Raw genomic sequence first — 56530 nt, 5'->3', positions numbered from 1 at the left:
AGGTGGAAAAATACTCCTCAGTCGTCGGCAGGCGGCCGAGGTTGACGGCCACGGCGGCGAGTTCCGCGGAGCCAAGATAGACCTTTGCGCCATCGCCCATGCGGTTGTCGAAGTTGCGGGTCGAGGTGGAGAGCACTCGGGCCCCGTCAGGCACCCGGGCCTGGTTGCCCATGCACAGGGAACAGCCGGGAATCTCGATGCGAGCACCAATGGCGCTGAAGGTCGCAAACAGGGCTTCGTTGCGCAACTGCTGTTGATCCATGCGGGTCGGCGGGCAGATCCAGGTGCGCACCGCCGGATTGAAATGCCGGCCCTGCCAGACGGCGGCCGCGGCGCGAAACTGGGCGATGTTGGACATGCAGGAACCGATGAAGACATCGTCCAGGGGTGCTCCGGCCACCGCCGACAGGGGCTGTACGTCGTCGGGATCGTTGGGACAGCACAACAGCGGCTCGGTCAGTTGAGCCAGGTCGATTTCGAGCACCGCGGCATACTCGGCATGGCCGTCGGCCCGCAGCAGCCGGGGATTTTCCAGCCATTCCTCCACGGCCTCGATACGGCGCCGCAGGGTGTCGGCATCCTGGTAGCCATCGCGGATGAGGCTTTTCATCAGAGCGATGTTGGAGCGAAGAAATTCCGCCACCCGGTCCTCCGATAGCTGGATACAGCCGGCGGCGGCGCTGCGTTCGGCGGCGGCGCAGGTCAGCTCGAAAGCCTGCTCGACGGTCAGGTCATCCAGCCCTTCCATTTCCAGAATGCGGCCGTTGAAGATATTCTGCTTGTTTTTCTTTGGCACCGTCAGCAAACCGTCCCGGATGGCCTGGTAGGGAATGGCATTGACCACATCGCGCAGGGTAATGCCCGGTTGCAGCGCTCCCCGGAAACGGACCAGCACCGATTCGGGCATATCCAGGGGCATGAAGCCCAGGGCGCCGGCGAAAGCCACCAGGCCGGAGCCGGCGGGAAAAGAGATGCCGATGGGAAAACGGGTATGGGAATCGCCGCCGGTCCCCACCGTGTCGGGCAGCAGCAGGCGATTGAGCCAACTGTGAATGACGCCGTCGCCGGGACGCAGGGCGACGCCGCCGCGCTCGGCCATGAAACCGGGCAGGCGACGGTGCATGGCCACATCCGCCGGTTTGGGATAGGCTGCCGTATGGCAGAAGGACTGCATGACCAGCGGCGCCTGAAATTTGAGGCAGGCCAGTTCCGTCAACTCGTCGGCGGTCATGGGGCCGGTGGTATCCTGGGATGCGACGGTGGTCATGCGCGGCTCGCAGGCCGTGCCCGGCAGAACGCCGGGCAGTCCGCAGGCCCGGCCGACCATCTTCTGGGCCAGGGTGTAGCCCTGTCCGGCCACAGGCTGAGGATTGCCGGGCTTGGCAAAAATGGTCGCCGCCGGCAGTTTCAGTGCCTGCCTGGCCCGTTCCGTGAGGTTGCGGCCGATAATCAGGGGGATGCGGCCGCCGGCCCGGTACTCGTCGGCCAGGGTTTCGGGAGCCAGGGTAAAGGTGCTGCGCTCACCGCCGGCACCGTCCAGGATACGGCCGGTGCGGGTTTCGATAACCACCTCGTCGCCATGTTCCAGCCGGTCGACGGCGGCCCGGATGGGCAGGGCACCGGAATCCTGGGCGGTGTTGAAAAAAATCGGAGCGATGACTCCGCCGATGACGACGCCGCCACGCCGCTTGTTGGGCACCCCGGGAATATCCTCGCCGATATGCCAGAGCAGGCTGTTGCAGGCCGACTTGCGGGACGATCCGGTTCCGACCACGTCGCCGACAAAGGCCACCTGATGCCCCTCGCGGCGCCAGGCGGCGATGGTCTCGATGCCGCCCGGAAACCGCGATTTGCCCATGCACAGGGCGTGCAGGGGAATGTCGGGGCGGCTCCAGGCATCCCCGGCGGGAGAAAAGTCATCCGTATTGATCTCGCCTTCCACCTTGAACACCTTGACCCGGATGCGTTCCGGCAACTCGGGTCGCCCGGTGAACCAGGTCGCTCCAGCCCAGTTCTCCAGCACCTGCCGGGCAGCGGCATGGGTATCGGCCAAGGCCAGCACCTGGTCGAAGGCATCGTAGACCAGGGTCAGACCGCTTAACGCCTGGGCCGCAAGATCCGCCTGCTGCGCGTCGGCCAGGGCAGCCAGCAAGGGCGGCAGATTGTAACCACCCAACATCCGGCCAAGCATCTCCACCGCGGCCGTCCCATCGATGAGGGGACAGCAGACCTCGCCTGCCAGAATGCGCCCAAGGAATTCCGCCTTGACCCGCGCCGCAGGATCCACGCCCGGCGCCACTCGCTGCCGAATCAATTCCAGCAGCAGGGTTTCCTCGCCCGCTGGTGGCGCAAGCAACAATCGGCACAAGGCTTCGGTCTGTTCCGCCGTCAAGGGCAAAGGCGGGATTCCCAAACGGGCCCGTTCAGCGACATGCTTCCGGTAGGCATCGAGCATACGGCTTTTCTCCTGTAAATCAGCCCCAAAGGGCTGGCATGGTTTGGGTCAATCCCTGCAAAAGTCGTTGGTTCGTCCCTACTGTAAAGCCATCCATGGCCCGGGTCAAGACGATGGCAGACCGTAAAAAAGGCCGGCCGGAGCACTTCGCTCCGACCGGCCCGGTTTGTTGAATGCTGGATAAGGTTGTCGATTACCGCTGCGGCACGATGGTGATGGTGACGCGGCGATTCAACTGCCGCCCTTCCGGGGTGGCATTGGTGGCGATGGGACGGCTGATCCCGTAGCCGACGGTGGTCATTCGGGTCGGAGCGACGCCGTAGCTGGTCAGCATGGTCTTCACCGCCTCGGCCCGACGCTGGGATAGCTGCAGGTTGTACTGTTCACTGCCGGTGCTGTCCGTATGGCCGGCAATCTGCATGGTGGTCTGGGGGTAGTCGTTCAGAACCCTGGCCACTCGCTGCAATTCGTCATAGGCCCCCGGCTTGATGGTCGCGGAGTTGACATCGAACAGCACATCCGATTTGAAGGTCACCGCCAGAACCTCGGCATCACGCTGAACGCTGGCCCCCTCAACCCCCGCCAACCCCTGGCGCATGGACATTTCCTGCTTCTCCATATAGTTGGCGAAGAAACCGCCGGCCACACCGCCCAGCGCCGCACCGACGCCGGCGCCGATCAGGGTCGATTCCGTATCGCGACCGATGAGCTGACCCAAGCCCGCCCCCACCGCTGCGCCGGTGCCGGCGCCAATGGCGGTGCCCTTCTGGGTCTGGGTCATGGGTTGCGCGCAACCGGCTGCAAACAGGGCGGCAACCGCCGCCAGAACAACAAGTTTTTTCATGACTTACTCCTTTTGCAACAATTGAAGTGATAAAAAGATGCCCTGAGTTGGCAGCAAAATTTCGCTGCTATTTTTAACACATCTCCGAGAGATAAACAAATAGGTGCATGTGAACTTCATTCTGCACGAGTGACGCTTGACTTGCTCAAGATGTTTACCAGGGAAAAAATTATTTTAATTTAATTATAGATTAGCACATAAATTAATATATTGACATTTGGTTAAAGCAAACCTAAAGTAGTCTCGCTAATTGTTTTTCATAAGAGAAATTGTTGTAATTTTTTTCAATAGGGCTGCCTGCAGAGAGGGATGGGATTGGCTTTTTGGATTACCTCGGCCACCACAACAGCCGACCAAGCCGCCCCTTGGCTTAATGACTGTTTTTCTTAATTGCATGAACGGAGGCTTTATGAAACTCAAAAACAAACTGACATTTGTCGCCACCACCATGATGGCGGCGCTGCTTCTTTGCTCTCCGGCAACGGCTGCCGACCAGCAGAGCGACTGGAAAGTCGGCGTCGGTTATCAGGGAATGTGGGCCGGTGAGTTCCTCAACGGTATTTCCGGCCGCGCCTGGTATCAGGATCGCTTCGGCATCGAGGGGAACTTCTTCTATGGCGGAGTGGATTTCCGGGTCAGCGATGGTGCAAGCTTCAAGCAGGAAGCAGACCTTTATGTCGGCGAAATCAAACTCATGTATGCTCCCATCGTCCGGGAATACAGCAAATTCTACGGCGGCATCCAGGGCAGCATCGGCAGTTTCGACCTGGATGGCGACCTGATCAACTATAAAGATGAAGTTTATGGTTTCGGGGTTTTCATCGGCAGCGAATTCCACTTCCAGGAATTCCCTGAACTCGGCTTCAATTTCGATGTCGGCTACAAACACTACTTCTATGAAGACCGCCCCTTCGGCAGCGGTGGTCCCAAAATCGATCTCGAACTCAAAGGCATCGGCGCCACCTTCGGGATTCATTACTACTTCTAAGATCTGAACAGCGGCGCTTTCAAATCGTCTCTCCCGTCCCCTTTTCGCCGGGACATTCCGCTCCATGGAATGTCCCGGCTTTTTTATGCCTCATATTCTTTACGGCGGTCTTGAAAAAGCGCCCTGCCCCATGGTAGCTTGCCCTGTTACGGATGCACTGCAAAACTCTCACGGAGGTCAGACTATGAAAATCACTCGAGCCCAGGTGGAGCATGTCGCCCGATTGGCACGCCTGGCCCTTGCCGATGCGGAACTGGATGCCCTGACGGATGAAATGGATGCCATTCTGGGTTATGTCGAAACGCTGAACAGCCTGGACACGGATCATATCGTCCCGACCTCGCACGCGGTACCCATGGAAAACGCTTTCCGGGACGATACGGTGCGCCCCTCCCTGGGAACGATGAAAGCCGTGCAAAACGCCCCGGCAGCCGCCGGCGGCTGTTTCGTGGTGCCCAAGGTGATTGAATAAGCTTCACAGCCAACCTGGAGTTTTCCCATGTCATTGACCGACCTGACCCTGCACGCCATGCAACAACGGCTGCGGAATAAAGAAGTGACCTCCGTCGAGCTTACCCGGGCGTTTCTCGAGCGCATCGGCAGCGTCGACCCGAGCATCAACGCCTACCTGACCGTCACCGCCGAGCAGGCCCTGGAGGACGCCGCCCGGGCCGACCGCCGGCTGGCCGAGGGCCAAGGAGCGGAACTGACGGGCATCCCCCTGGCACTCAAGGATATTTTCATTACCGAGGGCGTCCGCACCACCTGCGCCTCACGCATATTGGAAAACTTCGTGCCGCCCTATGACGGCACGGCCGTGGCCAAGCTCAAGGAACAGGGTGCGGTACTCCTCGGCAAACTCAACATGGATGAGTTCGCCATGGGCAGCTCCAACGAAAACAGCGCCTTCGGCGCGGTGAAAAACCCCTGGAACCTCGACTACGTGCCCGGCGGCTCCTCGGGCGGCTCGGCGGCCTGCATCGCGGCACGCCTGGCGGCGGCCACCCTCGGCACCGATACCGGCGGTTCCATCCGCCAGCCGGCCGCCAATTGCGGCGTGGTCGGCCTGAAACCGACCTACGGGCGGGTGTCCCGCTACGGCGTCATCGCCTTCGCCTCCTCCCTGGACCAGGTCGGTCCCATCGCCCGGGATGTGGAGGACTGCGCCATCCTGCTGCAAGCGGTGGCCGGCTACGATGCGGCGGACTCGACCTCCGTCGATATGCCGGTGCCCGACTACCGGGCCACCTTGCGGGACGGCGTCAAGGGGCTGAAAATCGGTCTGCCCCGGGAATATTTCATTGAAGGCCTGGATCCGGACGTGCAGCAGGCGACGGATGACGCCATCGCCGTCCTGCGCGAACTGGGCGCGGAACTGGTCGAGGTGGCCCTGCCCCACACCGAATATGCCGTGGCCTGCTACTACCTCATCGCCACCGCCGAAGCGTCCAGCAACCTGGCCCGCTACGACGGCGTGCGCTACGGTCGCCGCGTCGACCGCGGCCAAGGCCTCATCGACATGTTCATGCAGAGCCGCGCCGCCGGTTTCGGGCCGGAGGTGAAACGGCGCATCATGCTCGGCACCTACGCCCTGTCCTCCGGTTACTACGATGCCTACTACCTGAAAGCCCAGAAGGTCCGCACCCTGATCCGCCAGGACTTTCTCGATGCCTTCGCCAAGGTGGATGTCATGCTCACCCCGGTGGCGCCGACCCCGGCCTTCCGCCTGGGGGAGAAACTTGCCGATCCCCTGCAGATGTACCTGTCGGACATTTTCACCATTCCGGTCAATCTGGCCGGGACCTGCGGCATGAGCCTGCCCTGCGGTCTGTCGCGCGACGGCCTGCCCATCGGCCTGCAGCTCATCGGCCGGCCCTTCGGCGAAGCGGCCCTGCTCAAAGCGGCTTACGCCTATGAACAGGCAACCACCTGGCATCGGCACCTGGCACCCCTGTAACCGCCGCTGAATAAGGATGTGACCATGACCTCGAAATATGAAGTTGTCATCGGGCTGGAGGTGCATGTCCAGCTCACCACCGCCACCAAGATCTTCTGCAACTGCTCGACGGCCTTCGGCAGCGAACCCAACTCCCAGACCTGCCCGGTCTGCCTGGGCCTGCCGGGCGCCCTGCCGGTTCTGAACCGCAAGGTGGTGGAATACGCCATCCGCAGCGGCCTGGCCACCCACTGCAGCATCGCGCCGCGGTCCATCTTCGCCCGCAAGAACTATTTCTATCCGGATCTGCCCAAGGGCTATCAGATTTCCCAATACGAGCTGCCCATCTGCGAACATGGCCGCCTGGATATCGAGACGACGGACGGCGGACGGAAATCCATCGGCATCACCCGCATTCACATGGAAGAGGATGCCGGCAAGCTGCTGCATGAAGGCGACGGTTCCCGTGTCGACCTCAACCGCGCCTGCACCCCGCTGCTGGAAATCGTTTCGGAACCGGACCTGCGCTCCTCCGACGAGGCTATCGCCTACCTGAAGAAGTTGCACCAGATCGTCGTCTATCTCGGCGTCTGCGACGGCAACCTGGAGGAGGGCTCCTTCCGCTGCGACGCCAACGTCTCCATCCGTCCCTGGGGGCAGAAGGAGTTCGGCACCCGCGCGGAACTGAAAAACATCAACTCCTTCCGCTTCATCAAGCAGGCCATCGACTACGAAGTCGAACGGCAGGCGGAAATTCTCGAGGACGGCGGCCGCATCATCCAGGAAACCCGTCTGTTCGATACCGCCACCGGCACCACCCGTTCCATGCGCGGCAAGGAAGAGGCCCACGATTACCGCTATTTTCCCGATCCCGACCTGGTGCCCCTGGTGGTCTCGCCGGAATGGGTGGAGCAGGTTCGGCGCGGTCTGCCGGAGTTGCCTGAGGCGAAGGTCGAGCGTTTGGTCCGGGAATACGGCATTCCCGTCTACGATGCCGAAGTGCTGAGCGCGGAGCGGGCCACGGCCGATTACTACGACGCCCTGGTGGCCCTGCACGGCAACGGCAAGACCTGCGCCAACTGGGTCATGGGCGAACTGCAGCGGGCCCTCAACGACAGCGGCACGGCCATTGCCGACTGCCCCATCCCGCCGGCCGCCCTGGCGGCCCTGCTGAAGCGCATTGACGACGGCACCCTCAGCGGCAAGTTGGCCAAGCAGGTTTTCGATGCCATGTGGCAGACCGGCGAAGAAGCCGATATCATTATTGAACAGCGCGGCCTGAAGCAGGTCAGCGACCTGGGCGCCATCGAGCCCCTCATCGACCAGGTGCTGGCGGCCAATCCCGACCAGGTCGCGGAATTCCGCTCCGGCAAGGACAAACTGCTCGGCTTTTTCGTCGGCCAAGTGATGAAGGCCAGCAAGGGCAAAGCCAATCCGGCGGCCTTGAACGAACTGCTGGTGAAGAAGTTGAAAGCAGACTGAAGGCTGAAGGCTAAAGAAAGTTGTTGGCCTTTGACTGCGAATTTGGAGAATTCCATGTCCATCAATCCCATTGAATACCGAAATGGTGCCTGTCGCATGATCGACCAGCGGCGACTTCCCAGCGAAGAAGTGTGGCTGGAATACCGCGATTACCAGGGAGTAGCCGAGGCCATCCGCAGCATGGTGGTGCGCGGCGCGCCGGCCATCGGCGTGGCAGCGGCTTATGGTGCGGCCCTGGGGGCGCGGGATATCGAAGCTGCCGACTTCGCCGGCTTCATGCAGGAACTGGAACGGGTCTGCGCGGTTCTGGCCGCCACCCGACCGACGGCCGTCAATCTGTTCTGGGCCCTGGAGCGCATCAAGACCCGGGCGGTACAGTTAACGGGCAAAGCTTTGGGTGAAATCAAGGCCGCCCTGCTCCATGAGGCGCAGGTCATGGCCATCGAGGATGAGGCCATCAACCGGGCCATGGGCCGCCACGGCGCTGCACTCCTGTCCGATGGAGCGCGGGTGCTGACCCACTGTAACGCCGGTGCCCTGGCCACGGCCGGTTACGGCACCGCCCTGGGCGTGATTCGCGCCGCGGTGGAAAGCGGCAAGCAGGTCAGTGTACTGGCCGACGAAACCCGGCCGTTTTTGCAGGGTTCGCGCCTGACGGCCTGGGAGTTGCACCGGGACAACATCCCCGTCACCCTGATCTGCGACAACATGGCCGGCACCCTGATGCGGCAGGGAGCCGTCGATTGTGTCATCGTCGGTGCCGACCGCATCGCCGCCAACGGCGATGTCGCCAACAAGATCGGTACCTACAGCGTCGCGGTGCTGGCCCGCGAACACGGCCTGCCTTTCTACGTAGCCGCGCCTCTATCGACCATCGATCTGAGTTTGAACCACGGCGATCAGATTCCCATCGAGGAGCGCAGTCCCCAAGAGATTACCCATTGCGGCAATGTGCGACTGGCCCCTGAAGGAATCCAGGTGCGCAACCCGGCGTTTGACGTTACTCCTGCCCGCCTGGTGACGGCCATCATCACCGAACGCGGCGTGGTGCAGGGCGATTACCTCAATGGTCTGGCGGCGCTGTTCAACAGGACGGACTGAATGACCCTGACGGCGGCTTTTCTGCAGCAATGGGCGGAGGCCTTCGCCCACAACGATGAAGACTCCCTGGCAAGCCTCGTCACCCAACTGGGCTTTGCCGAAAATCGCAAAACCGCCACCAACCTGCTGCAACTCCACCAGTATGGTTCGAACCCTGCCGTTCTGGCCGACTTGGCTTGCCAGGCACGGGCCAGCGCCGATGGGGACCGCGCCCTGAACAACCTGGAACGCCTGGCGGGGCACTTGCCGGAGGTCGAACGAGCCACTCTGTGGGCCGCAACCGAAAGCCGGCCGGCCTTGCTGGCCATCCTTGGCGCCTCGCCCTTTCTCACCAACATCCTCTGCCGGCGCCCGGCCCTGTATCGACCCCTGTTTCTGGAAAAGGCGCTGCTGCAGCCCATATCGGAGTCGGAACTGCTGGCCGGATTACGCCTGGCCGTGACCGATACGGTGACCTTCACGGAACTGCAGAAGGGACTGCGGCTGTTCAAGCAGGAAACCATCCTGCGTATTGCCGCCCGCGATCTGGCCGGTCTGGCGAACCTCAGCGAAACCGCCGCCGCTCTGGCCGACCTGGCTTCCGCCGCCTTGCAGCGGGCCTGGGAAGTCTGCGACATACTGCTGCGGGCCGAACACGGCCGGCCGCTGCTGGATGAGCCGGATGAGGAGTCGGGAGACGTCGAAGGCCAGTTCGTGGTCCTGGGCATGGGCAAGCTCGGCGGCCGGGAGTTGAATTTTTCCTCGGATATCGATCTCATTTACTTCTATTCCAGCGAGCGCGGGCAGACCACCGGCATTCCCGACGGCAACGGCGCCATGGCGAACCGCCTGCCCTTGCACCAGTACTTCGTCAAGCTGGGTGAACTCATCACCCGGGCCATGAGCACGCCAACGGAGGATGGTTTTGTCTTTCGGGTCGATCTCAACCTGCGTCCCGAAGGACGCAGCGGTGAAATGGCCAACTCCCTGAACAGCGCGGAACTCTATTACGAGAGCTGGGGCCAGAGCTGGGAACGCACGGCGCTCCTCAAAGGCCGGCCGGTGGCCGGTTCCATGGCCTTCGGCGAACGGCTGCTGCAGCGACTGGAACCCTTCATCTACCGCAAATTCCTCGACTACACCATGATCGAGGATTTGAAAGTGATGAAGCAGAAGATCGACCGCAGTCTGGTGCGGGAGCGGGAGGGGGAACGCAACCTCAAGCTCGGACGGGGCGGAATCCGCGAAATCGAATTTTTCATCCAGGCCATGCAGATGATCCATGCCGGCCGGCACCCGGCCCTGCGGGAGCGCAATTCCCTGCGGGCCCTGGCCCTGCTGCGGCGCGAAGGCCTCATCGACGAGGCCACTTTCCGCACCCTGACCGAAGCCTACATCTTTCTGCGCACCACCGAACATCGTCTGCAGTTGGAGCAGGAGCGGCAGACCCACAACCTGCCCCTGGATGCGGGAGACTTGCAACGGCTTGGCCGCTGCTGCGGCTTTGCCGACCATGAAGGCTTCCGCCGCGCCCTGGATGAGCATCGCCTCGGCGTCACCGCCATCTACCATGACCTGTTCTATACCGCAGAAGAAGAAGAGGCGGAGGTCCGCCGGGAAGTGCGCTGGCTGCTGGATCCCAAAACCGACGCCGATCTGGCCAAGGATATTCTGGAAGAACAGGGCTTCCGCAACCCGGACGCCGCTTACGAAAACCTCATGGTGTTGCGGGACGGTCCGCCGCGGGGGCATCTGGCGCCCCGCGCCCGCCGGATGCTGGAGAGGATTGCACCCCAGCTGCTGCAGGAAGTCCTGGATTGCCCGGAACCGGACATGGCCTTGGGTAACCTGGAACGTTTTTTATCCGGCCTGCGGGCACGCGCCACCTTCTACGCCCTGCTGGCGGAAAATCCCGCCATCAGTCGCCTGCTGGTGACCCTCTTCGGCACCAGCCAGTTTCTGTCGCGCAACCTGATTCAGCATCCGGAAATCCTCGATGCCCTGGTATCCCGTGCTTCGGCAGCCTCCCGCCAGGAACGCGGTGCCATGGAGAAACACCTGGATCAGATGCTGAGCCGGGCCGAAGACTATGAAGATCAGCTGGATGCCCTGCGCCGCTTTCGCAATGAGGAATTCCTGCGCCTGGCTCTTAACGATCTGCACGGCAACGTGCCTCCGGGCGAAAGCCCCCGGCAATTGACCATGGTGGCGGAAACCAGCCTAAACCGGGCCATGGAGTTGGCCCGCCAGGAACTGCTGCCGCGTTACGGCCTGCCCTATTGCGAAGATGAGGCGGGCAGGCCCCATGAAGCGGCTTTTGCCATTATCGGCATGGGCAAGCTCGGCGGTCGGGAACTGACCTACCATTCGGACCTGGACATCATTTTCATTTATGAGGGTGAAGGCCAGACCCGCCCCGTAGCCGGCACGGATCCGGAACGTTTCCGGCAACGCACCAATCAGGAATATTTCGCCCGCCTGGCGCAGCGCATCATCTCCATCCTGACCCTGATCACCCGCGAGGGTTATGTCTACCAAATCGATACTCGCCTGCGTCCCTCGGGCAATCAGGGCCCCCTGGTGACCAGCCTGCCGGCTTATGGCCGCTACCACGAGGCCTCTGCCCAACTCTGGGAGCGGCAGGCCCTGGTCAAGGCGAGGGTGGTGGCCGGCCCGGAACCCCTGGCCGGCCGCATCGCGGCATTAAACCGGCGGATTACCTATGAACGGCCCCTGCCGGCGGATCATCGCGCGGAAATCTTTCGCCTGCGGCAACGCATGGAGCAGGAAATCGCCCGGGAAAGTGCCGGCCTGCTCAACATCAAGACCGGACGCGGCGGCCTGGTGGACGTCGAATTCCTGGTTCAGTACCTGCAACTGCTGCACGGCGCCGACCACCCCGAACTGCAGACCCCCAATACCCTGGAGGCCCTCAAGGCGCTGCTCCACGCCGGTCTGCTGTCCAAAACCGACTACCGCCTGCTGGCCAGCGGCTACCAGTTCCTGCGGCGACTGGAAAACCGGCTGCGCCTGGTGCACGACCAGTCCATCAGCGAACTGCGGGACGATCGCGCCAGCCTTCTGAAGTTGGCCCGCCGCCTCGGCTACCGGGAAACCCGGGCCGACGAACGCCTGCGCCGCGACTACCATACGGTCACGGAAAACATCCGCGCTATTTTTAATCGAATATTAGGCTGAAGGCTAAAGTCCGAAGACTGAAGCAAGAGAGTTAAAACCAAGGGACTCGCCTTTCACCTGATTTTGACGTTGCCTTGGTTTTTCTTCAGCCTTCAGCCTTCAGTCTTCAGCCTGTCTTTCTCAGTCTTCAGCCTGCCCTAAATCAACTCCCTGACCCTGTCTACCTGGAAATAGACCAAAAATTTCCGCCCCTGAGCGTGCGCCCCTTCATGACTGGGGCAGCGGCGCTGCAGGGATTTGATCAGTTCCTGGTCGTCGCTCTCCCCGGTTTTGGTCAGGTACAGCCTGACTCCCTGGTAACCGCCGCCCTGCTGGATGAACAGGTAGGCCGCATGGGGGTTGCCGGCCAGGTTCTGGTGGCTGAGCCGATCCAGCATGATGAAGGCGACGCTGCCGTCATCCATGACATGGGGACGGGCATACACCGCCGCATCCACCCGGCCTTCAACATCGGCGGTGGCCAGGACACCGGTGCCGGTATGAGCTTCGAAATACTCTTTCAAGTCCATAGTTCCCTCCGGAAAATGGTTGGCTGAGAAAAACAAGGCCCGCAGCAATGCATGCCGGGGCCTTGTCACAGTGCGGCAGAAAAGGTTTCCCTACCTCAGAGCAGTTTCTGCACGGCTGCCAGGGCGGCTTGGTAATCCGGTTCGTTGGCTGCCTCCTTGACCAGTTGTACATAACGCACCGTATCGTCACGATCGATCACCAGCACGGTGCGGGCGAGGAGTTTGAGTTCCTTGATCAGCAGGCCGTAGGCCAAGCCGAAGGAGCGCTCCTGATAATCGGACAGGGTTTTGATCCGTTCGATGCCGGCGTTGCCGCACCAACGGGCCTGGGCAAAGGGCAAATCGACACTGATGGTATAGATCACCACTTCGGCCGGCAATTGCGCCGCATGCTCGTTGAACTTCCGAGCCATGGTGTCACAAGGCCCCGTGTCGAGGGACGGCACAACAGTTACCAACCTTACCTTGCCGGCAGTATCTGCCAGGGTTACGGGTTTTAGGTCCGTGTCAACCACCTGAAATGGTGGCGCCTTGTCGCCAACCTTGATTTCCGGCCCCAGCAAAGTCACAGGGTTACCTACAAATGTCACCAGTCCGGTCCGTTCTTGAGTCATATGGAAATCCTTTCGTTAGCGGGATGATGACAACAAGCTTACCGCAAACGGCTTGCCCGTCAACCGCCGCACAAGCCGCAGCGCCGGCAACCCGGCCCGCAGGGAGGGGTCAGTTCGCCGGCCAGGGCCCGGCGGTATTCCTGCCACAAGAATCGGCGCGGCACCCCCTGGTCGATGATTTCCCAGGGGAACACCTCATCCTGGGCACGCTCGCGGGTCAGGAAAAAAGCCGGATCGAGGCCTTCCCGGCGGCAGGCGGCGGCCGGGTTGTCGCCCGCCGCCAAGTGCGGCAGTAGCCGGGCCGTCCGCCGATCGCCGCGGGCCAGCAGGCCCTGTAATTCAGCCAGGCGCAGGGACTCGCAGATGAGGCTGGTGTTGGGCAGACGCCCGATCCCCCGGCGCAATTGCTGCAGCTTCTTCTTCAGGGCGGCGACGCCGTCCATGGGCGCCCACTGCAGGGGTGTGAAAGGCTTGGGGATAAAAGGATTGACGGACAGGGTCAAATGACCCAGACGGCCGCGCCGGCGGCCTTCAGCCAGCCACACCGCGCGGATCCGTTCCACCAGGTTTAACATTTCTTCCAGATCGGCGGGGCCTTCCGTCGGCAGACCGATGAGGAAATAGAGCTTGAGGTTAAGAATGCCGCCGGCGGCGATAAGTTCCACGGCACCCAGAATATCGGTTTCATCCAGCCCCTTGTTGATGAGATCGCGGAGACGCTGGCTGCCGGCCTCCGGTGCGATGGCCACGGTCTTGTGGCCGGAATCGGCCAGGGCCGCCACCGCCTCGGGGGTCAGGGAATCGATGCGCAGGCTGGCCACGGAGATCTGCCCCCCCTGCTCCAGGATGTGCCGGCTGATGGCATCGATTTCGCTGTGATCGGAGACCGCTGCGCTGACCAGTCCCAGACGGCGGCGATGGACCAGCCCCTCGGTCAGTTGAGGGGCCAGGTCTGCGGCGGAGCGCTCCCGCGGCGGCAGATAGATGAAGCCGGCGGCGCAAAACCGGCATTTGCGGGCGCACCCCCTGGAAATCTCCACCAGGGCCAGGTCGCCGAATTCCGTATCGGGAGTCAGGATGACGGAGCTGCAGATGCTGCCGCCGAGGTTCGCCAGCCAACAGCGCCGAATCCGCTGCGGAGCATCCTGCAGCGGCTGATAATCCTCGATGGTGCCGTCGGCATGATAGCTCACCCGGTAGCGTGAAGGTACGTAGACACCCGGCTGGCGGGACAGTTGCGTCAGCAGTTGGGCACGATCAGCGTGCTCCTGCCCAAGGGTCGCGAGCAGTCCCGGCAGAATGACCTCGGCTTCGCCGACAGCGAACACATCCATGATATCCGCCATGGGTTCCGGATTCAGGAAGGCACAGACCCCGCCGCACAGCACCAGGGGCCAGCCGGCGCCGCGTTCCGCCGCCCACAGGGGCACCCGCCCCAGCTCGAACAGACGCGGCAGGTTGAGATAGTCGTTTTCGAAGGAGACGGAGAAGGCAATCAGGTCGAATTCGTCCAGAAAATGGCCCGATTCGAGGGAGAACAGGGGATAGCCGGTTTTCAGATGCTCGGCCAGATCTTCCTCGTCAGGCAGAAAGAACCGTTCGCACAGCACGTCTTCCCGGCTGTTCAGCAACCTAAAAACGGTCTGGAAGCCGAGGTTGCTCATGGCCTGGTGGTAGGTATTGGGAAATACCAGCGCAACGCTCAGGCGCCCGCCCCAGGGCTTGCTAAAAGTGCCCGTTTCCGCCGCCAGGCGCCGCTGCGCCCGTTCGAGAAGCTTTCGTGACATAGGGTGGATTCTCCTGCCGCAAGCTGCATCCTGGCCTTGAACCTACCGCACTCCCAAAAATAAACCCCGGCATAGGGAGACACCGCGCGCCAAAACAAAAAAAGCCGGAGCAGAACCCCGGCCGCTCCGGCAAAATGACAGATGGCCCATCATATCACCGTCCATGATGGGAGGCAACATGAATGCGGGTCAGAGCCCGCTGCAGGGCGTGGCTCACCAGCAGATATTCCTTGTCTTCCGGCGTCAGCTTGCGCAATTCTTCCTCGGCGCGTCCCAGGGCCGCTTCGGCCCTCGCCAGATCGATCTGATCGGCAGCTTCGGCGGTTTCCACCAGTACCACCACCCGATCTTCGGCGATTTCCAGATAGCCCCAGTTCACCGCCATGAAACGGGTTTCCTTGCCCTGCCGATAGGACAGTTCCCCGGCTTCAAGGGTGGTGAACAGGGGGGTATGCCCCGGCAACAGGCCGAGTTGCCCGACGGTGCCCGGCACGTTGACTTCATCGACGGATTCGCTCAGCACGATCCGGGTCGGGGTCACCACTTCCAGGTGCAGTTGAATGGCCATGATGTCGCCTCCCCGTCAGCAGTCTTACGCCCCAAGTCGGCGGGCATTTTCCAGCACTTCCTCGATGGTGCCGACCATGTAGAAGGCCTGCTCCGGCACGCTGTCGTGCTTGCCCTCGACGATCTCCCGGAACCCCTGAATGGTTTCCTGCAAGGTCACGTATTTTCCCGGAGTGCCGGTGAAAACCTCGGCCACGTGGAAGGGCTGGGACAGAAACCGCTGCAGTTTGCGGGCCCGGCTGACCAATTGTTTGTCTTCTTCGGAAAGCTCCTCGAGGCCGAGGATGGCGATGATGTCCTGCAGATCCTTGTAGCGCTGCAGCACATACTGGACCTGGCGCGCCACCTGGTAGTGCTCTTCGCCCAGCACCTGGGGATCCAGGATGCGGCTGGTAGAATCGAGGGGGTCCACTGCCGGATAGATGCCGAGCTCGGCGATCTGCCGGGACAGGACCGTGGTTGCATCGAGATGGGCGAAGGTGGTCGCCGGCGCCGGGTCGGTAAGGTCGTCGGCCGGCACGTAGATGGCCTGCACCGAGGTGATGCTGCCATGACGGGTGGTGGTGATACGCTCCTGCAATTCGCCCATCTCCGTGGCCAGGGTCGGCTGATAGCCGACGGCGGACGGAATGCGGCCCAACAGAGCCGAGACTTCGGAGCCGGCCTGGGTAAAGCGGAAAATGTTGTCGATGAACAGCAGCACGTCCTGATGTTCCTCGTCCCGGAAATACTCCGCCACCGTCAGGGCCGAGAGAGCCACCCGGGCGCGGGCGCCCGGCGGCTCGTTCATCTGCCCGTAGACCAGGGCGGTTTTGTCCAGCACTCCCGACTCCTGCATTTCCCGCCAGAGATCGTTGCCTTCCCGGGTCCGTTCGCCGACACCGGCGAACACCGAATAGCCGCCATGCTTCTTGGCAATATTGTGAATCAATTCCATGATCAGCACCGTCTTACCGACCCCGGCGCCGCCGAACAGGCCGATCTTGCCGCCGCGCGCATAGGGTGCCAGCAAATCCACCACCTTGATGCCCGTTTCGAAGGCTTCGATGCGGGTCGACTGATCGACGAATTCCGGTGTCGGACGGTGGATTTCCCAGGTGGTTTCGGCCTCGACCGGGCCGCCTTCATCCACCGGCTGGCCGATGACGTTGAGAATCCGTCCCAAGGTGGCGCGGCCGACGGGCACCGCGATCTGTCGCCCCGTGGCCCGTACCGCCTGGCCGCGCACCAGCCCTTCCGTAGCATCCATGGCAATGGCCCGCACCGTATGTTCGCCGAGATGCTGGGCGACTTCCGCCACCAGGTTCCATTCCCCTTCGCCCAGGGACGGATTGGTGATCAGCAGGGCATGATAGATATCGGGCAGCGGCCCTTCCGCAAAGGTCACGTCGATGACCGGACCGATGACCTGGGTGATGATGCCTGTATTCATGGCGAATTCGTCCTTTGCTTTCAGCGGAGCAATCTGATTGCACCGGCTTGACGAGCCGGCCCCGGAGTTGTTGCCGCCCTTATTGAATGGAAGCGGCTCCGGAAATGATTTCCATCAACTCGGTGGTGATCACCGTCTGCCGGGCCCGGTTGTATTGCAGGGTGAGGCGGTGGATCATGTCGGCGGCGCTGCGGCTGGCGCAATCCATGGCGCTCATGCGGGCCGCATGCTCCGAGGCCTGGGATTCCAGGATGGCACGGTAAAGCTGCACCTCCACATGTTTCGGCAGCAGCGAAGCCAGCAGGGCGCCGCGATCGGGTTCGTAAAGCGGCGGGATCGGCGGTTCTTCCATTTCCGGCTGCGGCGGCGCCACGGGCAGCAGGGTCTTGACCGTCACTTCCTGGCAGATGGCGCTGCGGTAGGCATTGTAGATCAGGTAGACCACATCGCAGCGCTCGGCCTGGTAGCGCTCCACCACCTCGCGGCCCAGCATGGCGGCCAGGGTATAGGTTTCCTCGTTGCCGGGGTTTTGAAAATCCTGAACGATGGGGGGAACCGCCCTTCCCTTCAGTTGTTCGCGACCCTTGCGACCCACCACCATCAATGCGTAAGCCTCGCAGGCGTCGGCATTTTCCTTGATAAACTGCTCCGTGGTCCGCGCCAGGTTGACGTTGAAGCCGCCGCAGAGACCGCGGTCGGAACCGAGCATGACGACCAGCGCCTGACGGGGTTTGCGGCATTGCAGCAACGGGTGATCCGCCGCCGCTTCGCGGCCGGCCAAATCGGCCAGCACCTGGTCCATCTTTTCCGCATAGGGCCGGGCCGCCAGCATCACCTGTTGGGCCTTGCGAAAGCGGGCCGCCGCGATCATCTTCATGGCCTTGGTGATCTGCTGGGTATTCTTGACCGAGGCGATGCGCTTCTTGATGTCTTTCAGATTCGGCATGCAACCGCTCTCCCGGGTCGGTCCGGCCGGTTCCGGCTGATTGACGGCATATCAGTCCTTCTTCACCGTGAACTGTTCGGCGAACTGTTCCAGGGCCGTGCGCAGGCGGTCGTCCAGCTCATGGTCGATGGCTTTGCGCTCCCGCAGCAGGGCCAGCAGTTCTTCATGCCGGCCGGCAAGGAAGGCGTACAACTCCTCTTCATAGCGGCGCAGGACGGTCAGCGGATATTTGTCCAGATAACCCTTGGTGGCGGCAAAAATGATGACGATCTGCTGCTCCACGGCCAGGGGACGGTATTGGGGCTGCTTGAGCACCTCCACCAGTCGGGCGCCGCGCTGCAGTTGCTTCTGGGTGGCCGCATCCAGATCCGAGCCGAACTGGGCGAAGGCGGCCATCTCCCGGTACTGGGCGAGGGACAGGCGCAGAGTTCCGGCCACCTGCTTCATGGCCTTGACCTGGGCGCTGCCGCCGACCCGGGACACACTCAAGCCGACATTGATGGCCGGCCGTACACCGTTGTAGAACAGATCCGCCTCGAGAAATATCTGCCCGTCGGTAATGGAGATGACGTTGGTCGGAATGTAGGCGGACAGATCGCCGGCCTGGGTTTCGACGATGGGCAGAGCGGTCAGGCTGCCGCCGCCCAGTTCATCCTTGAGTTTGGCGGCCCGCTCCAGCAGGCGGCTGTGCAGGTAGAAGACATCCCCCGGGTAGGCTTCGCGGCCCGGCGGCCGCCGCAACAGCAGGGACAGCTGTCGATAGGCCACGGCGTGCTTGGAGAGGTCGTCATAAACGATGAGGGCATGGCGGCCATTGTCGCGGAAATATTCGCCCATGGTGACACCGGCATAGGGCGCGATGAACTGCAACGGCGCCGGTTCGCTGGCCCCGGCGGCCACCACGATGGTGTAGTCCATGGCGCCGTGCTGCCGCAGGCGATCGACCACCTGGGCCACCGTCGACTGCTTCTGGCCGATGGCCACGTAGAGGCAGACGACATCCTTGCCCTGCTGGTTGAGAATGGTGTCGATGGCCAGGGCGGTTTTGCCGGTCTGCCGATCGCCGATGATCAGTTCGCGCTGACCGCGGCCGATGGGGACCAGGGCATCGATGGCCTTCAGCCCGGTCTGCAGAGGTTCGTGCACGGATTTACGGGTGACGATTCCCGGTGCCTTGAGTTCGACCTGGCGACTCTCTTCGATGTGCAGAGGACCGGCGCCGTCGATGGGCAGGCCGATGCCGTTGACCACGCGCCCGATGAGCGCCTCACCCACCGGCACCTCGACGATGCGACCGGTTCGCCGCACCGTATCCCCCTCGCGGAGGTGGGTCGTCTCACCGAGGATGGCGGCACCGACGTTCTGCTCCTCAAGATTGAGCACCATGCCGATGGTCCCATCGGCGAATTCCAGCAATTCGCCGGCCATGGCCCGGTCCAATCCATAGATGCGGGCAATGCCGTCGCCGACGGCAATGATGGTACCCGTTTCGCTGACATCGATGACCTGATCGAACTGTTCAATCTGCTGCTTGATGATGGCGCTGATTTCTTCCGCCCGGATTTCCATTCCCCTCACCCTCTGCCGACCTGCGCCGCCAGACGCTCCAGGCGTCCGACAACGCTGCAATCCATAATCCGGGAGCCGACGCGCACCCGCAGACCGCCGACCAGTTCCGGAACCGTTTCAAACTCCAGCACCACCCGGCGGCCGGTCTGCTGTTCCACCAGGGCCTGGAGTTTCGCTTGCTGCTGCGGGTCCAGGGGTACCGCCGACTCGACCTGAACCCGAACCAGTTGCAACAGGCCGTCGGCCTGCTCCCGGTAATGCCTGAGAATGCCGGGGAACTGCCCAAACCGGCCCCGCTCCTGCAACAGTCCGAGAAATTTGCACAGCAGCTTGTCCAAACGCAGATGGTCCGCCAGGCCCGCCAGCAGGGCCGTCTTTTTATCCTTGGCCAAGGTCGGGCTTTCCAGCAACGGCCCGAGGCGGGGCTCGACGGCCAAAGCCGCAGCCACGTTGCGCAACTGCCGCCAAACCTCCTCCAACTGTCCCTGTTCGGCCGCGAGAGTGGCCAGGGCCCGGGCATAGCGTTGTTCAACCGCAGCGAGTTTCATGACTCCTCCGCCACCTGTTGCAAGGCAGTTTCCAGCAACCGGCGATGATCTTCCGGAGTCATGGCCTCACGCACCAACTGTTCGGCCAACGCCACTGCCTGCCGGGCCGCTTCGCGCTGCAGGACCTGCCGGGCCTGGCTCACCTCACGTTGCGCGGCCGCCGTGACCTGCGCCTGCAACTGGGCAACGGCCTGACGACCGCTGGCCAAAATCTGCTCCCGCTGAATTTCGCACTCCCGACGGATGCCGGACCGAAGTTCCTCCACAACCGACCCCGCCGCGGCCAGTTCGCGCAACCCGGCTGCATGACGTGCCTCCATGTCAGCCACGGCTCTGCGACCCTCCTCCAGTTCCGCGGCGATGCGGTTCCGGCGGGCGGCCAGAGCCCGTTTCAAGGGACCGAACAGGAAATAGCCGAGCAGCCCCAGGGTCACACCCGTATCCAGACAGCGATACAGAAAATCCCGCAGGTGTCCCACCGCGTGTTCCCCCTCATTTCCCCAGGCCGGAGGGATCATCACCAGAGAGCCAACCGTCACCATACCGGCCACCAGGAACCGGCCGCCGCGTCGCGAGGCCCTCACAGCGGCCTCCCCAGAATCCGTCCCGCCAGCTGCCGGGCAATGCGTCGGGTTTCGGCCGCCAACTGCCCGGCGACTGTCAACCGCTGCCGTTCCACCTCGGTCCTGATTTCGGCACTGTGCGTCACCGCCTCCTGCTGGGCGGCGGCCAGCAAGGCATCCCGCTCGGCGGCGGCCGCCGCCACCACCTGCGCCCGTTCGACCTGGGCCTGCAGTTTGGCCTCCGCCAGTTGCCGGCGATATTCCCGGGCCTGTTGCTCCAACGCCGATTCCAGGCCGGCGACCCGCTCCGCGGTCTGCCGCAGGCCCTCGCGCCGACGATGCATGACGTTTCGCAAGGGCCGATAGAGCAGCCAGTCCATAACCAGAACCAGGATGGCAAAATTCAGCACTTGCATCCAGAATGTCCAGTTAAGCTTGAGCACTCGTAAACCTCTCTGTTCTTCCTGCCCCTGGTCCCATGGCATGGCACCCGGCCAGACTGGCGCATGAATGCCTGCTTCAGAAACCGGGCCGAGGCCATTATCGACCGGGTTTTCTCGTTCTATTTCGCCAGCAGGGTCAGCACATGCTCTGTAAAGGGGTTGGCGAACAGAATGATCATGGCTACGACGAACACGTAAATCGCAACCGATTCGACCATGGCCAAGCCGATCATCATGGTCGTCAGGATTTTGCCGCTGGCGCCGGGATTGCGGGCCACCGCCTCCAAAGCGGATTTGACCGCCAACCCCTGCCCCAGACTCGGTCCGACCGCGCCAACCGCCATGCCGAAACCGGCAACGATGATACACCAGCTAAAATAATCCATGCTCAATGTCTCCTTCCATGCAGCAACAGGTTGAACAACCAAGAAGCATCTTTAATTCTGACTAATGTGTTTCCTCCAGGGCACCGGCTATGTAGATCATGCTCAACAGGGTAAAAACGAAGCTTTGAATCAACGCCACCAGAATTCCCAGAACAATCATAGGGATGGGCACCAGCATTGGCATCAGGGCAAAGAAAATCATAAGCACCACTTCATGTCCATACATGTTGCCGAACAGACGTAACGACAAGGACAGAGGTCGGGAAAGATGGCCTATCAGTTCGATGGGCAGCATGATGGGCGCCAGCCACCAGATGGGACCCGTGAAATGCTTGAGATAACTCAGACCATGCTCCCGAACGCCGATGATGTGGGTCATGGCGAACACCGTCAGGGCCAAGGCGGCGTTGGTGTTGATATTGGCGGTCGGCGGAGCGAAACCGGGTATCAGGGAGATGAGATTGGAAACCAGGATGAAGAGCGCCAGAGTGGCAATGAGAGGGAAATATTTGCGGCCTTTCGGACCCATGGTGGCATCCATCAACCGTTCCAGTTCCTCCACGATCAATTCCACCGCATTTTGCAAAGCCCCGGGAGTTTCTCCCAGACGCCGCCGCGTCAGCAACCCCACACCAATGAGCAACAGCATGACCATCCAGACTCCGGTGACATGCCCGAAATAGCCGTAGCGGTCTAACTGCTCCGGACTCATGCCAAGGGGCAATTGCTTTGCAAGCCATTCCAGAATCAAAAAAGGATGATTCATGTTACGCCATTCCTGCCGCTGGGCTTGAAAGGTCCGCGACGACGACCCGACACCTCCTGCAATACCGGACCCACCACGCCAAAGCCGCCTCTTTCGAGGCGGCTCCGGTTGAACCCTTTATTGTTGCGCCCGGTCCGCCCCGACTCGGCAAGGCGCAGCGGACGCGATGGCATGTCGTAGGCGGAATGGGAATCTGTCTGCCGGCACGAACCTGCCAATCGGACGGCCACGGTCGAAATGCATGGAGTTCGTTTGTCAAAAACCCGCTAGAAACTACCTGCGGATAACATTCAACTCCTTGACCTTCGCATAATGAACCGGGGAACGCAAAGGTTTTTTTTGTGCATTTCCGGGAGCAGCTGAACAATTATTATGCAATTTCACGGCTGAAATTCAAAACGGTCTGGATGGGTTTTGTCACCGCCGGATCAGGTACACAACCAAGCTCGGCAAATTTTACCAAAAAAAGGGGGACACAGCATGTGTCCCCCTGGAAATTTCTTGAATGCAGTCAGACGGACTTTAGGTCGCGCCGCCGGTTTTTTGTCCTGCAATCAGTGTTTATACCCGATTACCTGCTGCCGCCCCATGCGACCCACAACGCCGGAACGCTGGACCCGGTGCAAATGGAACTTTTTAGACTGGACGATCCGTGCCGCCAATTCACAGAGGAACCGCAGATCATGCCTCACGGCCGGTTTCCTGCTACAGGTTCCCATCGCTCCCACCGCCCCTGCGCGAGCCTTGCGGGCCAAAATCGCCTGCTTGAAGCGCACCAGTCGCTCCGGCAATTCATAGATCGTCCCGTTTACGCCCCTGACTACCAGTTTTGCATCTCTTTTTCCCACCATGATAACCCCCGTTTCCCTGTTGGCACGAACTATCATCCATCGAAGCCGGACCAGCAGCGAAAGCAAATCACGCCGGAGAGCTTCGAAACCCTACGAAACCTTTTTCGTCTCGTTACAACCACATCGACACTTCCGGCCGGAAAAGTGTCGGCAATCCAAAGGACATGCCCACCGCCCTGCATGCTTCCAACTCTATCAATGTTATTTTTGGTTGTCAAAGGTAATTTTTACTCCCACAAGGTCATTTTAGGTTATTTTTGATATAACCTGTTTACCGTTTATAACCTAAGGGAACGGCGAATCACATTGTTTAGTTTCTTCAAACAAAAATGGTAGAAAATCTCAGGGTCTTTTGCCAAATCGGGGGTTTTGGAGAGCAATAAAGTGGTCATCCGGGCGCCGGGCTCCCTCGATGGGCGCTCTTTGACAGCCATTTTTTGAAGTAACGCCAATCGGCGGATTCTTCTGACAGGGGCAAAGGGTAAACCCACTTGTCGGATGGAGGCGGTGAGATGGGAAAAAATGAAAAAAGGGGGCTGCAGCACGGCAGCCCCCGAAAAGGGAGTCATCGAACGAAAAGCGGAGTCCTGAAAACTCAGGGACGCTTTTGGGGCATGGCGACCAAGGCTCGTTGCGGCGGAGGTGAGAGGGAAAGGCGGAGATCCTTTCCCATCACGGCGTTCCGACCCGGAACCTCTGTCGGGCTATGACGTTCAGTCCACCCGCTTGCGCAGGAAGGTGGGGATGTCGAACTCATGTTCTTCGCCCAGGGGAGTACGATACAGCTTGGGGCCATCCTTCTGGCGCTCCCGGATGAACGTCGGCAGATCGCGGTCGACCTTCTCCAGCCCGGCAACGGTGCGACTGCGCAAATCCTCGACGTTGCGGCGCCCCTTCTCGAAGGAATCGCCGAAACCGGTGGCAATGGCGGTAATTTTAATGCGCTCACCGAGTTCTTCATTGATGACCAGGCCGATGATGATGTTGGCATCCTCGTGCACCTTCTCGTGGATGATGCTGGATGCCTCGTCGAACTCCTCCATGGTCATGCTGGAAGAAGCGGTGATGTTGACCAGCACGCCCTTGGCGCCGGAGATGTCGATCTCCTCCAGCAGCGGGCTGCTGATGGCCCGATGGGCGGCTTCGGCCGCCCGCCGCTCGCCTTCGGCCACACCGATACCCATCATGGCCATGCCGCGCTCACTCATGACCGCCTTGACGTCGGCAAAGTCGACGTTGATCAGACCACTGGTGGTTATCAGCTCGGAGATCCCCTGAACCGCCTGCCGCAGGACATCATCCGAGGGTTTGAAGGCGTCGAGAATGCTGGTATTTTTGCCTGACAGACCGAGCAGACGATCATTGGGTATGACAATCAGGGAGTCCACCACATCCTTGAGCAGGTCGATGCCCTGACCGGCCTTCTTCATGCGTTGCTTGCCTTCACGGGTGAAAGGCTTGGTGACCACGGCGACGGTGAGGGCGCCCTGCTCTTTGGCCACCTCGGCAATAATCGGCGCGGCTCCGGTGCCGGTACCGCCGCCGAGCCCGGCAGCGATGAACACCATGTCCGCCCCTTCCAAAATCTCGGCCAGGCGCACCCGGTCCTCGTTGGCGGCCTCGCGACCGACTTCAGGATTGGCGCCCGCACCCAGCCCCTTGGTCAGCTTGTTGCCGAGTTGCACCTTGACCGGCGCCTGGCTCTTGCGCAGGGCTTGGGCGTCGGTATTGGCGACAACAAAATCGACCCCCTCCAGTTCGGCCATGATCATGGTATTGACGGCGTTGCCGCCGCCACCGCCGACACCGATGACCTTGATCTTCGCCGTTTGATCCAGGTCTTCGTCGAATTCAAATATAACGCGTTCTGTCATGACTCCCTCCCCATGCTTGAAAGACCGGATTTCTCCGTAACCCGGCCACGCTGATGTCGCCCTGCCGCCCCTTTAAAATTGCCGAACCGCCCGGAGTGAACCGTTTGCTCAATCCCCGGAGATAAACTCCGGCTGACGGCCGCGAAGCCTTTCGCCTTGCTCAGAAAAATTCGGTGAACCATTCTTTCATGCGCCGCAGCACCTTGTCGAACAGGTTTTCCTGGCCGATCTTGAATTTGGCGGCCACGCCCTCGTGCTGGCTGCCGAATTTGACCAGACCAACGCCGGTGGAATAGATGGGAGAATTCACCACATCCACCAGACCGCCGATGCCCTGGGGGGTACCGCGCCGCACCGGCAGGTTGAAGATCTGTTCGGCCATCTCCGGCATGCCCGGCAGGATGCAGCTGCCGCCGGTGAGCACGATGCCCGAAGCGATGAGATCCTCGAACCCGCTCTTGATGATCTCGCGCTGCACCAGGGTCAGAATCTCCTCGACCCGCGGTTCGAGAATCTCCGCCAGCAGTTGGCGCGACAGGACCCGCGAATCCCGGCCGCCCACGGAAGGGACGGTAATGGTTTCATCCTTGCCGACCAGGGAGGTCAGGCAGCAGCCGAATTTTTTCTTGATGGCTTCCGCTTCGGCCATGGGAGTGCGGAGGCCGACGGCAATATCGTTGGTCAGATGGTTGCCGCCCAGAGCCAGCACGGCCGTATGTTTGATGGCGCCGTCGATGAACAGGGCCAGATCGGTGGTGCCGCCGCCGATATCGATCATGGCGACACCCAGTTCCTTTTCATCCGGCGACAGCACTGCTTCGGCCGAAGCCAGCTGTTCCAGAACAATGTCGGAAACATCGACCTGGGCGCGGTTGCAGCTGCGGACGATATTCTGGGCGCTGGCGGTGGCGGCGGTGACGATATGCACCTTGGCTTCGAGGCGGATGCCGCACATGCCGAGGGGCTCGAGAATACCGTCCTGATCATCGACGATGTATTCCTGGGCGATGGTATGGATCACCTCCCGGTCCATGGGAATGGCGACGGCCCGCGCCGCATCCAGCACCCGGCGCACGTCTTCGTCCGTCACTTCGCGGTTTTTTACCGCAATGACGCCCTGGGAGTTGAACCCGCGGATATGACCGCCGGCGATGCCGGCATAGACGTTCTTGATCTGGCAACCGGCCATCAATTCGGCCTCGCTGAGGGCCTTGCGGATGGCCTCGACGGTGCTGTCGATATTGATCACCATGCCTTTGCGCATGCCCTTGGAGGGGCTGCTGCCGATGCCGACGATATCCAGCCCGTCTTCAGTCTGATGACCGACGATGGCGCAGATCTTGGTGGTGCCGATATCCAGGCCTACAATCAGATTATCTCTGCCATTACTCATGTCTATGCCTTTCCCCCCATGGGTAATTACCCCTTGCCAGGGGTACCACCATTATCCAGTTTGACAATGACGCGCTGCGCCACATTCAGATCGATGGACTGGATGCCGCTCAACCGCTGTTGCAACTCCGGGTAAATCCGCTCCAGACGATCCAGCTTCGGAGCAAAATCGGCCTGGCCGATATGCACCGGCACTCCGCCCGCGTGGGTGAACAGGGTCATGCCTGCCTTCTCGTCAACCGCCAGTTCGGAGATAGCCGTCAGGCCGAAAACCTTACGCTGCTCCAGTTTATCCAATAATGCAAGGGCTTCCAAGAGCCGTTTACGCACAGCCTCGGGTTTTTTCAGCAGTTCGCTGCGCTCGATGCCGGAAATAACCGGATAGTCAAGACTTTCTCCCCGCGACAGGGATTTGAAAACCTCGCCTTCGGCGTCCACGTAATAAAGATGGTCGAGGCGCACGATGGCCTTGGGCTGCCGCTCCTGAATGCGAATGAGCAGTTCGTTGGGAAACACCCGTTTGACCTCGGCGCGAGCGATCCATGGACTCTGCTCGATGCGGCGGCCGATGAGTTCCAGATCCAGAGCAAAAATGTTGGTTCCCGGACAAACCTCGGAAAGGGCGACGACCTGTTCCTCGCTGACCCGTTGCTGAGCTTCCACCCGGACCTGGCGGACCTGGAAATACTCGGCGGCCAACAGGCTCCGAACCCCGAACACCGCCGCGCCGCCGATGACGGCAAGGCCCCCGAGGACCACCGAACTTCGGAAGACAAACCGCAGCATCCGGCCCCAGGGCAGGGCGCCCCAGGGCAGGCGTCGCCGTTGACGGGGCTGCCGTAGCGGCCGGTTTTGGCGAACCGGGGCGGACTGGCGCTGGTTTGCTTTGCGGCGACTGTTCCAGCGATTGTTGTTTCTCGATTTCTGCACACAGCCTCCCTTTCGAGAATCGGATCTCGACCCGGCGGTACGCTCCCGGTCACTTGCCCAGAGCGGCTCCTTCCAGAATGCGCTGCACCAGTTCGACAAAGGGCAACCCTGCTGCCGCCGCTGCTTTGGGCAACAGGCTGGTCGCCGTCATGCCGGGAATGGTATTGACCTCCAGGCAGGTGAAATCGTTGTCGCCGACCATGAAATCGACCCGGGCCGCGCCGCTGCAGCCGAGGGCCTGGCAGGCCTGGCAGGCCGCCTGCTGAAGTCCCGCATAGATCCCCTCGGGCAGGGGCGCCGGCAGCAGATATTCGGTCTGCCCGGCCGTGTACTTGGCCTGGTAATCATAAAAGCCGCCCTTGGGCACCACCTGGATGACCGGCAGAGCTTCCCCGTCCAGCACCCCGACGGTGACTTCGGCACCGGCCACGAACTGCTCCACCAGCACCAGACTGTCAAACCGGAAGGCTTCGGTCAGCCCTGCCGCCAATTCCGCCTGCTCCCTGGCGATACTGATGCCGATGGTCGACCCTTCGCGCGCCGGTTTCACGACCACCGGAAAGGGTGGCAAACTGCCTTGTACTTGGGAGCCTGGGCGAAACACGGCAAAGGCGGGCGTATTCACACCATGATACTGCAACATCTTTTTGGTCGCTACCTTGTCCATGGCCAGGCTCGAGGCCAGCACGCCGCTGCCGGTGTAGGGGATGCCCATCATTTCGAGCAATCCCTGCACCGTGCCGTCTTCGCCGAAGCGGCCGTGCAGAGCGATGAAGGCCACCTCGGTCCGGGACTCCTCCAGCCTTGCCGGCAGGGACCGATCGGCATCGATGTCCGTTACCCGGTAGCCCGCTTCGCGCAGCGCCTGGCTGATGGCGTGACCGGTACGCAGAGAAACCTCCCGCTCGGCGGACAATCCGCCCATCAGCACAGCGATATTCTTGGTTTTCAGTTCCTGGCGTGTCATAAAAATTCCTGCTTGCTCCGTTGACCTTCAATCCGTACCGATGACCCGAACCTCGGGTTCCAAAAGGATGTCCGCCCGGCTTTGCACCGCCCGCTGGATCCTGCCAATCAGGTCCAGCACCTCGCCGGCCGTGGCGCCCCCCTGGTTGATAATGAAATTGGCATGTTTGTCGGCAACCTGCGCCTGCCCCACCCGGGCGCCGCGCATGCCGGCCGCCTCGATGAGCCGCCATGCGGGAAGCTCCGGGGCCGGGTTCTTGAACACCGAACCGGCATTGGGCCGGCCGACGCCCTGGGCCTGCCGCCGTTGCTCGAGCCGCCGGCGAACCGCCGTCTCCAGGGCCGAAGGTTCCCCCGGCGCAAACTGCAACTGCGCCAGAGCGACCACTCTGCCGGCCGGCAGGGAGGCATGCCGGTATCCCAAATCCAGGCGCTCTACCGGCCATTCTTCCAGACCCTCCGGACCGGCCAGCACCACCTGCCGCAGCACACCCGCCATATCCTGCCCTCCGGCACCGGCGTTCATGGCGACGGCCCCGCCCAGGGTCGCGGGGATTCCGGCGAGTTGCTCCAATCCCGCCCAGCCACGCACGGCGGCATTGCGAATCACGTTCATCAGCGGCAAACCGGCCTCGGCCCGCAAGCTGCCGTCGGTCAGCCATTGCGCCCGGCGCAGGCGCTTCAGGCACAGAATCGCGCCACGCCAACCGCCATCGCGCACCAGCAGGTTGCTGCCTGCTCCCAGCGCCAGCCAAGGCTGTCCGGCATCCTCCAGCATCCGCAAGGCCGTCACCAACTCGTCGGCATCAAGCGGCTCCAGGTACAGATCGGCGGGCCCGCCGATGCGCCAGGTGGTATGACGACTCATGGGCTCCGCGACGCGGACCGCTCCGCGCAGGACGGAACGCAATGCTGCCGCCAGACTTTCCACCTCAGTGCCTTTCCGTCAGACGGCGGACCAGGGCCTCCCCGACCTGCCAGACGTTGCCGGCGCCCAAGGTAATCACCAGATCGCCCTCGCGCACCGTCTCCAGGAGATGCTGGACCACGGCGTCGGCTTCGGCCAGATAATGCACGTCACGGTGACCATGCCCGGCGATGCCTTCCGCCAGGGCGCTGGAGGAAACGCCGGGAATCGGCTCTTCGCCGGCGGCATAAACATCCATGACCACCAGGTGATCGGCCTGATAGAAGGCGGTGACGAATTCATCGAACAGCGCCTGGGTGCGACTGTAGCGATGCGGCTGGAAAACCGCCACCACCCGACGATCCCAACCGCTGCGGGCCGCCGCCAGGGTCACGCGAATTTCCGCCGGATGATGCCCGTAGTCGTCGACCACCATGATGCCGCCGCCCTGGTATTTGGGCTGAAAGCGGCGTTGCACGCCGCAGAAGTCCTGAAAGGCCTCGGCAATCTCGGCAAAGGGAATCTGCAGTTCGCGGGCCACGGCGACGCAGGCCAGGGCATTGAGCACATTGTGCTGACCGGGCATGCGGATGGAGACCTGACCGAGCCGTTCGCCGTTATGGCATACGGTGAAGGTAGTGCGCTCCTCCCGGTAACTGATATCGATGGCGTTGAAGTCGGCCTGGGTACTCAGCCCGTAGGTGACGAACCGCTTCTTCACCTGGGGGATCAGGGACTGGACATTGGCATCATCGAGGCACAGCACCGCCAGGCCGAAAAAGGGCACCTTGTTGATGAAATCGACGAAGGTCTGCTTGATCTGCTCGAGGTCCTCATAGAAGTCGAGGTGATCGGCATCGACATTGGTGACCACGGCGATGGTCGGCGACAGTTTCAGGAAGGAACCGTCGGACTCGTCCGCCTCGGCCACCAGGAATTTGCCCTGGCCCAACTTGGCGTTGGAGCCGATGGAGTCGAGCCGACCGCCGATGACCACCGTCGGATCGATGCCGGCATGGGACAGCACCGTGGATACCATGCTGGTAGTGGTGGTTTTGCCATGGGTTCCGGCGACGGCGATGCCGTACTTCATGCGCATCAATTCCGCCAGCATCTCGGCACGGGGAATCACGGGGATCAGGCGCCGATGGGCTTCGATGACCTCGGGATTGCTGGCGCGCACCGCCGTGGAGGTGACCACCACATCGACGTCCACCAGGTTTTCCGGAGCGTGCCCGTAATAGATGACGCCGCCCAACTCACCCAAACGGCGGGTGATATCGGTCTCCCGCAGATCCGAGCCGCTGACCCGGTAACCCAGGTTGAGCAGGACCTCGGCGATGCCGCTCATGCCGATACCGCCGATCCCTACGAAATGAATGGTTCTGATTTTCCCGTACATAGCTTGATTTCGCCTGCTTTCCCCAACAATGTGAATTTTCCGTAGTTACGAACGCCGGGCCGCAATGTCCCGGCAAATTTCCAAAATGGTGTCGACCGCGCCTCGGCGTGCCAGGCTGCCGGCGGCGCCGGCCATGCTCAGCAGACGCCGGCGGTCCTGCAACAGATCCCCTATCAGCCGGGCCAGATGCTCGCCCGACAATTGCCCCTGCGGCAGCAGCAGGGCCGCGCCCTTGCGCGCCAGGGCCCGGGCGTTGGCGCTCTGATGGTCGCCGGCCGCGTGAGGATAGGGGATCAGGATCGCGGGTCGCCCGCAGGCGGTCAGTTCAGCAATGGTGGTGGCGCCGGCCCGACAGACCACCAGATGCGCCCGTCCATAGACGGCGGCCATGTCATGAATGAAGGGAACCACGCCGTCCGCCGGCCAACCCGCCGCCACATAGCCCTGCCGAACCCGTTCCACATCGCCGGCGCCGGTCTGATGAATAATGGTCAGGTGGTCGCGCAGACCGGCCAGGTGCGGCAGCGCCGCCAGCAGGCCGTCGTTGATGGCCCGCGCTCCAAGACTGCCGCCGAACACCAGCAATGTCGGCGGGCCGTCGCTGATGGGAGGACACTCCTCCATACCGGGCCGCAGAGGATTTCCCGTGACCAGGGTCGGAGCACTGACAAAGGCCCGCTCCGCCTCCGCCAGGGACAGGCAGACCCGCTTCGCCCAGCGGCCCAGCAGACGATTGGTCAAGCCCGGCCACGCATTCTGCTCATGAATCACATAGGGTATTTTGCGCCACAGGGCCGCCACCAGCACCGGCGCCGACGCGTAGCCGCCGACGCCGACCACCACATCCGGCCGGAACCGGTCCAGGATTCGTCGCGCCTGCAGCACGCTGCGCCACAACTGGGGCAGCATGGCCAGTTTGCCCATCAGGTTGCGATTTACGAAACCCTGCACCTCGATGCATTCCAGGGGCAACCCGAGGTCGGGCAGCACCCGGGCCTCGATGCCCCGCGCCGTACCGACGAACTGCACGGCCGCCTTGGACTCCTCGGCCAGCAGACGCTGGGCCAAAGCCACGGCCGGAAACAGATGACCGCCGGTGCCGCCACCGGCCAACAGCAGCCTCATGTTCGACCCTCCTCAATTTGGCTGGAGATATTCAGCAAAATACCCACCGTCGCCAGGGAGGTGACCAGACTGGTACCGCCGTAGGAAAGGAAGGGCAGCGCCAACCCCTTGGTGGGCAGCAGGCCCATGACCACGCCCATGTTGGCGAAGGCTTGCAGGCCGAGCAGCAGGGTCAGACCAAAGGCCAGCAGCCGTCCGAACTCGTCCGGCGCCAGCAAGGCCACCCGGAATCCGCGCCAGATCAGGATCAGGAACAGGCTGCTGACCATGAGCACGCCGATAAACCCGGCCTCCTCCCCAAGGACGGAAAAGATGAAGTCGGTGTGGGCTTCGGGTAAAAAAAACAGTTTCTGTTGGCTGCCGCCGAGACCCTGGCCGCTCAAACCCCCGTTGCCGAAGGCGATCATGCTTTGGATGATCTGGAATCCCTCGTCCGTCGGATATTTCCAGGGATCGAGAAATGCCATAATCCGGCGGCGGCGATAGTCCACGCCCAATAACGCGTGATGCAAAAAAGGCAGGGCCAGAATACCGATGGACAACAGGTGGCTGAGGCGGCTGCCGGCGGCCAGCAGCATGATCATGGCCACGCCGCCCATGGTCAGGGCGCTGCCGAGATCGGGCTGCATCAACAGCAGCAGCAGCAGCAGGGCCAGCACCACCATATAGGGCAGGACCCCCAGCTTGAAACTCTTCAGCTTGTCCTGTTTGCGGGCCAGGGAATGGGCCAGGTAAAGCACCAGTCCGACCTTGGCGGCTTCGGACGGCTGAAAGGTCAGACCGCCGATGCGAATCCACCGGGCCGCGCCGCCGGCGGTGTTGCCGATACCCGGCACCAAAACCCCCAGCAGCAGCAGGGTGGACGCCAGCATACCCAGCACCGCCCAAGGACGAAGCTTGTGATAGTCGAGGCGCATCAGGCCGATCATCGTCAGCAGCCCCACCGCCGCATAAATGCCCTGACGCTTGAGAAAATAGAAGCCGTCCTGATAACGCGCCGCAGCCATGATACTTGAGGATGAATAGACCATCAGCACCCCGAAAGCGGTCAACACCGCCGTCAGGGACAACAAGCGATAATCGTAGCTGCCGCTGCCCGTCGCCATCAGTGCGCCGCCTCCTCGGGCAGTTCACCCACCGCCCGCATGAAAACCTCGCCGCGCTCCGCATAACTGCGAAACATGTCGAAGCTGGAGCAACCCGGAGACAGCAGCACCGCGCCGCCGGGCTCCGTCAATCGATAGGCCAACTGCACCGCGTCCTCCAGGGAACCGGCCCGGACCGTATGCGTCAGGGTTCCAAGGGCTTGTTCGATGCGGTCCGCGGCTTCGCCGATAAGGATCAAATGGGCCACTTTGGACGCCACCGGCTCGACCAGCGGCGCATAGTCGCCGCCCTTGTCCCGGCCCCCGGCAATAAGGGTTACGGATCCGGGCAGGCCGGCCAGGCTTTTGACCACGCTGCCGACGTTGGTGCCCTTGGAATCGTTGAACCAGTCGACACCCTGCAGTTGCCGAACCAGCACCATGCGATGGTCGAGGCCGGCAAAGGCGCAGACCGCCCGCCAGGCCGTATCCGCCGGGCACCCTTCCAGCAGGGGCGGAATCAGCGCCGCCATGACGTTTTCAATATTATGCAACCCTTTGAGGCGCAGTTCTTGGACGGCAAACCGCGTTTCCCGGCCGGCCCAGCGCCAGATCAGATGGCGGCCGTCAAAGCCCATGCCTGCCTCGACGGGACCGCGGCTGGAAAAGCCGATGCGGAGACAGGGCAGATTGGCGGTCAACTGCCGCACCAGAGGATCTTCCAGGTTGATGACCGCCACGTCCGTGGCCGTCATGTTCTCGAACAGACGCAGCTTGGCCGCCAGATAGCCGGCCATATCCGGATAGCGGTCCAGATGATCCTCGGTGAGGTTGAGGAGCAGTCCGTAGCGGGGTCGGAAGCGATCGATGGCTTCCAACTGGAAGGAGGAGATTTCCGCCACTATCCAGTCCCAGTCGTCGCACCGGGTCGCCTCAATCAGGGGAGTGCCGAGATTGCCGCCGACGAAGGCCCGCTTGCCCCAGGCGCCGAACACCTCGCCCAACAGGGTGGTGGTGGTCGATTTGCCGTTGGTGCCGGTGATGGCGACCATGGGCGCCTGCAGTTCGCGGGCGGCGATTTCGACTTCGCCCAGCACCGGTACGCCGCTGCTCATGGCGGCGGCCAATTCCGGCATGTCCAGGGCAACGCCGGGGCTGATGGCAATGAGATCGGCGGCGGCCAGCAGGGTCGCATCATGGCCGGGACAATCCAGGTCCACACCGCGGGCGACCAGTTCCGCCGCGGCGGGTACTTGCGCCGCCGGCCGGCGATCGGACAGCGCCACCCTGGCGCCCCGCGCCAGAAAAAAGTCGGTCAGCGCCAGGCCGGTCTTGCCGGCGCCGATGATGACAATCCGTTGCCCGGTATAGACGGACATGGGTTACCTCAATTTGAGGGTGGACAGAGCCACCAGAGCCAGAATGATGCTGATAATCCAGAACCGGACGATGATCTTGGGTTCCGGCCAGCCCTTCAGTTCGAAATGATGATGAATGGGCGCCATGCGAAATATCCGCCGGCCCCAGAGCCGGAAAGAGGTGACCTGAAATACCACCGAAAGAGCCTCGACCACGAAGATGCCGCCGACGATGACCAGCACGATCTCCTGCTTGGTGATGACCGCAATGGTGCCCAGGGCCCCGCCCAGGGACAGGCTGCCGACATCGCCCATGAAAACCTGAGCCGGATAGGTGTTGAACCATAAAAAACCCAGTCCCGCTCCGACCATGGCGCCGCACAGCACCGCCAGTTCGCCGGCCCCCTGCACGGTACTGATTTGCAGGTAATCCGCCAGTCGCACGTTACCCGCCACATAGGCAAACAGCAGGTAGGTGCCTGAGGCGATGATGGTGGGGCCGATGGCGAGGCCATCAAGACCGTCCGTCAGGTTGACGGCGTTGCTGGCGCCGACGATGACCAGCAACGCAAAGGGGATGTAGAACAAACCGAGATCCGGTTCCAGTCCCTTGAAGAAGGGAAAGGCCAGGGTCGTTTTAAAGGGCGGATACAGATACAGGATCGTGGCCGCCACGGCCGCAATGAGCATCAGCCACCACATTTTCTCGCGGGCGCTGAGGCCATCGCTGCTGCGCCGCCGGACCTTGCGGTAATCATCGACGAACCCCACCACCCCAAAGCCGACCGTCACCAGCAGGGTGACCCAGATATAGATGTTGGTCAGATCGGTCCACAGCAGGGTCGGCAACACCACCGCCAGCAGGATGAGGGTGCCGCCCATGGTCGGGGTTCCCTCCTTGACGAAATGGGACTGCGGCCCGTCCTTGCGGATGCTCTGGCCGATCTGCAGGTTGGACAATTTTTCGATCAGCCACGGCCCCAGGATAAAGGAGATCAGCAGCGCGGTAATGGTCGCGTAAATCGCCCGGAAGGTGATGTAGCGAAAAATCTGCAGCGCCGAAAACTGGGTGTGCAGAGGATAGAGAAGATGGTACAGCATCCGGTAACTCCTAATGCCCGGTAGAATTGGCCGCCCCGTCGTTCCGGAGCAGGTGACAGATTTTTTCCATGGTCATGCCCCGCGAGCCCTTGACCAGCACCCGGTCGCCGGGGTGCAGCCACTGCTGCAGCAGATCGGCCGCCGCTTCGTGGGACTCGACCACCTGCACGGCATCCGCGGCCAACCCTCCGGCACGGGCACCCGCTGCCACGGAGGGAGCCAGGGTGCCAAGCAGGATCAACCGATCCACGATCGCCGCCGCGGCCTCGCCGACCTGCCGATGCAGATCCTCGGCGGCGGCCCCCAACTCCAGCATATCGCCCAGCACCGCCAGACGCCGCCCGGTACCGGGCAGGTCCGCCAACGAGGCAAGCGCCGCGCGCATGGCCATGGGATTGGCGTTGTAATAATCCTCCAGCAACAGGATATCGCCGGGCAACCGGGTCACAGTCATTCTGCCGGGGCTGGAGCGGAACTGTTCCAGACCGCGCACAATGGCCTCGCCATCGACTTTCAACACGTGTGCCGCGGCGGCCGCCGCCAAGGCGTTGTACACGTTATGCAGCCCCGGCACCGCCAAACGGACCGGCCAACGGCCCGTCGGCAGGATCAGGTCGAACCGCACCCCGCAATCATCGACACGGATTTCTTTCGCCCGCACCCGCGCTTCGCCAGTCAGTCCGAACAGCAGCCGCTGGACACCGTTGGCCACCGGTAGCTGCCGGGCCTGCGGATCATCGGTATTGACGATGGCGGTGCCCCCCGCCGGCAGTGCGGCATAGAGTTCCCCCTTGGCCCGCGCCACCCCTTCAATGCTGCCGAGTTGTTCCAGATGCGCCGGGCCGACATTGGTGACGATGCCCACATCGGGACGGGCGATCTCCGTCAGTCGGGCGATCTCGTTGCGGGCGCTCATGCCCATTTCCAGCACCGCCCAGCGGTGTTCCGGTTGCAATCGGAACAGGGTCAGGGGCAGGCCGATCAGATTGTTGAAATTGCCCTCGGTCTTGAGCCCGGAACCGGTCAGGGACAGCACCGCGGCCAGCATTTCCTTGGTAGTGGTCTTGCCGGAAGACCCGGTCACCGCCACCACCGGACCGTCGAAATCCTGACGCAACGCGGCAGCCAGATCCCCCAACGCCTGCATGGTATTGCCCACCCGCACCACCGGCACGGCCAGCCCGGCGATAACCTCCTCGCTCAGACAGGCCGCCGCCCCACCCCGCACCGCTTGGCCGATATGGTCATGGCCATCGTAGTTGGGTCCGCGCAGGGGCACGAACAGATCACCCGGCCGGATGGTGCGGCTGTCCGTGGAAACCCCGGTAATGACTACCGAGGCCCGTTCCGGAGTGAGGCTGCCGCCGAGGATGGCGGCGATACTGGCCAGATCGAGTTTCATGCCGCCCCCGCCGCGCCGCTTAACGCCCGGCGCAATTCTTCCCGATCATCAAAATGCAGGCGCTGCGAACCGACAATCTGGTAGTCCTCATGGCCCTTGCCCGCCACCAACAGGATATCGCCGGTCTCCAGGAGGGAGACGGCGAACTCGATGGCTTCGCGACGATCGGCGATGGCCACATAGCCCCGCCCCACCGCGCGCTCCGCTTCGCTCCGCGTCCAAAGATGTTCATGCACCTGGCGCAAACCGGCCTCCACTTCCGCCATGATGGCCAGGGGTTCTTCGCTGCGCGGGTTGTCCGAGGTCAGCACCGCCACATCGGCCAGGCGCCCGGCTACCGCCCCCATGACCGGGCGTTTGCTGCGATCCCGATCGCCGCCGCAACCGAATACGCAAACCAGGCGACGAGGTTGCAGCTGTCGCAGGGTCGATAGAACATTTTCCAGAGCGTCTCCGGTGTGGGCATAATCCACCAGCACCAGGGCGCCGCGCTGATTGGGAATGCGCTCCAACCGGCCCGGCACCTGGCGGGCCTCGGCCAAACCGGCGGCGATGACCTGTGGATCGATACCCAGGGCCAGGCCGGCCCCCGCGGCGCACAGCAAGTTGTGCAGGTTGTACTCGCCGATGAGCGGCGAGCGCAGGTCCAGTGGTCCCGCAGGCGTGCTCAGATCCGCTTCGATGCCTTGCAGGGAAATGGCATGGCGCTCCGCCCGCACCGCCGCCTGCGGGCCGGTGCCGCAACCCAGCACCTCCGGCAGGCATTGGGCCAGACGTTCACCCCAGGGATCGTCGAGGTTGACCACCGCCCGCCGGGCGCTGTGATCCCCCAGGCCGCTGAACAGCCGCAATTTGGCCTGGAAATAGGCCTCCATGTCGGCATGGTAATCCAGGTGCTCCGGGGTCAGGTTGGTGAACACGCCGACATCGAACCAGACACCGTCGGCCCGATGCTGTTCCAGGGCATGGGACGATACCTCCAACACCAAACTGTCCGCACCGAGATCCCGGAATTCGGCGATGGTCCGCATGAGATCCACCGATTCCGGGGTGGTGTGGCGCGAGGGCAGTTCCCGGCCTGCGAACCGGTAGCTGACCGTGCCCAGGATGGCCGGATGCCGACCGGCGGCAACCAACAGCGCCTCCAGCAGATAGGTGATGGTGGTCTTGCCGTTGGTACCGGTTACCCCGACCACAATCATGTCCCGGGTCGGATCACCATAAAAAGCCGCGGCCGCCAAAGCCATGGCACGACGCGCGTTCTCGACCACCAGGCCGATGACCCCGGCCGGCAGCGACCGTTCGCGCTCCATGACGATGACGCGGGCCCCACGATTCAGAGCTGCATCGATGAAATCGTGACCGTCGGCGCTGGCACCGGGCAGGGCGAAGAACACCCCACCGGGTACGACTTGACGCGAGTCGTAAAACAGCCCGCTGATGGGGGCGTCGCTGCAGGCGCTCTCAAGACGGGGACAGATAATCCGGCAAAGGCTGGAAGTCTTCATGGAGGCGACGATTTTCTTTCTCCCTTGCAAAAAAGTCAAAGGGAATTTTTCAGCTCGGCGGCATCATCCGGACCCAGATTTCATCCCCGAACTGAATGGGGCGGCCCGGCAGCGGTGACTGCTCGACAACTCGCCCGGAACCTTTCACGCGGATGTTCAGCCCCAACCGCTCCATGGCCTGCAACACCTGACGCGTGCTCATGCCGGAGAAGTCGGGCATCAGCGGCTTGCCCTCCTCATTCTGCGTCAACGACGCGGAGGTTTCCACCACCGTAATCGGCCCGGCGGGCGCGACGTCGGGCATCGGCGGCAGGACCGGAGACGGGGTAGCCTGGCTTGGCGCCACGCCCAAATAACGCAGGGACTGGGAGGCGATGCGCGAAAACACCGGGGCCGCCACCAGGCCCCCATAGACGACTTTGTGCGGCTCATCGATCACCACCAGAATCACCAGGCGAGGATTCTCGACCGGCACGAAACCAACGAAGGAGGCGATGCGTTTGTCCGCCGAATAACCGCCCGTCACCGGATCCACTTTCTGTGCGGTGCCGGTCTTGCCGGCAACCGAAAAACCGGGCACCGCCGCCAGGGTGCCGGTACCGCCGGTGCCGGTCACATCCCGCATCATGTCACGAATCTGATTGGCCACGGTTTCGGAAATGACTCGTCGAACCACCCGGGGGCGGCGTTCCTCAACCACCTGTCCATGGTCATTCACCACCTTGCGCACCAGGTCGGCGTGCACCAACTTGCCGCCGTTGGCCAATACACAAGTTGCCAGCGCCAATTGCAGGGGTGTTACGGTCATGCCCTGGCCGAAGGAGATGACCGCCAGGTCGCTTTCGAACCAGCGCGCCGGATTGCGCAACCGGCCGGTGACTTCGCCCGGGAAATCGATGCCGGTCTGCTGGCCGAACCCGAAGGACTGCAGGGCATCGTACAGACGTTGGCGCTCCAGCATCTTGCCGATCTTGGCCACACCGATATTGGAACTGACCTTTACCACCTCGGCCACCGTCAGGTCGCCGTGGGGATGATGATCGTGAATGGTGATGCCCCCCACCCGATACCGGCCGTTTTCACAGAAGATGTTCTGGTTGGCCGAAACCAGCCCGGCATTCATGGCCGCCGCCACCACGAAGGGCTTGAGGGTGGAGCCGGGTTCGAATTCATCGCACACGGTACGATTGCGCCGATGGCCGGCGGGAAACCGGCCGAAGGCGTTGGGGTTGTAGGTCGGGCGACTGGCCATGGCCAGTATCTCCCCGGTGCGTGGATCCAGCACCAGGGCACTGCCGGCGGGAGCCCCGGCCTTTTCCAGTCCGGCGGCCAGTTCCTTCTCGGCGATGTATTGCAGGTTCTTGTCCAGGGTCAGATACAGGCTGTGGCCGTCACTGCCCCCCTTTACCACGATGTGACTGGTTCCCAGACCCTGGCCGCGGGCATCCCGGGCGGTGACCAGGAAACCCTCATGACCGAGCAGAATGTTGTTGTACCGGTGTTCCAACCCTTCCAGGCCGCGGGGATCGAGGCCGGTAAACCCAAGCACATGGGCCGCCAGTTCGGCATTGGGATAGAACCGTTGGTGCTCTTTGGTGAAGCCGATGCCCGGCAGCTTCAGCTCGCGCACCTGCTCGCTTTCCCGCGGCTGCAATTGCCGTTTGATCCAGACAAAGCGACGCTTGCCGACCAGGCTTTTTTTCAGGCTGGCCGGCGACAACTTCAATTCCTTCGCCAGGCTGCGGACGGTGGCCTCGGCGTCGGTGATGCGCCAGGGTTCGGCATACAGAGAATCGACCGCGATGCTGCGCGCCAACTCTTCCCCGTTGCGGTCATAAATGGCCCCCCGCCGGGGCGTAAGGGGCACCACGCGCTGATATTGACGACGCGCGCGGGCTACGGTCTGCTCGCGATCCAGCACCTGCAGCCAGAAACCACGGCCGACCACGGCCAGAAAAAATATCGCAAAAAAGGCACGGACCAGCAGTACCCGGATGCGGAAGGACTTTTCCGGCGTCCACTTCATCGGACAATGACAACCTGGCTTGCCACCGGGGCGCGAAGCTGCAACTCGGTGACGGCTACCCGTTCGATACGGCTCAGACTCTTCAGGCTCGCCACTTCGACCCGCAAGCAGCTTTCCTCCCGCTGCAGTTCCCGTAACCGGGTCTCATGGCGGGAAATGTCGTAATTGAGCTGGATGAGAGCGCTGCGCGACCAGACATGGAAGATCCCCGCCAAGGTCAGCATGGCCAGAAACAGGAAAAACTGCCGGAGGGATGGCTGCCGGAAGGAAATTCCGGCCAGGCCGGGGATGGGTCGCAAAATGCTGTGAGCCATGGCGCCTCCAATTCAACAGGAACTTCAATAGCAAAACCGTCAGCGCAAGCAGGCTTTCGGCCTGTGGAGCTGCCGGGCGGGCGATGGCGGGGCGAGCCCTCCATCGAAGCCCTCAACCCGGGTCAAAAACGACGCACCGCCCGCAACACCGCGCTGCGGGCGCGCGGGTTGTCGGCGACTTCCGCCTCGCCGGCGCGCACGCCCTTGCGGGTCAGCAACTCGATGCGCGGCTGCCGTCCACAGCTGCATATCGGCAGGGACGGCGGGCAGGTGCACGGATGCGCCTCCCGGCGAAAGGTCTGCTTAACGATGCGGTCCTCCAGGGAGTGGAAGCTGATCACCGCCAGTCGGCCGCCGCTGCGCAACAGATCCAGCCCCTGCTGTAACCCGTGGCGCAAACTATCCAGTTCATCATTGACGAAAATCCGCAAGGCCTGAAACACCCGGGTCGCCGGATGTATGCGGGCCGGCACATGTCCGCCGGGGACAGCGCCGCGCACCAGTTCAGCCAGTTCCAAAGTCGTTTTCAGGGGCTGCCGGGCCCGTACCTGGACGATGCGCCGGGCAATGCGCCGGGCAAAGCGTTCCTCGCCGTATTCGCGGAAAATTCTGGCCAATTCGTCCTCCGGCAGGGTGTTGACCGCGGTTTCGGCCGTCATGTCCGCTTCCGGGTCCATGCGCATGTCCAGGGGCGCTTCCGTCTGGAAACTGAAACCGCGCCGTCCGGTATCGAGTTGGTGGGAGGAAACCCCCAGATCCAGCAACATGCCATCGACCCCCTGCCAGCCCAGTTCGGCGACAAAACGGGCGGCCTCGGAAAAATTGCCCTGCCGCAGTATCACCCGGTCTCCGAAGGTCGCCAATCGCCGCCCTGCCGCCTGCAGCGCTTCGGGATCGCGGTCCAGGCCGAGCAGTTGCCCGTTCGGCCCGATGGCCTCAAGAATCAGTCCGGCATGACCGCCGCCGCCCAGGGTGCCGTCGACAAAGCGTTCGCCCGGCTGCGGCTGAAGCAGCGCCAGCACTTCCCGGGGCAGTACCGAAAGGTGATGAAAATCCCCCGGCGTCATGGCCTAGAACCCCAAGTCATAAAGCACCTGCGGATCGGCTTTGAGGCGTGCTTCGGCTTGGCGGCGCATGTCGGCATGCCGGGTCCATTCCCAAAGCATGATTTTGTTGAAAGAACCGACCACCACGATGTCCCGCCCCTCGCCGTCGAGTCCCGCATAGCTGCGCTGGGCCTTACTGAGCTGGATACGGCCCTGCTTGTCGAACAGACATTCCTGGGCCGGAGAAATGAGGGTCAGGTTGATATCTTCCTTGACGGGACCGGGTCGCATGGCATTGACCTGAGCCACGATCTTGTCCCATTCGGGGACGGGATAAGCCACCAGGCCGCCATCCTTCTGGGTCACGACCAAGCGCTCTTCACCGTAGGCGGCCACCAAAACATCGCGCAACCGGGCCGGAATGCTGGCACGGCCTTTGACGTCGATGGCGTTGTGGAACTCCCCCTGAAATATCATCCGCAGTCCTTTTGGGACAATTACCCACTTTTTTACACTTAGCTCGAACTATAATTGCACCCCTGACCCGTGTCAAGGAGCTTTTGCAAATTTTTTAAGGGCTTACGGCAACAATAAAAAAAGCCCTCGCAGGGAGGGCCGAAATGGGCGGGCAGCGTCAGGAGGCCTGGAGACAGCAGCTCAGGAAGGAATTTCCTTGCGACGTATTTCAACCTGTTCGATGCGGCGGTCGAGCATCCGGCGCACGATGAAGACCATCCCGTCCGCCTCGCAACGCTCGCCTTCTTCAGGAATCGTTCCCAGGGAGTGAAGCACAAATCCGGCCAGGGTGTTGGCGTGCTCCTCGGCCAGGTTGAAACCGAAGTGCTGGTTCAGTTCCCGCAGGGGAACACTGCCATCCACCAGATAGCGGCCATGGCCCAGATCGCGAAAGGGAGCGGTCTCGGCATCGTATTCATCGTGGATTTCACCGATGATTTCTTCCACCACGTCCTCCAGGGTGACAATGCCCTCCACCCCGCCGTACTCGTCCACCACCATGGCCAGATGCACGCGGCGGTTCTGAAACGCCTGCAGCAGGGTATTGACCGGCTTGGCTTCGGGGACGAAAAAGGGCGGCCGCAACAGTTCCGGCAGGGCAAACGCCTCGGGCCGGTCGGCATAGCGCAGAATATCCTTGGAATGGATGACCCCGATGACATTGTCCAGACTTTCCCGGTAGACGGGAAAACGCGAATGGTTGGACTGCTGGGCGGTGAGCAGGGCATCGGCAAAGGTGGCCGAAGCCTCGATGCCGACCACTTCGGTACGTGGAATCATGACATCCCGCACCCGGATTTCCGACAACTCGAAGATGCCGTGCAGCATGCGGCGTTTTTCTGTTTCCACCACCCCGGTCTGCTCGCCGACGGTGATCATGGCCCGGATCTCCTCCTCGGAAATGACCGGACGCGGTTCGCTGCGGATGAAATAGGTCAGCAGGCGCGACAGGCCCGTCACCAGCCAGACCACCGGCCGCAGCAACACCATGGCACCCCGGATGGGGCGCAGTACGAAAAAGGAAATTCGCTCGGGATGCCGGGCCGCCAGGGTCTTGGGGCAGACTTCCGAAAGAATCAGCAACACGGGGGTCAGGATGAGAATGGTCATCAACTCCCCGCGCGCGCCGAACCTTCGAACAAAAAAGGTGGTGGCGAATACCGAGGCGGCGATGTTGACCAGGTTGTTGCCGACCAGGATGGTTCCCAGCAAATCGTCGGGGCGCCGCAGAACGGCCTCCAACCGCCGGGCGCCGCGTCGCTGCTGGTGCACCAGGTACTGTACCCGCACTCGATCCATGGACAGCAAGGCGGTCTCCGAACCGGAAAAAAACGCCGAGGCGAACAACAAAACCGTTAGAGCGCCCAGCTCGAGCCAGGTCCCCTCATCCATCAGAGCCTCCAACATATTGAAAACCGGAAAAATATCGGCCAGAATTGTATCCTACCGGGGGGCGGATTACAATTGCCATGGCATGGCGGTTTGAAAACTGGCGCCGGATTGTGATACTTTCAGCTGCCCGCACGGCGCCGGCCGTGGTGAACCGGCAAGCATCCCATTATCCACACCGAGGTTAACCATGAACACGGAACAGGCGGCGCGCCGCCATCAGCAACTGAGCGCCGAATTGCATCGACACGGTCGTTTGTACCACAGCTTCGACCGCCCGGAAATCAGCGATGCGGATTACGACCGCCTGTTTCGGGAATTGCTGGAACTGGAACAGGCCTTCCCGCAACTGGCCACTGCCGATTCCCCTTCGCAGCGGGTGGGGGCGCCGCCCCTGGAAAAATTCCCTTCGGTCCGGCACGGCCTGCCCATGCTGTCCCTGGAAAACGCTGCCAATGACGAGGAAATCGGCGAATTCGAGGCCCGCATCCAACGTTTTCTGGGCCAATCGGATGCCCTGGAATACGTCTGTGAACCGAAGCTGGACGGCGTGGCGGTGGAACTGGTCTACCAGGCCGGCCGACTGACCGTCGGTTCCACCCGCGGCGACGGTCAGACCGGGGAACAGATCACCGAAAACCTGCGCACCATCGCCGCCATCCCGCTGCTGCTGCAGGAACCCTGTCCGGAACTGCTGGAAGTGCGCGGCGAGGTCTACATGGATCTGGCCGCCTTCCAGGCCCTCAACCGGGAGCGCGAGGAGGAGGGCCTTCCCGTTTTCGCCAATCCCCGCAACGCCGCCGCCGGCAGCCTGCGCCAGCTCGATTCGACGATCACCGCCCGCCGGCCGTTGCAGTTCTTTGCCTATGGCATCGGCCGCATTTCGACCCCGTTGCCCGACAGCCACCGGCAACTCCTCGAACAGTTGCGCCAGTGGGGTCTGCGGGTCAACCTCGAGGAAACCCGGCTTGCCGCCAACCTTTCGGAACTATTGGCAAATTTTCATGATCTACAACTGCGCCGGGACCAGCTGCCCTACGAAATCGACGGCATGGTGGTCAAGGTCAACAGCCTGGCCCTGCAGAGCGAGTTGGGCACCAAAACCCGCACTCCGCGCTGGGCCGTGGCCTGCAAATTTCCGCCGCGGCAGGCCACCACCCGGGTCGAGGACATCGTCCTGCAGGTCGGCCGTACCGGCGCCATCACCCCGGTCGCCCAACTGCGCCCCGTCGAGGTCAGCGGCGTCACCGTGTCCCGTGCCAGCCTGCACAATTGGGATGAGATCGCCCGCCTCGACGTCCGCATCGGCGACACCGTGGTGGTAGAGCGGGCCGGCGATGTCATTCCCGATGTGGTGCGGGTGCTGAAAGACCAGCGCAGCGGCCAGGAACGCATGGTTCCCCTGCCGGAAACCTGTCCGGCCTGCGGCGGTCCGGTGGTGAAACTGGACGGCGAGGTGGTGCCGCGCTGTCAGGAACTGTCCTGTCCCGCCCGGCTGCGCGAATCCCTGAAACATTTCGTCGCCCGGCGTGCCATGGATATCGACGGCCTCGGCGAGCGAACCCTGGAGGTATTGCTGGAGAAGGGCCTAATCCGCAGTGTCGCCGATCTGTACTCCCTGCGCCGCGAGGATCTGCTGGCCTGCCCCCGCCAGGGGGAAAAATCCGTCGACAAACTGCTGAAAGCCATTGCCGGCAGCAAAAGCCGGCCTCTGAACCGCCTGTTGTTCGCCCTCGGCATCCGCCATGTCGGCGAGCACCTGGCCAAGGTACTGGCGGATCAATTCGGCTCCCTGGAGGCCCTGGCGGCAGCCGACCGCGACGCCTTGCTGGCCATCCATGAAGTCGGCCCGCAAGTCGCGGACAGCGTCCTGGACTTCTTTCGCAAGGCTCGCAACCGTACCATTCTGGATGAACTCCAGCAGTCCGGGGTCATCCCGCAATCGGCCGTTTCCCGGAACACCGGCCCCTGGTCCGGCCGCTCCTTCGTTTTCACCGGCAGCCTGGAGCGCCTGACCCGCGGCCAGGCGCAGGAACTGGTGGAAAAATTCGGCGGCCGGGCAGCAGGCTCGGTCAGCAAAAAAACCGACTACGTGATTGCCGGCGCGGATGCGGGCAGTAAACTGGACAAGGCCCGCCAATTGAACCTGCCCATTCTCAGCGAGGAGGATTTTCTGCGGATGGTCACCGAACAGGAGCAATCATGAACGCCATGCGTGCGACGGTCCGGGTGCAGGGCCGGGTCCAGGGGGTGGGCTTTCGCTACTTCGTGCGCTGCACGGCCCGGGCCCTGCACCTGACCGGCTGGGTGCGCAACCTGAACAATGGGGATGTGGAGGCGGTCCTGGAGGGGCCGGCGGCGGATGTCGAACAGGCCATCGAAGCGCTGCGCCAAGGCCCGCCCCAGGGCCGGGTCGAACGCCTGCTGGTGGAACGGACGCCCTGCCGAAACGAATTCATCAACTTCGAAATCCGCCTCTGACGACAGGAATGCCTTCAGCCTTCAGTCTCCTTCAACTGCAGGCTGCGGCGATATACCTCGCTGCCCGGCAGGTTGAACTGGCGGGCCACCTCCTTGACGATGGCCCGCATGGGCAAATCCGTGTCCCGCCGCCAGCGGTGCAGCGCCTCCTCCACCGTCTCCTCGGGGGCCGTGTCGGCCGCCGGTCCGATGAGCAGCACGATCTCGCCCTTGACCCGCTCGGTCTGGCTGAAATGAGCCAGAGCCGCCGCCGCGGACCCCCGGAACAGTTCTTCGTGAACCTTGGTCAACTCTCTGGCCACGGCCAGCTCCCGCTGTGGCCCCAACTCCACCACCACATCACCGAGGGCGGCGGCAAGGCGGTGCGGCGCCTCATAAAATACGGTGGTCCGGGGCTCCCCTTGCAGAGCCCGCAGCGCCTTGCGACGGGCCGCGCTTTTGGCCGGCAGAAAACCTTCGAAGGCAAACCGCTCGCTCGGCAATCCGGCCACGGACAGGGCGGCGATGACCGCCGAAGGTCCGGGCACCGCCGCCACCGGCAAACCCGCATCGCGGCAGCGCCGCACCAGCAGGTAGCCCGGGTCGGAAATAGCCGGTGTGCCGGCATCCGTAATCAGGGCCACGGACCGACCTTCGGCCAGGATCTGCAGCAGACGCTCGCCCTTTTCCTGTTCGTTATGGGCGAAATAGGAGGTCAGAGGGGTGCGGATCCCATAATGGTTGCACAATTTGCGGCTGTAGCGGGTATCCTCGGCTGCAATCAAGTCGACCTCCTGCAAGATGCGCAGAGCGCGGAAGGTCAGGTCCTCCAGGTTGCCGATGGGGGTGGCCACCAGATACAGGGTACCGGGCCGATGCTCCTCAGCCTTCACTGAGCGCCTCTTGCAACTGCGTCAGGTCCTGCAGCCAGAGGGCGGCGCAGGCATCGCTGGGCATGCGCCAGTCGCCGCGCGGGGAAAGCACCACGCTGCCAACCTTGGGCCCGTCCGGCAGGCAGGAACGTTTGAACTGCTGGGAAAAAAAGCGGCGATAGAAGATCTGCAGCCAAGACAGGAGCTCGCCGTTGGTAAACTGGTCGGCGAAGGCCTGCCGGGCCAGGAAAAAGATTTTCGACGGGCGATACTGCAAACGCACTGCATGGTAGAGAAAGAAGTCATGCAGCAGGTAGGGCCCGATTTTGTCCTCGGTACGCTGCTTGATTTCACCGTTTTCATGGGGCGGCAGCAGTTCCGGCGATACGGGCGTGTCGCAGACATCGTGCAGAATGGACGAAATTTCACCGGCGAACTCGGCTTCCGCGCACCAGGAAACGAGATAGCGGACCAGGGTTTTGGGAACACCGGTATTGACCCCATACATGGACATGTGGTCGCCGTTGTAGGTGCACCAGCCCAAGGCGAGTTCCGACAGGTCGCCGGTCCCGACCAGCAGGCCGCCGGTCTGGTTGGCGATGTTCATGAGAATCTGGGTCCGCTCCCGGGCCTGGGCATTTTCATAGGTAATGTCATGCACCCTTTCGTCATGGCCGATATCGGCGAAATGCTGCCGAACCGCCTGGTCGATGGGGATGATGCGCAGCCGGCAGCCCAACAGTTCGGCCAGGCGTTCGGCATTGCCCCGGGTGCGGTCGGTGGTGCCGAAGCCGGGCATGGTGATGGCTTCGATGCCATCCCGCGCCAATCCCAGCTTGTCGAAGGCCTTGACCATGACCAGCAACGCCAGGGTGGAGTCCAGCCCGCCGGAAATACCGATGACGGCGCGGGCAGCCCCGGTGTGCTGCAGACGCTTGGCCAGCCCGGTGGTCTGAATATCGAATATCTCCCGGCAGCGCCGGGCTCGTTCCTCTTCCCGGGGCGGCACGAAGGGCGTTGCCGGAACCGGCCGCTGCACCACGCTGCAGGTACCGTCCGCCAGGGGAAAGTCGATAATCCGGAACCCGTCCGCTTCCGGGGATGACCCGCCGAAGCTGTTGTTCTTGAGCCGTTCGTTGATCAGGCGATCGATGTCGACATCGGCGGTAATCCATTGGGTATCAAAGCGGAAGCGCTCCGACTCCGCCAGCACCGTTCCGTTTTCCGCGATCAGGGAATGGCCGGAGAACACCAGGTCGGTGCTGGATTCCCCCGGACCGGCCGACGCATACAGGTAGGCAGCCAGACAACGCGCCGATTGGGCTTCCACCAGGGCCCGCCGGTATTCCTTCTTGCCGAGGAGTTCGGGACTGGCCGACAGGTTCAGCAGGACCGTCGCCCCGGCCACCGCCATGCGGCCGCTGGGCGGACTGGCCACCCAGACATCCTCGCAGATTTCCAGGCCCACCAGACACTGGGGCAGACCCTCGGCACGAAACAGCAGATCGGTGCCGAAGGGGATGGCTTCACCGTCCCATTGGAGAGTGTCGCTGGTACGATCCCTCGCCGATGAGAACCAGCGCTCCTCGTAAAATTCCTGGCTGTTGGGCAGATAGGTTTTCGGCACAATGCCAAGCACACGCCCCCCGGACAGGAAAACGGCGCAGTTGAACAGCCGCCCACCCTGCAAAATGGGGGCGCCGATGACCATGGTCACCCGGTGTTCGGCGGTAAATGCCGCCAGTTCCATCACCGCCTGGCGCGCTGCCTCGATGAGCACCGGCTGAAAAAACAGATCGCCACAGGTATAGGCCGTCAGGCACAGTTCGGGAAAAAGAAAGAAACGGCACCCATCGGCGTCGTGGACCGCCCGCCGAATCTGTTCCGTATTGAATGCTACATCGGCGACGCGATGAGCCGGAGCCACCACGGCGACCCGAAAGTAACCGTAAGAAGATAGATGAATTTCCATGCTCCACCCTTCCCCCCGGGGCCGGACAGCCGGTTCGGACCGGCCGCTCAACCGGGTCTGCAGACAAGATAAATCCGTTGCTACACGGCGCCATCCAGGCCAAAGGCGGCGGGCAGATGCTCGATCCTGGCCCCGTCCGCCGCGGGCATGACGGCAATCACGTCGAACCGCAGCGATTCCGACGGGTTTCCGGCCCGGGCCAGAAACCACTGCGCGGCGCGCACAATCTGCCGCTGCTTGCGCGCCCCGACAGCTTCCTGGGGGGCGCCGAAAGCGGCAGTGCGCCGGGTTTTCACTTCGATGAACACCAGGGTCCGGCCGTCCCGGGCGACGATATCCAGTTCGCCCACCGGGGTCCGCACATTGCGCTCCAGAATCTTCCAGCGGCGTGCACACAGAAATCGCACCGCCTGCTCCTCGCCCCAGCGGCCGAGGCTCTGGCGCTGAATCGTCACAGGTATTCCCGAACGCCGCGAAAGGTGCGACGGTGCAGTGGACAGGGGCCCAACCGGGCGATGGCTTCGCGATGCGCTGCGCTGCCGTAACCCTTATGACCGGCAAAGCCGTAGCCGGGAAACCGGTTTTCCATGATCAGCATGTAGCGATCACGGACGACCTTGGCCAGCACGGATGCCGCCGCCACCGAAAGGGAACGGCTGTCACCCCGCTTCAAGGTCTGTTGGGCAACCGTGCCGGGCAGCGGCGTAATGCCGTCGATGAGCAGAAAGTCGGCGGGGACGGCGAGGCGGTTGACGGCCCGCCGCATGGCCTGCAACGTGGCTTGCAGGATATTGATCCGATCGACGGTCGCGGCATCCGCCAGCCCGACGCCCCAGGCGACGGCTTGACGGCAGATGCAGGGAAACAGCCGCTCCCGCGCGGCGGCGGTCAATTGCTTGGAATCCGTCAGGCCAGGCAACTCGAACACCGCAGGAAGAATGACCGCAGCCGCCACCACCGGACCGGCCAAAGGCCCGCGGCCGGCCTCGTCGACGCCGGCCACCGCCCGGTAGCCCTGTGCCGCAGCCCGCTGCTCAAAATACAGCGGTGATTCTTCCGCCAGGGAAAACAGCTCCAAATTCAAGATGTTGCAGCTCCCATGGCCACCTCCGGCGGCCCTGAAAAACAAAACCCCGACAGAAACCTGCCGGGGTCGGTATGCCAAAGGCTGGATCAGACCGTGCGTTTTTCGCGAATCCGGGCGGCCTTGCCCTGCAGTTTCCGCAGGTAGTACAGTTTGGCGCGCCGGACCCGGCCCACCATCACCACCTCAACCTTCTCGATGTTGGGCGAATGCAGGGGGAAAACGCGCTCCACGCCCATGCCGTCGGAAATCTTGCGCACGGTGAAGGTCGAGCCGACCCCGCCGTTGTGGCGTTTGATGCAGACACCCTGGAAAACCTGAATGCGCTGTTTGTCGCCTTCGACGATCTTGACGTGTACGCGCAGGGTATCGCCGGCCTTGAATACCGGGATATTCTTGCGCATCTGTTCCATTTCCAAACGGTCGATGATATTCATATCTTCCTCCTCGCAACGAGTCTTGTTTTTAACAAAGACAAAAACGGTTATCCACTTTGTCCACCCAACCGATCCAGCATGATGGCGGCGGCGGCACGTACCGGTAAATGATTGTAGGACCCTGCACCGCGAATCGGCGTCAGCACCGGCCATCCATTCTGAAACAGTTCCGGCGCCAATCCCCAGCCGGTTCCCAGCACCAGCAGCAGGGGCTGTTGTGCCAGCATCCGGGCACAATCCCGAAAGGTCAACCGACCATCGCGCGCCGCCGCGGTCAGCACCGGCAGGGGCTCGGCACCGCAAAGGCGTTGCCAGTCATCCAGGGCGGCGGCCAGGCTCGGCACCCCGGCCACCAGGGACAGGGCTTCCTTCCGATCCGGGTTGTAGCCTGCCCCATGACCGTCGCGCCAATGACCGAGGATTCGGTCCAACAGCTGCAACTGCTCGGCCAGCGGCGTCACCACGTAGAAACGACCCACCCCGTAAGTGCGCGCCGTGCGCGCGATATCGTGTACGTCCAGATTGGTCAGCGCCGAAGTGACCACATCCCCGCGTCGATCCAGAACCGGATGGTGCACCAGCGCTACTGCCAACCGATGGAGCTTCATTCCGGGTCGGCGGCCAGTTCGCGCCGCAGTTCTTCGAGCATGACCCGATCGCGGGCATCCAGCTCCGCCTGCTCCAGCAGGTCGGGTCGACGCTGCAGGGTTCGGCGTAACTGCTCGCGGCGCCGCCAGGCCGAAATCGCGGCATGATTGCCGGACAGCAGCACTTCGGGGACCCGCATGCCCATGAACTCCGCCGGCCGGGTATACTGTGGATACTCCAGCAGACCGTCGGCATGGGAATCGCTCAGCGAGCTGTCGCGATTGCCCAGCACGCCGGGCAGCAGTCGGGCAATGGCGTCGATCATGGCCATGGCCGCGAGTTCGCCCCCGGTAAGAACGAAATCGCCCAGGGACAATTCCTCATCGACCAAAGCACGGACGCGCTCATCGACGCCTTCGTAGCGGCCGCAGACGAAAATCAACCCTTCTTCGGCGGCCAGGTCAAGGGCAACGGCCTGCCGGAAGGGCTTTCCCTGCGGGGTCATGAGCAGAACCTTCGAGGTCGGATGCCCCGATTTAAGATCAGCCAGGGCTCGTGCCACCGGTTCGGGCTTGAGCACCATGCCCTCGCCGCCGCCGTAGGGCGTATCGTCGGTCACCTTATGGCGACCTTCGGCCCAATCACGCAGATTGTGTACGCCAATCCGAATCAAACCCCGGTCTACTGCCTTGCCAAGAATGCTGTCGGCGAAGGGCGATGCAAACAAGCCCGGGAAGAGGGTCAGAACATCGAAAATCATCAGCCTTCCTGTACCAGACCCTCGGGCAAATCGAACAGTACCCGCCCCTGCTCGAAGTCGACCTCGACCAGGAACTGGCTCACCGCCGGAATCAACACTTCGCCGAAACGGCCGCGCACCACATATACCGGATGCGCTGCGGTGACGAAGATATCCTCCAACCGGCCGAGATCGCCCTTTTGCCGATCCCAGGCCGCCAAGCCCTGCAACTGGAACCAGAAATAGCGACCGGCCGCCGGCTGCGGCATCATCTCCGGCGCCACCAGCACCGAGGCGCCCACCAGGGTGGCCGCCGCTTCGACCGTATCCAGACCCTCCAGGCTCACCACCAAACCGCCCCGCTGCCAACTGGCACCGCGCAACCGAAAGATTTCAGGTTCTTCGCCCGCCTGCTGAATCAGCACCTGGCGCACATCCGCCAGCGCTGAAAAATCGGGCGTGGTCCCCTGCACTTTCAGGGCACCGCGCAAACCGTGGGTCGCGACAACCTTGCCCAAGGCCACCAAGGCCTTGCCGGTGGTCGCCATCACTCCATGATTTGCAGGGACGCCCGCCGGGCCTCCCTGGTGGCTTTGGCATTCAGGAGGGTTCGCATCGCCTTGGCGGTGCGCCCCTGCTTGCCGATGATCCGGCCCATGTCTTCCAAGGAGGCAGCCAGCTTGAGCAGCACGCTGCCGTCCTCGGCGACTTCCTCGGAAACGGACACCGCATCAGGTCTTTCTACCAGGGATTTGGCGATGAATTCGATTAACTCCTTCATGGTCGTCGGTCCTTTGGAGAAAAAGCGGTCCCGCCCCGGTCACCGGCGGTCTAACAGGCCTTTCAGGCCTGCTTGAACTTGGCCCAGACGCCCTGATCCCGCAGCAGACGACGCACGGTATCGGTTGGCTGGGCTCCCTTCTGCAGCCAGTCGAGGGTACGTTCTTCGCTCAGGTTGACCATCGGCGGTTCCTGCCGGGGATCATACTGTCCAAGCTTCTCGATGAAACGACCGTCGCGGGGGAAGCGCTCGTCCGCTACCACAACCTGGTAGAAGGGTTTTTTCTTTGCGCCGCCGCGTGCCAGTCTGATTTTTACCGCCATGTGCTGTTCCTCCTGGAGCTTTCTTAACGGATTTTCCGTTTTCGATTGGGTATTTTAGGTATTTTAACGTGCTATTGCCACAAAAAAGTGCAACCGGACCCAGGCCACCTGCGCCATCGTACCGGGCCGCACCACTTCAGAAAGGCCGTCCTCCGCCAAGCAGTCCCTTGAGACCGCGCGGACCCATCTTCTGCATTTGCTTCATCATCTTCTGGGCTTCGGTGAAGCGTTTGATGAGCAGGTTGACATCCTGAACCGTCGTCCCGCTGCCGCGGGCGATGCGCAACCGCCGCGACCCGTTGAGGATGCGCTGATCGCGCCGCTCGGCCGGGGTCATGGAGTTGATGATCGCCTCGATCTTCTTCAGTTCCTTGTCGGGCACCTGGAGCTCGCCGGCCTGCTTGATGGCTTTGCCGACCCCGGGGATCAGCTTCAACAGCGAATCCATGGAACCCATTTGCTTGATGGCCTGCAATTGATCGCGAAAGGTTTCCAGAGTGAAACCTTCCTGTCGCAGGCGCTTCTCCATGGCCTGGGCCTGCTCCCGATCAATGGCCGCCTCGGCTTTTTCAATGAGCGACAGAACATCGCCCATGCCGAGAATGCGCTGGGCCATGCGATCCGGATGGAAAACCTCCAGGGGCTCGATCTTCTCACCGAGACCGACCAGCTTGATGGGCTTGCCGGTCACGGCGCGGATGGACAATGCCGCCCCACCCCGGGCATCACCGTCCAGCTTGGTGAGAATCACCCCGGTGATATCGAGCTGTTCGTCGAAACTCTGCGCCACATTGACGGCGTCCTGACCGGTCATGGCATCGGCCACCAGCAGGATTTCCCGTGGCGCCAGGGCCGCCTTGATGCGCACCAACTCGCCCATCAACGCCTCATCGACATGCAACCGGCCGGCGGTGTCGAGAATCAGGGTGTCGTAGCCGTTGAGTTCCGCATAGCGTCGGGCGTCCTGGCAGATCTGGACCGGATCGACATCGGGCTGCGAATCGAAAACGGCAACACCCAACTGGCGACCCAGGGTCTTCAACTGCTCGATGGCAGCCGGTCGGTAGATATCGGCCGGCACCAGCAGAGGATTGCGTTTCTGGCGCCGCAAGCCGAGGGCCAGCTTGGCGCAGGAGGTGGTCTTGCCCGCACCCTGCAGGCCACAGAGCATGACCGGCACCGGCGGGCGGGCGGCAAGCTGCAGGGAATTGTCCATCCCCTCGCCCATCAGGCGGCCCAACTCTTCGCGCACCACCTTGATGACCTGCTGGGCGGGATTGAGGCTTTTCAGCACCTCCTGCCCCACGGCCCGGTCGCGCACTGCCGTGACAAAATCCTTCACGACCCGGAAATGAACGTCGGCCTCGAGCAGCACCAGGCGGACTTCCCGCAGACTCTGCTGAATATTTTCCTCGGTAAGTCGCCCCTGACCGCGCAGCTTCTTGAATACCGAGTCGAGTTTTTCCGTCAGATTATCGAACATATACCGGTTCCGGACGCACCTATTGCGGGTGTCACGCGTAAATGCGAACTATAGGAGAGCCCCCCTGCTTTGTCAAGGAGAAATGCCCCCCCGGACAACGGCATTTGGTCCGCATCGTTGACAGGCTCCCGCCGGGGCGTTAAAGTGTGCCTCGACTCATCGGTCCGGGCGCATTCCCGATCCCAGCCACGGGACCCGCCCCCAATCAGGAGCTCCGGCATGTTCATCCCCATTGACTCGGTCCAGAACGTTCTCCGGCAACTGTTCGCCCATCGGGATCTCGAAAGCCAGCTCAGGAAATACCGCGCCTGGCGCTGGTGGCCGTCAGTGGTCGGCCCCCAGGTCGCCGCCCGCGCTCGGCCGATCCGGCTTCGCAAGGACATTCTGGAGATCCAGGTCGATCACCCGGTCTGGATGCAGCAACTGCAATTGCTCAAACCTCGCATCCTGGCACGACTCAACGAAGCCCTTGGGGAAACCCTGATCACCGACCTGTATCTGCGTTACGGCCACACCGCAACGGCCCCTGCCCCTCCTCCGGCTCGCCCGTCCCTGCCCGGCAACTGGCAGCAGCAAGCCCTTTCCGAGGAGGAAACAACCCACCTGCGGCAACTGGCCGCCGGACTATGCGACCCGGAACTGCAACAGCGGCTGCTACGGCTGCTGGAATTGCAGCGGCGCCTGGAAAAGGCGCGCGCGGTTCAGGAGGAAGCGTAAATGGCCAGCACTTCGGGCGAGTAGTCCGCTCCCTGGTAGATGCCCAGCGGTGGCTCCACCCTGATCCCGGGGGCACCGCCGCGTCGGCCTTCCACCAGCACCAGCCGCGCCGGTTCATGGAGGCGACTGTGCACACAACGCAGGCGCTTTGGCTCCAGGCCCAAGCGCTGCATGGCCGCCAACAATTCCGCCAGGCGCTCGGCCAGGTGGATGATGGTGCAGCGGCCACCGCTGCCCAGCAGATAGGCGGCCGCGGTCAGGAAATCATCCAGTCCGCCGTGCAATTCATGGCGGGCCGCAGCCCTTTCATCCCCGGCCGCCTGCCGTCCGCTGCCCGGGCTCCGGTAAGGCGGATTGGCCACCACCACCTGACAGCTTTCCGCCGCCAGCAGGCTGCGTACCCTGCGAAGATCCCCCGCCACGATGGTCACCCGCCCCGCCAGGCCGTTGAGTTGCACGCTGCGTTGCGCCCGGTCCGCCGCCGCCGCCTGAATTTCCAGGCCGTAGACATGCCGGGCCGGGCTGCGCCGGGCCAGTATCAGGGGTATTACACCGCTGCCGGTTCCCAGATCGCAGACCGTGGCGCCGCGGCCGATGCGGGCGAAGGCGCAAAGCAGGATGGGATCCAGGGAGAAACGGTAACCGCGACGCGGCTGAATGATGCGCAACCCGCCGAGGTGCAGATCGTCCAGGGTTTCTCCGTCCCGCAACGGAACCGGCTCGGCATGGAGTTGATCGTCCTGCTCAACTGGCATAGGAATGCAGTCCGCTCAGCAGCAGATTGACGCCCAGGTAGCAGAACAGGGTTGCGGCAAAGCCGAAAATGGACAGCCAGGCGGCCCGCCGCCCTTCCCAACCGCGGGTCAGGCGGGCATGCAGAAATGCGGCATAAATCAGCCAGACGATCAGGCTCCAGGTCTCCTTTGGGTCCCAACTCCAGTAACTGCCCCAGGCGGAGTTGGCCCACACCGACCCGGTGACGATACCCAGGGTCCAGATCGGAAAGCCGATGGCGATGGCGCGATAGTTGAGTTGATCAAGCTGTGCCGCATCGGGCGCCCGCCGCAGCAGCACCGCCAGAATCCGACTTCGTCCGGGCTCCCCGCTACTCTGCCGAACCGCCTGCAGGAGGCCCATGATGGAGGCGGCGCAGGCCAGAGTGAAAGCGGCATAGGCGAGAAAACAGCTGACCACGTGATAGACCAGCCAGCGGCTGCGCAGGGCCGGCATCAGCGGTTCAATGGCATCGCTGAGAAAGACCTGGGCCCAGGCCATGCCGGCCAGGGCGAAGGGCAGCACGAAAATACCGACCACCGGACGACGCAGCTTCAGATCGAGAACCAGGTAGAACAGCATGATGGCCCAGGCAAAAAACACCACCGACTCGTACAGATTGGTCAGCGGCACGCGCCCCACCCCGCCGGGCAACTGATGGGATTCATACCAGCGCCAGACCATCCCGGCGCCGTGCAGTCCGAAAGCCGCCCGGGCCGCCCAAGTGGCCAACAGTGCCGGCCACCGGCCATCGCAGGCCACGTATGCCAGCAGCAAAACCAGGGACAGGAGATAGCCCAGGGTGCAGACATTGAACAACAGATTACTGGTCATGGGGGCCGGTTCCTTCCTGGTGTTCCGCCAAGACCTGCGACAGTCCTTCCTGCAAGCGCTGCCGCAGCATGGCGAAGCGGTCGGCGAATTGCCGTTGCTGACGGTGGGCGCGGCCGCCCAGCCAGATTTCCGTACCGCCGGCGACGGGCCGCAATAAAACC

General features: G+C 62.6%; 55 protein-coding genes (2 of these 55 only partly in view). 10 read left to right on the top strand and 45 right to left on the bottom strand.

Going from position 1 to position 56530, the window contains the following annotated elements:
- Together JQN68_RS06610 and JQN68_RS06605 are read right to left on the bottom strand one after the other, a co-directional pair.
- Positions 1-2455: the 5' portion of a bifunctional aconitate hydratase 2/2-methylisocitrate dehydratase gene (locus JQN68_RS06610; protein WP_225072016.1), read on the bottom strand. Its footprint begins 77 nt before the window's first position; only the first 2455 of its 2532 coding nucleotides appear in the window; the start codon lies at positions 2453-2455; the stop codon falls past the left edge of the window.
- Between the two features lie 193 nt (positions 2456-2648).
- Positions 2649-3299, bottom strand: a complete 651-nt coding sequence (locus JQN68_RS06605) for a YiaD family glycine zipper/OmpA-like lipoprotein (RefSeq protein WP_225072015.1) — start codon at positions 3297-3299, stop codon at positions 2649-2651.
- A 409-nt stretch (positions 3300-3708) separates the two neighbouring features.
- Here JQN68_RS06605 and JQN68_RS06600 point away from each other — a divergent pair, with 409 nt between their 5' ends.
- The 6 genes from JQN68_RS06600 (at position 3709) to glnE (ending at position 11983) form a co-directional block, all read left to right on the top strand.
- Positions 3709-4287, top strand: coding sequence for an outer membrane beta-barrel protein (locus tag JQN68_RS06600; RefSeq protein WP_225072014.1), 579 nt, complete (start codon positions 3709-3711; stop codon positions 4285-4287).
- A gap of 184 nt (positions 4288-4471) precedes the next feature.
- Positions 4472-4759: an Asp-tRNA(Asn)/Glu-tRNA(Gln) amidotransferase subunit GatC gene (gatC, locus tag JQN68_RS06595; RefSeq protein WP_225072013.1), complete on the top strand. Its 288-nt coding sequence runs from the start codon at positions 4472-4474 to the stop codon at positions 4757-4759.
- 27 nt (positions 4760-4786) lie between these two features.
- Entirely contained in the window at positions 4787-6244 is a 1458-nt protein-coding gene (gene gatA / locus JQN68_RS06590; RefSeq protein ID WP_225072012.1) for an Asp-tRNA(Asn)/Glu-tRNA(Gln) amidotransferase subunit GatA, read from the top strand.
- A 24-nt stretch (positions 6245-6268) separates the two neighbouring features.
- The gene (gene gatB, locus JQN68_RS06585) at positions 6269-7705 is read left to right on the top strand and encodes an Asp-tRNA(Asn)/Glu-tRNA(Gln) amidotransferase subunit GatB (protein WP_225072011.1); all 1437 of its coding nucleotides are present in this window, start codon (positions 6269-6271) and stop codon (positions 7703-7705) included.
- 54 nt (positions 7706-7759) lie between these two features.
- Entirely contained in the window at positions 7760-8806 is a 1047-nt protein-coding gene (mtnA, locus tag JQN68_RS06580) for an S-methyl-5-thioribose-1-phosphate isomerase (RefSeq protein ID WP_225072010.1), read from the top strand.
- Positions 8807-11983, top strand: coding sequence for a bifunctional [glutamate--ammonia ligase]-adenylyl-L-tyrosine phosphorylase/[glutamate--ammonia-ligase] adenylyltransferase (glnE, locus tag JQN68_RS06575; RefSeq protein WP_225072009.1), 3177 nt, complete (start codon positions 8807-8809; stop codon positions 11981-11983). It abuts the gene before it with no gap.
- A 137-nt stretch (positions 11984-12120) separates the two neighbouring features.
- On the opposite strand, the gene JQN68_RS06570 is transcribed toward glnE, so the two are convergent.
- The 12 genes from JQN68_RS06570 to atpB all read right to left on the bottom strand — a co-directional run bounded on the left by JQN68_RS06570 (position 12121) and on the right by atpB (position 22113).
- A complete protein-coding gene (locus JQN68_RS06570; RefSeq protein WP_225072008.1) occupies positions 12121-12492 on the bottom strand; it encodes a pyridoxamine 5'-phosphate oxidase family protein in 372 nt (123 codons plus the stop codon).
- Between the two features lie 95 nt (positions 12493-12587).
- Entirely contained in the window at positions 12588-13106 is a 519-nt protein-coding gene (tpx, locus tag JQN68_RS06565) for a thiol peroxidase (protein WP_225072007.1), read from the bottom strand.
- A 59-nt stretch (positions 13107-13165) separates the two neighbouring features.
- Complete coding sequence (locus JQN68_RS06560; RefSeq protein ID WP_225072006.1) at positions 13166-14893, bottom strand: radical SAM protein; 1728 nt, start codon at positions 14891-14893, stop codon at positions 13166-13168.
- Positions 14894-15047: 154 nt separating this feature from the next.
- Positions 15048-15461, bottom strand: coding sequence for a F0F1 ATP synthase subunit epsilon (locus JQN68_RS06555; RefSeq protein ID WP_225072005.1), 414 nt, complete (start codon positions 15459-15461; stop codon positions 15048-15050).
- A 24-nt stretch (positions 15462-15485) separates the two neighbouring features.
- Positions 15486-16892: a F0F1 ATP synthase subunit beta gene (atpD, locus tag JQN68_RS06550; protein WP_225072004.1), complete on the bottom strand. Its 1407-nt coding sequence runs from the start codon at positions 16890-16892 to the stop codon at positions 15486-15488.
- Between the two features lie 79 nt (positions 16893-16971).
- Positions 16972-17838 carry an ATP synthase F1 subunit gamma gene (gene atpG, locus JQN68_RS06545; RefSeq protein WP_225072003.1) on the bottom strand — a complete coding sequence of 289 codons (867 nt, stop codon included), beginning with the start codon at positions 17836-17838 and terminating at the stop codon, positions 16972-16974.
- 51 nt (positions 17839-17889) lie between these two features.
- A complete protein-coding gene (gene atpA / locus JQN68_RS06540) occupies positions 17890-19407 on the bottom strand; it encodes a F0F1 ATP synthase subunit alpha (RefSeq protein ID WP_225072002.1) in 1518 nt (505 codons plus the stop codon).
- 5 nt (positions 19408-19412) lie between these two features.
- Positions 19413-19955, bottom strand: coding sequence for an ATP synthase F1 subunit delta (gene atpH, locus JQN68_RS06535; RefSeq protein WP_225072001.1), 543 nt, complete (start codon positions 19953-19955; stop codon positions 19413-19415).
- Positions 19952-20539 carry a F0F1 ATP synthase subunit B gene (locus JQN68_RS06530; RefSeq protein ID WP_225072000.1) on the bottom strand — a complete coding sequence of 196 codons (588 nt, stop codon included), beginning with the start codon at positions 20537-20539 and terminating at the stop codon, positions 19952-19954. The genes atpH and JQN68_RS06530 overlap by 4 nt, the downstream gene beginning before the upstream one ends.
- Entirely contained in the window at positions 20536-20934 is a 399-nt protein-coding gene (locus JQN68_RS06525; RefSeq protein WP_225071999.1) for a F0F1 ATP synthase subunit B family protein, read from the bottom strand. Before JQN68_RS06525 ends, JQN68_RS06530 begins: the two co-directional genes overlap by 4 nt.
- 146 nt (positions 20935-21080) lie before the next feature.
- The gene (gene atpE, locus JQN68_RS06520) at positions 21081-21347 is read right to left on the bottom strand and encodes an ATP synthase F0 subunit C (RefSeq protein WP_225071998.1); all 267 of its coding nucleotides are present in this window, start codon (positions 21345-21347) and stop codon (positions 21081-21083) included.
- Between the two features lie 61 nt (positions 21348-21408).
- Positions 21409-22113 carry a F0F1 ATP synthase subunit A gene (gene atpB, locus JQN68_RS06515; protein ID WP_225071997.1) on the bottom strand — a complete coding sequence of 235 codons (705 nt, stop codon included), beginning with the start codon at positions 22111-22113 and terminating at the stop codon, positions 21409-21411.
- Positions 22114-22454: 341 nt separating this feature from the next.
- Here atpB and JQN68_RS06510 point away from each other — a divergent pair, with 341 nt between their 5' ends.
- Positions 22455-23225 carry a hypothetical protein gene (locus JQN68_RS06510; RefSeq protein ID WP_249621068.1) on the top strand — a complete coding sequence of 257 codons (771 nt, stop codon included), beginning with the start codon at positions 22455-22457 and terminating at the stop codon, positions 23223-23225.
- Positions 23226-23677: 452 nt separating this feature from the next.
- Here the strand turns inward: JQN68_RS06510 and ftsZ are convergent, their stop codons facing one another.
- From ftsZ to JQN68_RS06425, 17 genes are all read right to left on the bottom strand, one after another.
- The gene (gene ftsZ / locus JQN68_RS06505; protein WP_225072020.1) at positions 23678-24823 is read right to left on the bottom strand and encodes a cell division protein FtsZ; all 1146 of its coding nucleotides are present in this window, start codon (positions 24821-24823) and stop codon (positions 23678-23680) included.
- A 175-nt stretch (positions 24824-24998) separates the two neighbouring features.
- On the bottom strand, positions 24999-26231 hold the full coding sequence (gene ftsA / locus JQN68_RS06500) for a cell division protein FtsA (RefSeq protein ID WP_225071996.1): 1233 nt from the start codon (positions 26229-26231) through the stop codon (positions 24999-25001).
- A gap of 26 nt (positions 26232-26257) precedes the next feature.
- A complete protein-coding gene (locus JQN68_RS06495; RefSeq protein ID WP_225071995.1) occupies positions 26258-27160 on the bottom strand; it encodes a cell division protein FtsQ/DivIB in 903 nt (300 codons plus the stop codon).
- A gap of 49 nt (positions 27161-27209) precedes the next feature.
- Positions 27210-28127: a D-alanine--D-alanine ligase gene (locus JQN68_RS06490; protein WP_225071994.1), complete on the bottom strand. Its 918-nt coding sequence runs from the start codon at positions 28125-28127 to the stop codon at positions 27210-27212.
- A 27-nt stretch (positions 28128-28154) separates the two neighbouring features.
- Positions 28155-29057, bottom strand: a complete 903-nt coding sequence (murB, locus tag JQN68_RS06485) for a UDP-N-acetylmuramate dehydrogenase (protein WP_225071993.1) — start codon at positions 29055-29057, stop codon at positions 28155-28157.
- A 1-nt stretch (position 29058) separates the two neighbouring features.
- Positions 29059-30435, bottom strand: a complete 1377-nt coding sequence (murC, locus tag JQN68_RS06480; RefSeq protein ID WP_225071992.1) for a UDP-N-acetylmuramate--L-alanine ligase — start codon at positions 30433-30435, stop codon at positions 29059-29061.
- Positions 30436-30480: 45 nt separating this feature from the next.
- Positions 30481-31560, bottom strand: a complete 1080-nt coding sequence (murG, locus tag JQN68_RS06475; RefSeq protein WP_225071991.1) for an undecaprenyldiphospho-muramoylpentapeptide beta-N-acetylglucosaminyltransferase — start codon at positions 31558-31560, stop codon at positions 30481-30483.
- A complete protein-coding gene (gene ftsW, locus JQN68_RS06470) occupies positions 31557-32666 on the bottom strand; it encodes a putative lipid II flippase FtsW (protein WP_225071990.1) in 1110 nt (369 codons plus the stop codon). Before ftsW ends, murG begins: the two co-directional genes overlap by 4 nt.
- Positions 32666-34024, bottom strand: a complete 1359-nt coding sequence (gene murD / locus JQN68_RS06465; protein ID WP_225071989.1) for a UDP-N-acetylmuramoyl-L-alanine--D-glutamate ligase — start codon at positions 34022-34024, stop codon at positions 32666-32668. Before murD ends, ftsW begins: the two co-directional genes overlap by 1 nt.
- A gap of 3 nt (positions 34025-34027) precedes the next feature.
- Entirely contained in the window at positions 34028-35104 is a 1077-nt protein-coding gene (mraY, locus tag JQN68_RS06460; RefSeq protein WP_225071988.1) for a phospho-N-acetylmuramoyl-pentapeptide-transferase, read from the bottom strand.
- Between the two features lie 10 nt (positions 35105-35114).
- Positions 35115-36506 carry a UDP-N-acetylmuramoyl-tripeptide--D-alanyl-D-alanine ligase gene (locus tag JQN68_RS06455; protein WP_249621067.1) on the bottom strand — a complete coding sequence of 464 codons (1392 nt, stop codon included), beginning with the start codon at positions 36504-36506 and terminating at the stop codon, positions 35115-35117.
- Complete coding sequence (locus tag JQN68_RS06450) at positions 36503-38014, bottom strand: UDP-N-acetylmuramoyl-L-alanyl-D-glutamate--2,6-diaminopimelate ligase (protein ID WP_225071986.1); 1512 nt, start codon at positions 38012-38014, stop codon at positions 36503-36505. The genes JQN68_RS06455 and JQN68_RS06450 overlap by 4 nt, the downstream gene beginning before the upstream one ends.
- A gap of 49 nt (positions 38015-38063) precedes the next feature.
- The gene (locus JQN68_RS06445; protein ID WP_225071985.1) at positions 38064-40040 is read right to left on the bottom strand and encodes a PASTA domain-containing penicillin-binding protein; all 1977 of its coding nucleotides are present in this window, start codon (positions 40038-40040) and stop codon (positions 38064-38066) included.
- Entirely contained in the window at positions 40037-40354 is a 318-nt protein-coding gene (ftsL, locus tag JQN68_RS06440) for a cell division protein FtsL (RefSeq protein ID WP_225071984.1), read from the bottom strand. The genes JQN68_RS06445 and ftsL overlap by 4 nt, the downstream gene beginning before the upstream one ends.
- 122 nt (positions 40355-40476) lie before the next feature.
- Positions 40477-41421, bottom strand: a complete 945-nt coding sequence (gene rsmH, locus JQN68_RS06435; RefSeq protein ID WP_225071983.1) for a 16S rRNA (cytosine(1402)-N(4))-methyltransferase RsmH — start codon at positions 41419-41421, stop codon at positions 40477-40479.
- A 3-nt stretch (positions 41422-41424) separates the two neighbouring features.
- Positions 41425-41877, bottom strand: a complete 453-nt coding sequence (locus tag JQN68_RS06430; protein ID WP_225071982.1) for a division/cell wall cluster transcriptional repressor MraZ — start codon at positions 41875-41877, stop codon at positions 41425-41427.
- Between the two features lie 180 nt (positions 41878-42057).
- The gene (locus tag JQN68_RS06425; RefSeq protein WP_225071981.1) at positions 42058-43308 is read right to left on the bottom strand and encodes an HlyC/CorC family transporter; all 1251 of its coding nucleotides are present in this window, start codon (positions 43306-43308) and stop codon (positions 42058-42060) included.
- A gap of 187 nt (positions 43309-43495) precedes the next feature.
- On the opposite strand from JQN68_RS06425, the gene ligA reads away from it, so the two are divergent.
- On the top strand, positions 43496-45511 hold the full coding sequence (gene ligA / locus JQN68_RS06420; protein WP_225071980.1) for an NAD-dependent DNA ligase LigA: 2016 nt from the start codon (positions 43496-43498) through the stop codon (positions 45509-45511).
- Positions 45508-45786, top strand: coding sequence for an acylphosphatase (locus tag JQN68_RS06415; RefSeq protein ID WP_225071979.1), 279 nt, complete (start codon positions 45508-45510; stop codon positions 45784-45786). The genes ligA and JQN68_RS06415 overlap by 4 nt, the downstream gene beginning before the upstream one ends.
- A 14-nt stretch (positions 45787-45800) precedes the next feature.
- Here the strand turns inward: JQN68_RS06415 and rsmI are convergent, their stop codons facing one another.
- From rsmI to ffh, 11 genes are all read right to left on the bottom strand, one after another.
- A complete protein-coding gene (rsmI, locus tag JQN68_RS06410) occupies positions 45801-46658 on the bottom strand; it encodes a 16S rRNA (cytidine(1402)-2'-O)-methyltransferase (RefSeq protein WP_249621066.1) in 858 nt (285 codons plus the stop codon).
- The gene (locus JQN68_RS06405) at positions 46648-48609 is read right to left on the bottom strand and encodes an NAD(+) synthase (protein ID WP_225071977.1); all 1962 of its coding nucleotides are present in this window, start codon (positions 48607-48609) and stop codon (positions 46648-46650) included. The genes rsmI and JQN68_RS06405 overlap by 11 nt, the downstream gene beginning before the upstream one ends.
- Before the next feature lie 80 nt (positions 48610-48689).
- Complete coding sequence (locus JQN68_RS06400) at positions 48690-49064, bottom strand: YraN family protein (RefSeq protein WP_225071976.1); 375 nt, start codon at positions 49062-49064, stop codon at positions 48690-48692.
- Positions 49061-49693 (bottom strand): ribonuclease HII, encoded by a 633-nt coding sequence (gene rnhB / locus JQN68_RS06395; RefSeq protein WP_283775412.1) that lies wholly within the window; start codon positions 49691-49693, stop codon positions 49061-49063. The genes JQN68_RS06400 and rnhB overlap by 4 nt, the downstream gene beginning before the upstream one ends.
- Before the next feature lie 89 nt (positions 49694-49782).
- Positions 49783-50130, bottom strand: a complete 348-nt coding sequence (gene rplS / locus JQN68_RS06390; protein ID WP_225071975.1) for a 50S ribosomal protein L19 — start codon at positions 50128-50130, stop codon at positions 49783-49785.
- Positions 50131-50177: 47 nt separating this feature from the next.
- The gene (locus JQN68_RS06385) at positions 50178-50723 is read right to left on the bottom strand and encodes an RNA methyltransferase (protein WP_225071974.1); all 546 of its coding nucleotides are present in this window, start codon (positions 50721-50723) and stop codon (positions 50178-50180) included.
- 11 nt (positions 50724-50734) lie between these two features.
- Positions 50735-51478, bottom strand: a complete 744-nt coding sequence (trmD, locus tag JQN68_RS06380; protein WP_225071973.1) for a tRNA (guanosine(37)-N1)-methyltransferase TrmD — start codon at positions 51476-51478, stop codon at positions 50735-50737.
- Positions 51478-52005: a ribosome maturation factor RimM gene (gene rimM / locus JQN68_RS06375; protein ID WP_225071972.1), complete on the bottom strand. Its 528-nt coding sequence runs from the start codon at positions 52003-52005 to the stop codon at positions 51478-51480. Before rimM ends, trmD begins: the two co-directional genes overlap by 1 nt.
- Complete coding sequence (locus JQN68_RS06370; protein WP_225071971.1) at positions 52005-52238, bottom strand: KH domain-containing protein; 234 nt, start codon at positions 52236-52238, stop codon at positions 52005-52007. Before JQN68_RS06370 ends, rimM begins: the two co-directional genes overlap by 1 nt.
- Before the next feature lie 62 nt (positions 52239-52300).
- On the bottom strand, positions 52301-52561 hold the full coding sequence (gene rpsP / locus JQN68_RS06365; RefSeq protein WP_225071970.1) for a 30S ribosomal protein S16: 261 nt from the start codon (positions 52559-52561) through the stop codon (positions 52301-52303).
- Positions 52562-52697: 136 nt separating this feature from the next.
- The gene (gene ffh / locus JQN68_RS06360; RefSeq protein ID WP_225071969.1) at positions 52698-54044 is read right to left on the bottom strand and encodes a signal recognition particle protein; all 1347 of its coding nucleotides are present in this window, start codon (positions 54042-54044) and stop codon (positions 52698-52700) included.
- Positions 54045-54263: 219 nt separating this feature from the next.
- On the opposite strand from ffh, the gene JQN68_RS06355 reads away from it, so the two are divergent.
- On the top strand, positions 54264-54761 hold the full coding sequence (locus JQN68_RS06355) for a DciA family protein (RefSeq protein ID WP_225071968.1): 498 nt from the start codon (positions 54264-54266) through the stop codon (positions 54759-54761).
- Here JQN68_RS06355 and JQN68_RS06350 read toward each other — a convergent pair.
- The 3 genes in view from JQN68_RS06350 to JQN68_RS06340 are tightly spaced (each overlapping or abutting the next) and all read right to left on the bottom strand, a layout consistent with a single transcriptional unit that may run on beyond the window.
- Positions 54746-55516 carry a tRNA1(Val) (adenine(37)-N6)-methyltransferase gene (locus tag JQN68_RS06350; protein ID WP_225071967.1) on the bottom strand — a complete coding sequence of 257 codons (771 nt, stop codon included), beginning with the start codon at positions 55514-55516 and terminating at the stop codon, positions 54746-54748. The genes JQN68_RS06355 and JQN68_RS06350 overlap by 16 nt on opposite strands.
- Positions 55506-56369 carry a c-type cytochrome biogenesis protein CcsB gene (ccsB, locus tag JQN68_RS06345; RefSeq protein ID WP_225071966.1) on the bottom strand — a complete coding sequence of 288 codons (864 nt, stop codon included), beginning with the start codon at positions 56367-56369 and terminating at the stop codon, positions 55506-55508. Before ccsB ends, JQN68_RS06350 begins: the two co-directional genes overlap by 11 nt.
- On the bottom strand, positions 56359-56530 hold the 3' end of the coding sequence (locus JQN68_RS06340) for a cytochrome c biogenesis ResB family protein (protein ID WP_225071965.1). It continues 1211 nt past the right edge of the window; the window shows 172 of its 1383 coding nt (coding positions 1212-1383); its start codon lies off the right edge, out of view; it ends in the stop codon at positions 56359-56361. The genes ccsB and JQN68_RS06340 overlap by 11 nt, the downstream gene beginning before the upstream one ends.

This window comes from Desulfuromonas sp. CSMB_57, from assembly GCF_020194955.2.
Classification (GTDB): Bacteria; Desulfobacterota; Desulfuromonadia; order Desulfuromonadales; family Syntrophotaleaceae; genus JAFCIY02.
The sequence above is the reverse complement of the archived record's forward strand: the minus strand, read 5'-3'. Positions and strand labels throughout refer to the sequence as shown.

Excerpts from the sequence above, each read along its gene's own strand:
- ligA (WP_225071980.1), top strand. The coding sequence starts at position 43,496 with ATGAACACGGAACAGGCGGCGCGCCGCCATCAGCAACTGAGCGCCGAA.
- JQN68_RS06490 (WP_225071994.1), bottom strand. The coding sequence starts at position 28,127 with ATGACACGCCAGGAACTGAAAACCAAGAATATCGCTGTGCTGATGGGC.
- JQN68_RS06405 (WP_225071977.1), bottom strand. The coding sequence starts at position 48,609 with ATGGAAATTCATCTATCTTCTTACGGTTACTTTCGGGTCGCCGTGGTG.
- murG (WP_225071991.1), bottom strand. The coding sequence starts at position 31,560 with ATGAGGCTGCTGTTGGCCGGTGGCGGCACCGGCGGTCATCTGTTTCCG.
- rsmH (WP_225071983.1), bottom strand. The coding sequence starts at position 41,421 with ATGACGCCGGGGGATTTTCATCACCTTTCGGTACTGCCCCGGGAAGTG.
- JQN68_RS06455 (WP_249621067.1), bottom strand. The coding sequence starts at position 36,506 with ATGAAACTCGATCTGGCCAGTATCGCCGCCATCCTCGGCGGCAGCCTC.
- JQN68_RS06415 (WP_225071979.1), top strand. The coding sequence starts at position 45,508 with ATGAACGCCATGCGTGCGACGGTCCGGGTGCAGGGCCGGGTCCAGGGG.
- atpH (WP_225072001.1), bottom strand. The coding sequence starts at position 19,955 with ATGAAACTCGCTGCGGTTGAACAACGCTATGCCCGGGCCCTGGCCACT.
- mraY (WP_225071988.1), bottom strand. The coding sequence starts at position 35,104 with ATGCTGTACCATCTTCTCTATCCTCTGCACACCCAGTTTTCGGCGCTG.
- ccsB (WP_225071966.1), bottom strand. The coding sequence starts at position 56,369 with ATGACCAGTAATCTGTTGTTCAATGTCTGCACCCTGGGCTATCTCCTG.
- gatB (WP_225072011.1), top strand. The coding sequence starts at position 6,269 with ATGACCTCGAAATATGAAGTTGTCATCGGGCTGGAGGTGCATGTCCAG.
- JQN68_RS06430 (WP_225071982.1), bottom strand. The coding sequence starts at position 41,877 with ATGATATTTCAGGGGGAGTTCCACAACGCCATCGACGTCAAAGGCCGT.
- JQN68_RS06605 (WP_225072015.1), bottom strand. The coding sequence starts at position 3,299 with ATGAAAAAACTTGTTGTTCTGGCGGCGGTTGCCGCCCTGTTTGCAGCC.
- murC (WP_225071992.1), bottom strand. The coding sequence starts at position 30,435 with ATGTACGGGAAAATCAGAACCATTCATTTCGTAGGGATCGGCGGTATC.
- rpsP (WP_225071970.1), bottom strand. The coding sequence starts at position 52,561 with ATGGCGGTAAAAATCAGACTGGCACGCGGCGGCGCAAAGAAAAAACCC.
- JQN68_RS06350 (WP_225071967.1), bottom strand. The coding sequence starts at position 55,516 with ATGCCAGTTGAGCAGGACGATCAACTCCATGCCGAGCCGGTTCCGTTG.
- atpG (WP_225072003.1), bottom strand. The coding sequence starts at position 17,838 with ATGCCGAATCTGAAAGACATCAAGAAGCGCATCGCCTCGGTCAAGAAT.
- JQN68_RS06445 (WP_225071985.1), bottom strand. The coding sequence starts at position 40,040 with ATGAAGTGGACGCCGGAAAAGTCCTTCCGCATCCGGGTACTGCTGGTC.
- JQN68_RS06450 (WP_225071986.1), bottom strand. The coding sequence starts at position 38,014 with ATGAAGACTTCCAGCCTTTGCCGGATTATCTGTCCCCGTCTTGAGAGC.
- atpB (WP_225071997.1), bottom strand. The coding sequence starts at position 22,113 with ATGAATCATCCTTTTTTGATTCTGGAATGGCTTGCAAAGCAATTGCCC.
- gatA (WP_225072012.1), top strand. The coding sequence starts at position 4,787 with ATGTCATTGACCGACCTGACCCTGCACGCCATGCAACAACGGCTGCGG.
- tpx (WP_225072007.1), bottom strand. The coding sequence starts at position 13,106 with ATGACTCAAGAACGGACCGGACTGGTGACATTTGTAGGTAACCCTGTG.
- ffh (WP_225071969.1), bottom strand. The coding sequence starts at position 54,044 with ATGTTCGATAATCTGACGGAAAAACTCGACTCGGTATTCAAGAAGCTG.
- JQN68_RS06425 (WP_225071981.1), bottom strand. The coding sequence starts at position 43,308 with ATGGATGAGGGGACCTGGCTCGAGCTGGGCGCTCTAACGGTTTTGTTG.
- ftsL (WP_225071984.1), bottom strand. The coding sequence starts at position 40,354 with ATGGCTCACAGCATTTTGCGACCCATCCCCGGCCTGGCCGGAATTTCC.
- JQN68_RS06355 (WP_225071968.1), top strand. The coding sequence starts at position 54,264 with ATGTTCATCCCCATTGACTCGGTCCAGAACGTTCTCCGGCAACTGTTC.
- glnE (WP_225072009.1), top strand. The coding sequence starts at position 8,807 with ATGACCCTGACGGCGGCTTTTCTGCAGCAATGGGCGGAGGCCTTCGCC.
- JQN68_RS06370 (WP_225071971.1), bottom strand. The coding sequence starts at position 52,238 with ATGAAGGAGTTAATCGAATTCATCGCCAAATCCCTGGTAGAAAGACCT.
- trmD (WP_225071973.1), bottom strand. The coding sequence starts at position 51,478 with ATGATTTTCGATGTTCTGACCCTCTTCCCGGGCTTGTTTGCATCGCCC.
- JQN68_RS06555 (WP_225072005.1), bottom strand. The coding sequence starts at position 15,461 with ATGGCCATTCAACTGCACCTGGAAGTGGTGACCCCGACCCGGATCGTG.
- ftsW (WP_225071990.1), bottom strand. The coding sequence starts at position 32,666 with ATGGCGACGGGCAGCGGCAGCTACGATTATCGCTTGTTGTCCCTGACG.
- ftsA (WP_225071996.1), bottom strand. The coding sequence starts at position 26,231 with ATGAGTAATGGCAGAGATAATCTGATTGTAGGCCTGGATATCGGCACC.
- murD (WP_225071989.1), bottom strand. The coding sequence starts at position 34,024 with ATGTCCGTCTATACCGGGCAACGGATTGTCATCATCGGCGCCGGCAAG.
- JQN68_RS06570 (WP_225072008.1), bottom strand. The coding sequence starts at position 12,492 with ATGGACTTGAAAGAGTATTTCGAAGCTCATACCGGCACCGGTGTCCTG.
- atpE (WP_225071998.1), bottom strand. The coding sequence starts at position 21,347 with ATGGATTATTTTAGCTGGTGTATCATCGTTGCCGGTTTCGGCATGGCG.
- mtnA (WP_225072010.1), top strand. The coding sequence starts at position 7,760 with ATGTCCATCAATCCCATTGAATACCGAAATGGTGCCTGTCGCATGATC.
- rplS (WP_225071975.1), bottom strand. The coding sequence starts at position 50,130 with ATGAATATCATCGACCGTTTGGAAATGGAACAGATGCGCAAGAATATC.
- rimM (WP_225071972.1), bottom strand. The coding sequence starts at position 52,005 with ATGGCGACCACCGGCAAGGCCTTGGTGGCCTTGGGCAAGGTTGTCGCG.
- atpD (WP_225072004.1), bottom strand. The coding sequence starts at position 16,892 with ATGAATACAGGCATCATCACCCAGGTCATCGGTCCGGTCATCGACGTG.
- atpA (WP_225072002.1), bottom strand. The coding sequence starts at position 19,407 with ATGGAAATCCGGGCGGAAGAAATCAGCGCCATCATCAAGCAGCAGATT.
- JQN68_RS06600 (WP_225072014.1), top strand. The coding sequence starts at position 3,709 with ATGAAACTCAAAAACAAACTGACATTTGTCGCCACCACCATGATGGCG.
- JQN68_RS06525 (WP_225071999.1), bottom strand. The coding sequence starts at position 20,934 with ATGCAAGTGCTGAATTTTGCCATCCTGGTTCTGGTTATGGACTGGCTG.
- gatC (WP_225072013.1), top strand. The coding sequence starts at position 4,472 with ATGAAAATCACTCGAGCCCAGGTGGAGCATGTCGCCCGATTGGCACGC.
- JQN68_RS06560 (WP_225072006.1), bottom strand. The coding sequence starts at position 14,893 with ATGTCACGAAAGCTTCTCGAACGGGCGCAGCGGCGCCTGGCGGCGGAA.